The sequence below is a fragment of the Diaphorobacter aerolatus genome (genome assembly GCF_014489535.1).
Classification (GTDB): Bacteria; Pseudomonadota; Gammaproteobacteria; order Burkholderiales; family Burkholderiaceae_C; genus Diaphorobacter_A; species Diaphorobacter_A aerolatus.
On sequence record NZ_CP060783.1, the window covers coordinates 2,763,424 to 2,821,094 of the forward strand.

42 protein-coding genes and 5 pseudogenes (2 of these 47 only partly in view) are annotated in these 57,671 nt (G+C 64.0%); 22 read left to right on the forward strand and 25 right to left on the reverse strand.

Annotation, left to right across the window (positions count from 1 at the left end; genetic code table 11):
• The 6 genes from H9K75_RS12950 to H9K75_RS12975 all read right to left on the reverse strand — a co-directional run.
• On the reverse strand, positions 1-5,198 hold the 5' portion of the coding sequence (locus H9K75_RS12950; RefSeq protein WP_187722990.1) for a DNA repair ATPase. 274 nt of this gene lie to the left of the window's left edge; only the first 5,198 of its 5,472 coding nucleotides appear in the window; it begins with the start codon at positions 5,196-5,198; its stop codon lies beyond the left edge, outside the window.
• Between the two features lie 89 nt (positions 5,199-5,287).
• A complete protein-coding gene (locus H9K75_RS12955; RefSeq protein ID WP_187722991.1) occupies positions 5,288-7,375 on the reverse strand; it encodes a hypothetical protein in 2,088 nt (695 codons plus the stop codon).
• A 64-nt stretch (positions 7,376-7,439) separates the two neighbouring features.
• Positions 7,440-8,135, reverse strand: coding sequence for a ubiquinone biosynthesis protein UbiH (locus H9K75_RS12960; RefSeq protein WP_187722992.1), 696 nt, complete (start codon positions 8,133-8,135; stop codon positions 7,440-7,442).
• Positions 8,136-8,254: 119 nt separating this feature from the next.
• Complete coding sequence (locus H9K75_RS12965; RefSeq protein WP_187722993.1) at positions 8,255-8,953, reverse strand: PspA/IM30 family protein; 699 nt, start codon at positions 8,951-8,953, stop codon at positions 8,255-8,257.
• A 46-nt stretch (positions 8,954-8,999) separates the two neighbouring features.
• Positions 9,000-9,647, reverse strand: coding sequence for a YjfI family protein (locus H9K75_RS12970; protein ID WP_187722994.1), 648 nt, complete (start codon positions 9,645-9,647; stop codon positions 9,000-9,002).
• A gap of 138 nt (positions 9,648-9,785) precedes the next feature.
• The gene (locus H9K75_RS12975; RefSeq protein WP_187722995.1) at positions 9,786-12,020 is read right to left on the reverse strand and encodes a heavy metal translocating P-type ATPase; all 2,235 of its coding nucleotides are present in this window, start codon (positions 12,018-12,020) and stop codon (positions 9,786-9,788) included.
• 180 nt (positions 12,021-12,200) lie between these two features.
• Between H9K75_RS12975 and H9K75_RS12980 the strand changes: the two are divergent.
• The 3 genes and pseudogenes from H9K75_RS12980 (at position 12,201) to cueR (ending at position 15,070) form a co-directional block, all read left to right on the forward strand.
• Positions 12,201-14,338, forward strand: a pseudogene (locus tag H9K75_RS12980) (TonB-dependent receptor family protein).
• Positions 14,339-14,438: 100 nt separating this feature from the next.
• Positions 14,439-14,636, forward strand: a complete 198-nt coding sequence (locus H9K75_RS12985; RefSeq protein ID WP_187722996.1) for a heavy-metal-associated domain-containing protein — start codon at positions 14,439-14,441, stop codon at positions 14,634-14,636.
• Entirely contained in the window at positions 14,633-15,070 is a 438-nt protein-coding gene (cueR, locus tag H9K75_RS12990; protein WP_187722997.1) for a Cu(I)-responsive transcriptional regulator, read from the forward strand. Before H9K75_RS12985 ends, cueR begins: the two co-directional genes overlap by 4 nt.
• A 21-nt stretch (positions 15,071-15,091) precedes the next feature.
• Here cueR and H9K75_RS12995 read toward each other — a convergent pair whose 3' ends face one another.
• On the reverse strand, positions 15,092-16,033 hold the full coding sequence (locus H9K75_RS12995) for a LysR family transcriptional regulator (RefSeq protein ID WP_187722998.1): 942 nt from the start codon (positions 16,031-16,033) through the stop codon (positions 15,092-15,094).
• A gap of 126 nt (positions 16,034-16,159) precedes the next feature.
• Between H9K75_RS12995 and H9K75_RS13000 the strand changes: the two genes are divergently transcribed.
• Positions 16,160-17,158 (forward strand): Bug family tripartite tricarboxylate transporter substrate binding protein, encoded by a 999-nt coding sequence (locus tag H9K75_RS13000; RefSeq protein WP_187722999.1) that lies wholly within the window; start codon positions 16,160-16,162, stop codon positions 17,156-17,158.
• Positions 17,151-18,092, forward strand: coding sequence for a 2-hydroxyacid dehydrogenase (locus tag H9K75_RS13005; RefSeq protein ID WP_404826442.1), 942 nt, complete (start codon positions 17,151-17,153; stop codon positions 18,090-18,092). Before H9K75_RS13000 ends, H9K75_RS13005 begins: the two co-directional genes overlap by 8 nt.
• A 24-nt stretch (positions 18,093-18,116) precedes the next feature.
• On the opposite strand, the gene H9K75_RS13010 is transcribed toward H9K75_RS13005, so the two are convergent.
• Positions 18,117-18,377: a DUF3297 family protein gene (locus H9K75_RS13010; RefSeq protein WP_226858159.1), complete on the reverse strand. Its 261-nt coding sequence runs from the start codon at positions 18,375-18,377 to the stop codon at positions 18,117-18,119.
• A gap of 665 nt (positions 18,378-19,042) precedes the next feature.
• Positions 19,043-20,295 (reverse strand): annotated as a pseudogene (locus H9K75_RS13015) (nucleoside recognition domain-containing protein).
• A gap of 77 nt (positions 20,296-20,372) precedes the next feature.
• On the opposite strand from H9K75_RS13015, the gene H9K75_RS13020 reads away from it, so the two are divergent.
• Positions 20,373-21,011 carry a response regulator gene (locus H9K75_RS13020; RefSeq protein ID WP_187723001.1) on the forward strand — a complete coding sequence of 213 codons (639 nt, stop codon included), beginning with the start codon at positions 20,373-20,375 and terminating at the stop codon, positions 21,009-21,011.
• An 845-nt stretch (positions 21,012-21,856) separates the two neighbouring features.
• Here H9K75_RS13020 and H9K75_RS13030 read toward each other — a convergent pair.
• Positions 21,857-22,714: a LysR family transcriptional regulator gene (locus H9K75_RS13030; protein ID WP_187723003.1), complete on the reverse strand. Its 858-nt coding sequence runs from the start codon at positions 22,712-22,714 to the stop codon at positions 21,857-21,859.
• 172 nt (positions 22,715-22,886) lie between these two features.
• Between H9K75_RS13030 and H9K75_RS13035 the strand changes: the two genes are divergently transcribed.
• Entirely contained in the window at positions 22,887-23,285 is a 399-nt protein-coding gene (locus H9K75_RS13035; RefSeq protein WP_187723004.1) for a tautomerase family protein, read from the forward strand.
• A 7-nt stretch (positions 23,286-23,292) separates the two neighbouring features.
• On the opposite strand, the pseudogene H9K75_RS13040 reads toward H9K75_RS13035, so the two are convergent.
• Positions 23,293-25,954: pseudogene (locus tag H9K75_RS13040) on the reverse strand (hybrid sensor histidine kinase/response regulator).
• 249 nt (positions 25,955-26,203) lie between these two features.
• Here H9K75_RS13040 and H9K75_RS13045 point away from each other — a divergent pair.
• The gene (locus H9K75_RS13045) at positions 26,204-27,532 is read left to right on the forward strand and encodes a dicarboxylate/amino acid:cation symporter (RefSeq protein ID WP_187723005.1); all 1,329 of its coding nucleotides are present in this window, start codon (positions 26,204-26,206) and stop codon (positions 27,530-27,532) included.
• A 91-nt stretch (positions 27,533-27,623) separates the two neighbouring features.
• Here the strand turns inward: H9K75_RS13045 and H9K75_RS13050 are convergent, their stop codons facing one another.
• Positions 27,624-28,634 carry a recombination-associated protein RdgC gene (locus tag H9K75_RS13050; protein WP_187723006.1) on the reverse strand — a complete coding sequence of 337 codons (1,011 nt, stop codon included), beginning with the start codon at positions 28,632-28,634 and terminating at the stop codon, positions 27,624-27,626.
• Positions 28,635-28,957: 323 nt separating this feature from the next.
• Here H9K75_RS13050 and H9K75_RS13055 point away from each other — a divergent pair, with 323 nt between their 5' ends.
• The 3 genes from H9K75_RS13055 to H9K75_RS13065 all read left to right on the forward strand — a co-directional run bounded on the left by H9K75_RS13055 (position 28,958) and on the right by H9K75_RS13065 (position 31,467).
• Positions 28,958-29,596 (forward strand): Spy/CpxP family protein refolding chaperone, encoded by a 639-nt coding sequence (locus H9K75_RS13055; protein WP_187723007.1) that lies wholly within the window; start codon positions 28,958-28,960, stop codon positions 29,594-29,596.
• Between the two features lie 291 nt (positions 29,597-29,887).
• Complete coding sequence (locus H9K75_RS13060; RefSeq protein WP_226858165.1) at positions 29,888-30,433, forward strand: acyloxyacyl hydrolase; 546 nt, start codon at positions 29,888-29,890, stop codon at positions 30,431-30,433.
• A 287-nt stretch (positions 30,434-30,720) separates the two neighbouring features.
• Complete coding sequence (locus H9K75_RS13065) at positions 30,721-31,467, forward strand: SDR family NAD(P)-dependent oxidoreductase (RefSeq protein WP_187723009.1); 747 nt, start codon at positions 30,721-30,723, stop codon at positions 31,465-31,467.
• A 76-nt stretch (positions 31,468-31,543) separates the two neighbouring features.
• Here H9K75_RS13065 and H9K75_RS13070 read toward each other — a convergent pair whose 3' ends face one another.
• The 5 genes and pseudogenes from H9K75_RS13070 to H9K75_RS13090 all read right to left on the reverse strand — a co-directional run bounded on the left by H9K75_RS13070 (position 31,544) and on the right by H9K75_RS13090 (position 37,193).
• Entirely contained in the window at positions 31,544-33,268 is a 1,725-nt protein-coding gene (locus tag H9K75_RS13070; protein ID WP_187723010.1) for a hypothetical protein, read from the reverse strand.
• Between the two features lie 191 nt (positions 33,269-33,459).
• Positions 33,460-34,590: a 3-deoxy-7-phosphoheptulonate synthase gene (locus H9K75_RS13075; RefSeq protein WP_187723011.1), complete on the reverse strand. Its 1,131-nt coding sequence runs from the start codon at positions 34,588-34,590 to the stop codon at positions 33,460-33,462.
• 101 nt (positions 34,591-34,691) lie between these two features.
• Positions 34,692-35,172 (reverse strand): annotated as a pseudogene (locus tag H9K75_RS13080) (C40 family peptidase).
• A 93-nt stretch (positions 35,173-35,265) separates the two neighbouring features.
• Positions 35,266-36,636: an FAD-binding oxidoreductase gene (locus tag H9K75_RS13085; RefSeq protein ID WP_404826347.1), complete on the reverse strand. Its 1,371-nt coding sequence runs from the start codon at positions 36,634-36,636 to the stop codon at positions 35,266-35,268.
• Positions 36,637-36,926: 290 nt separating this feature from the next.
• Positions 36,927-37,193, reverse strand: coding sequence for a hypothetical protein (locus H9K75_RS13090; RefSeq protein WP_187726172.1), 267 nt, complete (start codon positions 37,191-37,193; stop codon positions 36,927-36,929).
• A gap of 157 nt (positions 37,194-37,350) precedes the next feature.
• Here H9K75_RS13090 and H9K75_RS13095 point away from each other — a divergent pair, with 157 nt between their 5' ends.
• Positions 37,351-37,923 carry a cob(I)yrinic acid a,c-diamide adenosyltransferase gene (locus H9K75_RS13095; protein WP_187723012.1) on the forward strand — a complete coding sequence of 191 codons (573 nt, stop codon included), beginning with the start codon at positions 37,351-37,353 and terminating at the stop codon, positions 37,921-37,923.
• Positions 37,924-37,949: 26 nt separating this feature from the next.
• Positions 37,950-38,891, forward strand: a complete 942-nt coding sequence (locus H9K75_RS13100) for a LysR substrate-binding domain-containing protein (RefSeq protein ID WP_187723013.1) — start codon at positions 37,950-37,952, stop codon at positions 38,889-38,891.
• Here the strand turns inward: H9K75_RS13100 and H9K75_RS13105 are convergent.
• Positions 38,882-40,138: a D-amino acid dehydrogenase gene (locus H9K75_RS13105; protein WP_187723014.1), complete on the reverse strand. Its 1,257-nt coding sequence runs from the start codon at positions 40,136-40,138 to the stop codon at positions 38,882-38,884. The genes H9K75_RS13100 and H9K75_RS13105 overlap by 10 nt on opposite strands.
• 275 nt (positions 40,139-40,413) lie before the next feature.
• Between H9K75_RS13105 and H9K75_RS13110 the strand changes: the two genes are divergently transcribed.
• The gene (locus H9K75_RS13110; RefSeq protein ID WP_187723015.1) at positions 40,414-41,295 is read left to right on the forward strand and encodes a transporter substrate-binding domain-containing protein; all 882 of its coding nucleotides are present in this window, start codon (positions 40,414-40,416) and stop codon (positions 41,293-41,295) included.
• Between the two features lie 279 nt (positions 41,296-41,574).
• On the forward strand, positions 41,575-42,732 hold the full coding sequence (locus H9K75_RS13115) for an ABC transporter substrate-binding protein (RefSeq protein WP_187723016.1): 1,158 nt from the start codon (positions 41,575-41,577) through the stop codon (positions 42,730-42,732).
• A 78-nt stretch (positions 42,733-42,810) separates the two neighbouring features.
• Here the strand turns inward: H9K75_RS13115 and H9K75_RS13120 are convergent, their stop codons facing one another.
• The 5 genes from H9K75_RS13120 to ubiM form a co-directional block, all read right to left on the reverse strand.
• Positions 42,811-44,328, reverse strand: coding sequence for an acetyl-CoA hydrolase/transferase family protein (locus tag H9K75_RS13120; protein WP_226858167.1), 1,518 nt, complete (start codon positions 44,326-44,328; stop codon positions 42,811-42,813).
• 145 nt (positions 44,329-44,473) lie between these two features.
• Complete coding sequence (locus H9K75_RS13125) at positions 44,474-45,766, reverse strand: solute carrier family 23 protein (RefSeq protein ID WP_187723017.1); 1,293 nt, start codon at positions 45,764-45,766, stop codon at positions 44,474-44,476.
• Between the two features lie 104 nt (positions 45,767-45,870).
• Positions 45,871-47,787: a B12-binding domain-containing radical SAM protein gene (locus H9K75_RS13130; protein ID WP_187723018.1), complete on the reverse strand. Its 1,917-nt coding sequence runs from the start codon at positions 47,785-47,787 to the stop codon at positions 45,871-45,873.
• A gap of 209 nt (positions 47,788-47,996) precedes the next feature.
• The gene (locus H9K75_RS13135; protein WP_187723019.1) at positions 47,997-48,320 is read right to left on the reverse strand and encodes a DUF4148 domain-containing protein; all 324 of its coding nucleotides are present in this window, start codon (positions 48,318-48,320) and stop codon (positions 47,997-47,999) included.
• 230 nt (positions 48,321-48,550) lie between these two features.
• On the reverse strand, positions 48,551-49,876 hold the full coding sequence (gene ubiM / locus H9K75_RS13140) for a 5-demethoxyubiquinol-8 5-hydroxylase UbiM (RefSeq protein WP_187723020.1): 1,326 nt from the start codon (positions 49,874-49,876) through the stop codon (positions 48,551-48,553).
• A gap of 185 nt (positions 49,877-50,061) precedes the next feature.
• On the opposite strand from ubiM, the gene H9K75_RS13145 reads away from it, so the two are divergent.
• Entirely contained in the window at positions 50,062-50,301 is a 240-nt protein-coding gene (locus H9K75_RS13145; RefSeq protein WP_187723021.1) for a DUF6139 family protein, read from the forward strand.
• A 33-nt stretch (positions 50,302-50,334) separates the two neighbouring features.
• Here the strand turns inward: H9K75_RS13145 and H9K75_RS13150 are convergent.
• A pseudogene (locus H9K75_RS13150) lies at positions 50,335-51,263 on the reverse strand (LysR family transcriptional regulator).
• A 138-nt stretch (positions 51,264-51,401) separates the two neighbouring features.
• On the opposite strand from H9K75_RS13150, the gene H9K75_RS13155 reads away from it, so the two are divergent.
• From H9K75_RS13155 to pssA, 6 genes are all read left to right on the forward strand, one after another.
• Positions 51,402-52,397 (forward strand): Bug family tripartite tricarboxylate transporter substrate binding protein, encoded by a 996-nt coding sequence (locus H9K75_RS13155; protein ID WP_187723022.1) that lies wholly within the window; start codon positions 51,402-51,404, stop codon positions 52,395-52,397.
• On the forward strand, positions 52,394-53,629 hold the full coding sequence (locus H9K75_RS13160; RefSeq protein WP_187723023.1) for a CaiB/BaiF CoA transferase family protein: 1,236 nt from the start codon (positions 52,394-52,396) through the stop codon (positions 53,627-53,629). The genes H9K75_RS13155 and H9K75_RS13160 overlap by 4 nt, the downstream gene beginning before the upstream one ends.
• Positions 53,626-54,783 carry an acyl-CoA dehydrogenase family protein gene (locus H9K75_RS13165; RefSeq protein ID WP_187723024.1) on the forward strand — a complete coding sequence of 386 codons (1,158 nt, stop codon included), beginning with the start codon at positions 53,626-53,628 and terminating at the stop codon, positions 54,781-54,783. Before H9K75_RS13160 ends, H9K75_RS13165 begins: the two co-directional genes overlap by 4 nt.
• Positions 54,784-54,798: 15 nt before the next feature.
• A complete protein-coding gene (locus H9K75_RS13170; RefSeq protein WP_187723025.1) occupies positions 54,799-55,818 on the forward strand; it encodes an acyl-CoA dehydrogenase family protein in 1,020 nt (339 codons plus the stop codon).
• A 101-nt stretch (positions 55,819-55,919) separates the two neighbouring features.
• Positions 55,920-56,708 carry a crotonase/enoyl-CoA hydratase family protein gene (locus tag H9K75_RS13175; protein WP_187723026.1) on the forward strand — a complete coding sequence of 263 codons (789 nt, stop codon included), beginning with the start codon at positions 55,920-55,922 and terminating at the stop codon, positions 56,706-56,708.
• A gap of 92 nt (positions 56,709-56,800) precedes the next feature.
• Positions 56,801-57,421 carry a CDP-diacylglycerol--serine O-phosphatidyltransferase gene (gene pssA, locus H9K75_RS13180; protein ID WP_226858169.1) on the forward strand — a complete coding sequence of 207 codons (621 nt, stop codon included), beginning with the start codon at positions 56,801-56,803 and terminating at the stop codon, positions 57,419-57,421.
• Positions 57,422-57,479: 58 nt separating this feature from the next.
• Here the strand turns inward: pssA and H9K75_RS25530 are convergent, their stop codons facing one another.
• Positions 57,480-57,671 carry the 3' portion of an IPTL-CTERM sorting domain-containing protein gene (locus tag H9K75_RS25530; RefSeq protein ID WP_226858727.1) on the reverse strand. Its footprint extends 237 nt past the window's final position, so only the last 192 of its 429 coding nucleotides appear in the window; its start codon lies off the right edge, out of view; it ends in the stop codon at positions 57,480-57,482.

The window sequence follows — 57,671 nt, forward strand, 5'->3', positions numbered from 1 at the left end:
CCGTTCTCTGACGCGCGCACCAGCGCCTCTCCAATGCGCCTGAGTGACTCGTCCGAGGCCTGTTGCGCGCCCTGCAATTGCGCGAGCAGCTCGGCCCATTCGCTGGCCGACCGCTGCGCCTGCTTTTCGTTCTGCGAAAGGCTTTGCGCGCTGCCGGACTGCTGGGCGCTTGCGAGATCGCGTGTCGCCGCCACCAGATCAACGAGTTGCGAGGCCACACGCGTGCCCGCATCGGCGCCCGCGCCGCCCATGGACTTCTGGCGCAGGAACCCGGCTTTGATCTCCTCCCAGCGCGCGGCCTCTCCGGGGCTCAGCGCGCCGCGCAGTTCGCGCAGCTTGAGCAGGTTTTCCTCCGCTCCCGTGGTCAGCATCTGCGCCTCGCCCTGATAGTGGTCGTCGAGCATCTGCTGCATCTCGGCATCGTTCATCACCGGCGTGATCTTCTCCGAGAGCTTGTTCATGTTGCGATAGCTGCCCTGCAGCTTGAACGGCGGCTCCTGCCGGTACAGGTCGTCCTGCGCGGCGCTGTGGATGTATTGCTGGTTCACGCGGAAGACCGTCTCGCGCACCTTGAGCATGCGCGCGAGCGTGGCCTCGATCTCGCGCAGTTCGGCCGACGAGTATTCGTGACTCAGCGCGTTGCCCGACACGTCCTTGCCCTGCGCCTTCTCGATCAGCAGATAGAGGTCGTCGAGACTGCGCGTGGCCATCGGCGCGAGCACCGCATTCGAGGTCATGCTGTTCTCGATGTAGCTGAGCTTGAAGACCTCTTCCATGCCGCCGAGCACGTCGCCGAGGTTGTAGATGTCCGCGCGATTGGCGAGCATGTCGGGAATCTTGAAGACCTCGCCCGATTCCGTATACGGATTGCCCGACATGACGATGCAAAAGCGCTTGCCGCGAAGGTCGTGGGTCTTGGTCTGCCCGTTCCAGACGCCCTCGATGCGGCGCGTGCCGTCGGACAGCGAAATGAACTTCTGCAGGAATTCGGGATGCGTGTGCTGAATATCGTCGATGTAGAGCATCACGTTGTTCGCCATCTCGAGCGCGAGATTCAGCTTTTCGAGTTCCTTGGCTGCCGTCGCATCGGGTGCCTGCGCGGGGTCGAGCGAGCGCACCGAATGGCCGAGCGCCGGGCCGTTGATCTTCATGAAGATCAGGCCGAGACGGCTGGCCACGTACTCCATCAGCGTGGTCTTGCCGTAGCCCGGCGGCGAGATCAGCATCAGCAGGCCCATCTGGTCCGTGCGGCGGCTCTCGCCGACCGCGCCGATCTGCTTGGCCAGGTTGTCGCCGATCACCGGCAGGTAGCTCTCGTTGATGAGCTTGTTGCGCACGAACGAGGTCAGTGGCCGGGCCTTGAATTCCTCGACCCGGATGCGCTCGCGGTAGCCCTTGAGCACCTGCTGGCGCAACTGCTGGTAGCGCTCGAACTGCGGCACGAATACGCGGAAATGGTGCGCCGCGCGCATGCCGAGGTCGTCGATCTGTAGCGTCATGCGACCGTTGTCGATGCGCGGATGCTGGCCCAGCAGGCCCTGCACTTCGGTGCGCAGATCGACGTTGCTGACGGCATGCGGCACATGGCTTGCGCAGGTCAGCCACGAAGCCGCCTCGCCGCAATAGGCGAGCAGTGCGGTGCCCTCGGGCGTGCCGAGCGCCTTGCAGGCCGTCTGCAACCAGTGCAGCGCGCTGCGCCAGCGCTCGGAAAGCGGCGCGCCGTGGTGGCGATGCTGTCGATCATCGCCGCGCCAGTAGGCCTGCATCTCGTCCCATTGCGCCGGGTTCTGCGTGTCGCTGCGCAGCACGGTCTGCAACGCAGCCACCGCCGATTGCCCATAGCTCGAAAAGTGAAACCGCAGCGCCTTCTGCGCCAGTTCGGCCTGCAGGTAGTTCGCCGCCGAACGGATCAGGCCGTCGATGTCGCCGTGCGCGGACAGTTCGCTGAAGACTTCGAGCAGGCCGCTGTCGCTCGCAAACGTGTGCAGTTGGGCTCCGATGTCGGCCTGGAGATTCCTGAGTTCGGCATCGCTTGCAAACAGCGTCTGCATCGCGTGCGCATGCTGGGCACGGCGCGGCCATTGGGCAATCGCGCTCGCGAGCTGCGGCTGCTGGATGCGTTCATGTTCGCTCCAGAACAGCACCGCCAGCGCACGCGCGTCGGGGCCGAAGCGCAGCACGCCCGCCGCGTCGCGCAGCGGCAGCAGCGCCTGCAGAATCAGCGCCGCATCATGGTCGTGAATGCCGCGTTCGTAGCCTTCGCGATAGCGTGGCGCGGCAAATTCGCGCACCGCCTGCGTGAGCGCCGCGCCGTCCAGCACCAGTTGCCCGAGGCGCGTTTCGTCCCAGCCATCCGTGCGATTCTGCGCGGCCTGCATGACGTTGAGCGCCAGATATTCCGCACGCGAGAGATCGGGCGACTCGGCCACGGTCGATACATCCCAATACGCCTGCAACGCGGTGAGTTCAGGGTTGTTGACGGCCTCGAAATATTCCGTGCCGACCAGGTGCAGGAACAATTCGCCGTTGCGCGGCAACAGCGTGAGTTCCAGATCCTGATTGCCGACGCTGAAACGGTGACGCCCGAGCTTGATGACGTTGCCGCCACCCTCGAACAAATCGGTGCGATCCTGTAGCGAGCGAAACGCCTGATCGCGCAGCGATTTCACGCGCGTGTCGATGTCGTCGGCCTTCACCGGATCGAACAGCTCGGTGCGCAGACGCTGCGCGAGTTCCTTGAGCTTGGAGATCAGCGGATCGCCCGCGAAGAAGGCATGCAGCGCGTCGCTAGAGGCGAGTTTTTCGGTGCGCTTGGGCAGGCTTTGCACGATGCGCAGCGCCGCGTCGAGCACGCCCTGCGCGCGGCGCTGGCGTGCGTCCTGTAGCGACTGGCGCTGCGACTCGAAGGTCTCGAGCAGTTCCTCGCGCTTGGCGACGATGTCGTTCAGAAACTGTTCGTGCTCGCCGAACTGGCCTTCGATTTCCTCAAGCTGCACGAGCAGCCGCGCGAGCTGCTCGTCGCACTTTTCGGGTGTCTGCGCAAGGCCCAGCGCGTTGACGATGCTCTGCGAGAACAGCGCGAGTTGCGCGGCGAACTGCGCCACGTTTTCCGAACTGCCGAGACTCGTCTGGCGCTGCTGCGCACGCGCACGCACCTGGTTGAGCCGCGAGTAGAGCGTCGAGATGCGGTCCACCACCTGCGTGCGCTGCGTCGCGTCGTCGATCCTGAGGCCGCTCATCAGCTCCGAGAGCATGTCCAGCGCGCTCGAGATGCGGGTCATCTCCGCGAGCGGCTCCTTGATCTGCACCACCGTCGCGGCAGCCTGTGCCTGCTGATCGAGCTGCTGCAATGCATCCACATAGGGCTGAAGCGCCGCATCGGTGGCGATGAACGCGGCCGTGCGCTGCGATACCTCGCCCTGCATCTCGTTGATCGCCGCGACCATCGCATCGATGGCGGCGGTATCGACATAGCGCAGTTCGCGCGTGGACATGAGCTGGCCGCGCAATCGCGCAAGCTCCTCGAGCGCGCCGACGTGCTCGTCCACGGTTTCCCAGTCGCTGGTGCGCACGCGCTTGAGCAGCGCCGCATGCTGCGTGGAAACCTCGCTCATCGCGCGCGAGGAAGCCTGGCGGATGCTCTCGACCTTTTCGTATTCGTCGATCACGGCGTCGCCGGTCGCGACGATACCGTGCAGCACCTCGTTCATGGCCGCAAGCTGCGGCGTGTTGATCCATTGATGGCGCTCGAACAGCACGCGCGTGGTGTCGATCAGGCGTTCGTAGCGCGCGAGCGAGACCTCGGGCGCGGCGATTTCCTTGCGCACGCTGTAGATGTCGGAGATGCCGCTGACCATCTCCGCATTGCCGATGCGGCCCAGAAAGCTGTCCTTCTGCGGCTGGCTCGCGGCGAAATCCTCGGACGCGAATGGCGTGCGCCAGATCTGCATCGGATGCACGCGCGTCGCCTCGTCCCCGTCCGCCGCGAATATCACGATGCGCCCGTCGTCGAGCCTGGCGTAACCGTGACAGACGATGGGCGGCTGTAGCGCGCGCTCGATCAGGTTGTACTTGAACAGCGCCATGCGCCCGCTTTGCGGTTCGTAGAAGATGTAGAGCACATCCTCACCGTTGGGCGAGCGGATGCTGCGGCGAAAGCGCATGCCCTGCATGTTCTGCTCGAACGAGCGGTGCTCGCCGTTCTGCAGCACGTAGCCGCCCGGAAAGATGATGCCGTGGTCGTCCGGCAACTGGATGCAGGCACCCGCAATCGCGTCCATGCGCAGCACCTGGCGCGTGAGCGTGTTGTAGATGAGATAACGCCACTGCTCTTCGCGGTACGGCAGGATCTTCAGCAGCATCATGCTGCCGACCTGCGCGTACTCGAACACCGCATCGTCCAGCGACTGGTTCACCTCGGCCACGGGCTCGCTGTAGATGCCGAGGCCATCGTCGGTGTTGTTCTCGACCTTGACGGTGAGCGTGCCGCCCAGCGTCTCGACGAACACCTTGTCGAGAATGTTGATGTGCGGGAAGCGGCCCTGCACGAGCTGGTCACGTCCCGCGCGGTGCCACTCGAAGTCGAACGGTGACGGCAGCTCGATGTCGCGCTCGCCGCGGTTGTCGATGTATTTGACGGTCTTGCCGTCGGGCGAGATCGACCAGCGGAACACGCGCACGTCGGTGATGCGCTCGCCGATCTGAAAACTCGCCAGCAGCTTGTTGTCGCGCACCGCAAGCTGCATCAGCCGCGTGTTCTTGTAGTAGGCGTAGAGCTCCTGAAAGTCCTGCACGAAGCTCTGGATGCCGAGAAAACTGTCCTTGAGTTCAACCGGCGTGACCTCATAGCCATGCTCGGTTTCTTCAAGCCGGTAGAGCGCGAACACGTCCTCCACGCGCGTGGCCTGCTTGAGGCCCATGAACACGTTGTAGCCAAACAGCAGCAGGTCACCGACCTGCGTGATGTCGCGCCCGACGCAGTTGTTTTCGGTGCGCACGCGCATGCGGCCGATGACTTCCATCTGGCTGCGTCCAAACTCCTCGAGGCGATCCTCGTTGAGCTGGCGCACCAGCGATTCCAGCGTCTCGCCCTGGCTTGCGAGACGCTTGGCCAGCACTTCATACGATCCACCGCTGGCGACGGCCTGATCGACGATGGAGGCGGCTTGCGGTTCGACTGATGGGGTGGTTTCGGACATGGAGATCACGCGCTTTCACATGCTTTGAACAACGGCAGGTTTTGCCCCTCTCCCACGCCTGGAAGAGGGAACAATGCGGACTTCTTGCCCTACTCGGCGCCGGTCTGCGCCGGTGGCAGGCTCTTGCCGCTGTCTGCGCTGCCGCCGTTGAGCAGCGATGCCACGCCGCCCTTGCTGTTCAGGAACTTGCCGAGCAGCTCCTGCACGATGGGACTCTTGCCCGAGACACCCTCGATGGCCTTGCCCACCGAAAGCGCCTTCGCGAAGTTGTCGAAGAACGCGCCCTCGCCGCCCACGATGTCGATGTTCGCCTTGCTGAGCGCCGACGACAGCACCTCGGCCTGTTCCCTGGCGACGCTCTTGTTGGCCTCGATGGCCGCAAGCGCCTGCTCGAAGTTTTTTTCGAGCTGCATGCGGAATTCCTCGTGCGAGCGCGCCTGATCCGACAGACCACCGAGCGCGGTGAATTTCTCGGTCAGACCCTTGGCCTCAGCGAACAGCTTGTCGCGCAGCACGTCGGCCTCGGACTGGCCCACGTCGCGCGTGACCGTCGCCTTGGTCGCTCCCACCTGCGCCTCGCCGCGCGCCTGCGCGAGCAGCCGTTCTTCGAGCACCTTGGCATCGGCCAGGCCCTGCTTCTCGTTGGCATCCGCGGTCGCCTCGATCACGCGTGCATGGGCCAGACCCTTTTCCTGATCGCCCTTGGCTTCGGCAATCAGGCGTTCCGCGATCACCTTGGCCTGCGCCATGCCTTCCTTCTCGATGGCGGCGGCCGTGACCTCGCGCACCCTGGCATCGGCGAGACCCGGCGCGGCGCGTTCCACCTCGATGGCCTCGGCCATCTTCTTCTTGGCCTCGGCGCTCTTGCCGGCGGCTTCGAGTTCGGCCTGCGCGAGCGTCGTGACTTCCACGGCCTTGTGGCGCGATGCGGTCTCGTCGGCCTCGGCCTTCTTGACCTGACGCACCAGGTCTTCCTGCGCCGCCGCTTCAGCGGTCAGCACGGTGACCTGCTTCTTGCGCTCGGCCTCGGAGACCATGCGCACTTCCTTGATGCGCTCCTCTTCCTGCGCCACGGTCTTTTCCACCGCCACGCGCTCGCGGATCACGTTGGCGATGCTGGCCTTCTCGACTTCCACGGCCTTTTCCTTTTCGATGCGCTGCAGCTCCACTTCGCGTTCGCGCGAAACGATTTCGAGCTCCTTCGCACGCGTGACCTTTTCCACTTCGATCACCACCGCGCGCTCGCGGTTCTGCTGCGCCACCGCGACTTCACGCGCGCGATTTTCCTCGCGGATGTCGAGCTGCTCCTGCGTCTGGATGCGGGCCTGCTCGGCCTTCAGGCGCTCTTCTTCCTGCACCTTCTGCGTCTCGGCCTGCTCACGGGCCTGGATCGTCGCGATCTCGCGCTTCTGGCGTGCCTCGGCGTCGGCCTGCTGGCGGGCAAGCGCGAGCATCGCCTCCTTGGTCTCCACGTTCTTCTTGGTGATCGCGAGGTCGGCGTTGCGCTCCAGCTCGTTGGTGACGATGTTCTGGTTGGCCGTCAGCTCGGTGATCTTGCGGATGCCCTCGGCGTCGAGAATATTGTTCGGATCGAGCGACGACTTGGGCGTCTGCTCCAGATAGTCGATCGCCACGTCTTCGAGCACGTAACCGTTGAGGTCGTTGCCGATCACATGGATGATCTGGTCGCGGAAATCCTGGCGGTTCTCGAACAGCTTCACGAACTCGATCTGCTTGCCCACGGTCTTGAGCGCCTCGGAGAATTTCGCGTTGAACAGCTCGTTGACGGCGACCTTGTCGGAGGCGCGGTCCACGCCAATCGACTTGGCGACCTTGAGCACGTCTTCCGAGGTCTCGTTGACGCGCAGGTAAAAGGCCACGGTGATGTCCGCGCGCATGTTGTCCTTGCAGATCAGCCCCTCCTTGCCGCGCCGGTCGATCTCCAGCGTGATCAGCGAGATCTGCATGAACTCCTTCTTGTGGATCACGGGCAGCACCAGGCCGCCGGTGAACTTCACCTTGGGCTGCGAGGTCGTGTCGTTGATGATCAACGCCGTGCCCTGCGGAACCTTGATGTAGAAGGCCTTGACCATGGCGAGCATGGCGAAGATCAGGATGACGATGACGACAACCGCCACGCCGAGAACGATGTACCACTCGGAGAAGTTCAAGCTCATGGGTTCAGTCCCTCAAAAAAGAAAACAGGAGTCGGAAATGGAAAACACGGGGCGGTGGGCCGCGTCAGCGCGGCGGCAGTTCCAGACCGTCGAATTCGGCTTTGCTCACCACGCGCCAGGCGTTGTGATCCTTCATGTGTTCGATGAGCACGATCTGCGTGCCGCGCGGGAATTCGCGATCCGCCGAGCGCATCTGCACGTTGAGGCCACCGCCGCCATCTTCCACGCTGCCATAGCCCTGGGTCGCATTGACCACGGCGCTGCGCACGAGGCCGGTTCGGCCCAGCAGCACCTTGGCCTCTTCGGGTGGCGCAACCATTGCAATCGCCTTGCGCAGCGGCCTGAGCACGATCACCGTGGCGATGAAACCCAGCACCAGTGCAGCGGCAAACAGCGCACTTCCAATCGCGATGTTCAGCAGCGTCCAGCCCTCGGGCATGGGCACGAAATGCGCGAGCGTGTAGCTGATCAGCCAGGAGAGCAGGAACAGCACGGTGAGGATCACCGTGAGCGGAATGCCGCCGAGGCCGACCTTGAGCAGCAGGCCGGCGAGCGCGCCGATGGAGTCTTCCGCGCCATGCGAATGCGCGTGGGCATGTGCATGCGCGTGATGGCTGCCGTCGAACAGCGCCCAGTGATCCATGGAATCGATTTCGACCAGGCCGAAGATCGCGATCACCCAATACAGCAGCATGGAGAGCAGCAGCACTCCGAAAATGAATGTCGGAAAACCCAACGCGTAGTGCAAGAACGCTGCCATCTAGTCCCTCCATCAATGGATGATGTTGTTGGATGCCGCCTTTTCGTGAAGGCGGCGTTTTATCGACCATCGGAGCCCACGGGCGCGGTCGAGCGCCCCGGTGTCTGCCCTTGTCGGGCTTATTTTGCCTGTTGTTGCTGCGCCTTCAGGCGTTCCAGCACCGTTTGCGCACTGCCCTGCTGCGCGGTGATGCCGGCGGCGCGCAATTTGGCGTCAAGCACGTCTTCGCTGCCTTCGCGCGCGAGTTCAGCCGCGCTTTGCAGACGCGCGCCACGCTCGGCCTGTTTTTGCTTGATGCGCTCGAGCGAATCGAGCGCGTTCTGCACCCGCGACTGCGAGCCGGTGTAGCGACCGGCGACCGTGGCCTGGGCGCGCTGCACGCTCTCGGTGGCCTTCACCGTGTCGGCCTGCTGCTTGAGGCGCTTGATGTGGGTCTGCGCGGCATGGATCGCCGCGCGCAGTTCCTCGACGCTCTGCGTGTAGGCGGCGTTCTGCGCCTCCTCCTCGTCGCGCTGCACTTCAAGCAGCGAGATCTTGCCCGCCACTTCGAGCGCCAGCGCCTCGTCGTTGGTCTCCAGCGCCTTGATCGCGTAGCCTTCGTATTCGGCCACCTTCGTGCGCGTGGCCTGCAGCTTGCCGGAGGCGAGCTTCTGCTTGGCCATGATCTCGGCCAGCGCTTCCTTGGACTTGTTCAGATCGTTGTCCGCATCGCGGATTTCCTGATCGAGAATGCGCAGCGCCTGGCTGTCGGTGACAGCCTCGCCCGCTTCGTGTGCAGCACCGCGCAGCGCGGTCACCAGCTTGTTCCATACGGCCATGATGAACTCCTATTGCTGTGGGTTGTAAGGGACGGCTCGCGGCGGCTCAGGCGGACTGCGCCACGCGCGGCAGGTACGAGGCCAGCGCCTCGGTCACCTGGATCACGTTGTCGGCCAGCGTGAGGATCTCGCAGAGGATGTCGTCGCTGCTGGCCGATGAGCGCAGCGCGGCAAACATCACATAGCCTTCGCCGCCCGCGCCCAGCGGCTCGAGTGCGATCGTGGCGAACGGGAACAGCTTCTGCAGGCGCAGGATCTGCTCGTTGAGCCCCGCACGGTCGGCGACGTCGCTTGCGGACCAGAGAAAGGACTCGACCACCAGTTGATCGCCCGAGAGTGCCAGATGCACCGGCAGATCGCCGAAATCCGGCAAGGTGACCAACAGGCTGGCATCGGCGCCTTCGAGCACCTCCACCTGCAGCTTGCTTTCCTTGCCCAGGGCCGAGGCCTTGAGGTCGGCAGCGAGGCTGCGAACATTCCAGTACGAGTGAGAGCCGGTTTCCATGTCATCGTCCTCCTTGTCATGTAACGTCAATGAACCCGCTTGCGCCTTGGGCAGCCGCATCCGCTTTTCCAGCCGTTGCAGCGTCACCCCATGCTCGGGAAGTATCCAGACCTCCTTCTTCACCAGCCCTTGCTCACGCAATCGCTGGCGATGCAGTCTCTGGTAGTGGGCGGATGTTTTTTCTTCCATGTAGACACTTTACATTCATTACATGTGATGTTGACATGTAATTTGTATCGACATGTGAGGTGACATGAATGAATGCCAAAAGGGCTCCCACCGCTGGCAGCGGCAGGAGCCCATGGGCGCGCATGCAGATCGCGGCGATTACTTCTGCTTCGGCTCCCAGCGCTTGAGCAGCAGTGCGTTGGTCATGACGCTCAGCGAACTCAGCGCCATTGCCGCACCGGCCACCACCGGGCTCAGGAAGCCCAGCGCCGCGAGCGGAATGCCGGCAATGTTGTATGCAAACGCCCAGAACAGGTTCTGGCGGATCTTGCGCACCGTGCGGTGCGAGATGTCGAGCGCCGCGGCCACGAGCTTCGGGTCGCCGCGCATCAGCGTGATGCCCGCGGCATGCATGGCCACGTCCGTGCCGTTGCCCATGGCCATGCCGACGTCGGCGGCGGCCAGCGCGGGTGCGTCGTTCACGCCGTCGCCGACCATCGCGACCACGTGACCACCCTGCTGGAGCTGCCGCACCGCCGCGGCCTTGTCGCCCGGCAGCACCTCGGCCATGACCTCACCCGCGTCGGGATCGAGCCCCAGGCGCCGCGCCATCGCATGGGCCGCGCCCTTGTTGTCGCCCGAAATCATCACGCAGCGCACGCCGCTGGCCTTGAGCGCGGCCAGTGCTTCCCTGGCACCGGGCTTGGGCTCGTCGCCGAACGCCAGCAGCGCGACCGCCACAAGCCCGCTGGTGCGCCGTTCGGCGACCGCCGATACCGTGGCACCCTGCTCCTGCAAAATCGCCGCCTGCCGCGCGAGATCGCCCAGCTCGACGCCCAGTTCCTGCATCCAGCGAAGGCTGCCGATCAAATAGCTTCTCCCGGCGACTTCGCCCTCGGTGCCCCGGCCGGGAACGGCGCGCACGCCTTCGGGCTCGGGAATCGCGACGTCACGCTCGCGCGCCGCCGCCAGTACCGCGCGGGCCAGCGGGTGTTCGCTGCCGCTTTGCACGCTCGCCACGGCGGCCAGCGTCCGGGCCTCATCGCTTGCCGGTTCCACGTGAAACGCTATCAATCTTGGTTGGCCCACGGTCAGCGTGCCGGTCTTGTCGAACGCCACGGTATCGACCTTGTGCGCGATCTCCAGGGCCTCGGCGTCCTTGATCAGAATGCCGTTCTTCGCGGCCACGCCCGTGCCCGCCATGATGGCCGCGGGCGTTGCCAGGCCGAGCGCGCAAGGGCAGGCAATCACCAGCACCGCCACGGAGTGGATCAACGATGCCTCGACGCCCGCGCCGGTCCACATCCAGCCTAGAAAGGTCAGCAGCGCAATCACCAGCACCACGGGCACGAAGATCGACGACACCTTGTCCACCATGCGCTGGATCGGTGCCTTGGCGGCCTGCGCGTCTTCGACCAGACGGATGATGCGCGCCAGCACGGTCTCCGAGCCCACGGCCGAAACCTGCATGATGATGCGGCCATCGCCGTTGATCGACCCGCCCGTGAGCGCCGCGCCCGCCTCGCGCACCACCGGCAGCGGCTCGCCGGTCAGCATCGATTCGTCGACCTGCGTGTGGCCTTCAAGCACCTCGCCATCCACGGGAATGCGTTCGCCGGGACGCACGACCAGTCTGTCACCCGCCATGACCTCGGCAATCGGCACGTCGACCTCGCCATCGCGCCCGAGCAAATGCGCCACGTCCGGGCGCAGCGCATGCAGCGCGCGGATCGCCGCCGTCGTCTGCCGCTTGGCGCGCGTTTCCAGCCACTTGCCAAGCAGCACCAGCGTGATCACCACGGCCGACGCCTCGAAGTACAGATGCGGCACATGTCCCGGCTGCGCGGTGAACCAGAGCCACAGGGACAGGCCGAAACCCGCGCTGGTGCCAATCGCCACCAGCAGATCCATATTCCCCGACAGCGCCTTGACCGCGTGCCAGCCCGCCTTGTAGAAACGCGCCCCGAGAATGAACTGAACCGGCGCGGCCAGCAGGAACTGCGCCCACGGCGGCAGCATCCAGTGCTGGCCGAACAGGTCGCCGATCATCGGCAGCACCAGAGGCGCAGACAGGATCAGACCGATGGCCACCGGCATGAAGCCCGCCCACGGCGAGGCCGATTCCTCATCGGCCTCCTGCTCGGCCGCGCTGCGCGGCTCGTAGCCCGCATTGCGCACGGCGCGGCGCACGACCGCATCGATGTCGGTGGCAGAGGCATCGGGCCCGAAGGTCACGTGCGCGCGCTCGGTCGCCAAATTCACGGTGGCATCCTGCACGCCGGGCACCTTGCGCAGGGCACGTTCCACGCGGCCCACGCAGCTCGCGCAGGTCATGCCGCCAATGCCAAGATCAAGCGATTGCAGGTCTGAAGGGGTGATTGCTGTATCGGTCATGGGCTCAAAGTTAAAGCCTCACATCATGTGAAGGTCAAGCGAATGATTGAACAACGCCAAAAAAAAGACTCCTCGCGCTCGACGACGCAACACCGCACACGGGCCAAGGGTACTCTGCAATGTGTTCCGATGACTCACTGGTCACGGCACGGTATCCCCATCAGCGACAAGAATTCTTCCATGCACGCCGCCTTCTTCCGCGCACCCGGACTTCTCCTTGCGAAGCTCGCGGCACAGGCCTGCGTGTTCGCCACTGCGCAAACCGCCACGGCGCAGAACGCTCCCGCGATGCTGCCGGGCATCACCGTGCAGAGCACGCTGGGTGCCAGCCCTCTCGATCAGGCGCCCGCCTCGGTCACCGTGATCGACGGCGAGCGCGCGCGTGATCGCCAGTGGCAGGTGAATCTCTCGGAGGCCCTGCCCGGCGTGCCGGGCCTGCTGCTGCAAAACCGCCAGAACCATGCGCAGGATCTGCAACTGTCGATTCGCGGTCACGGTGCGCGCTCGACCTTCGGCGTGCGCGGCGTGCAGATTTTCGTGGACGGCATTCCCTCGACCATGCCCGACGGCCAGGGCCAGATCGGCCACATCGACCTGTCGTCCGCCGAGCGCATCGAAGTGCTGCGCGGCCCATATTCCGCGCTCTATGGCAATTCCGCAGGCGGCGTGCTCAGCGTCTACACCGAACGTGGTGAAGGCACGCCGCAGCTCCAGAGCCGTTTTGCGCTCGGCAGCGACGGCCAGAAGCGCGTCGGCCTCAAGGCAAGGGCGAGAGCAACGGCGTCGGCTATGTCGTCAGCGCGAGCCGCTACCTTACCGACGGCTGGCGCGCCCAGAGTGCCGCCGACAAGAACCTGTTGAATGCGCGCATCGACACCCAGACCGGCGAGGACGGGCAGCTCACGCTCGTGGCCAGCCACGTGAAGGTCAATGCGCTCGACCCGGGCGGACTCACCCCCGCAGACTGGGCCCTCGACCAGCGCGCCGTGGCACGCAATCCGCTCGACTACAACGCACGCAAGAACACGCGCCAGACCCAGACCAGCCTGACCTACGAGCGCCGCATCGACGGTGCCAACAGCCTGCGCATGATGGTCTATGCGGGCGAGCGCGAGATCGTGCAGTACCAGTCCATCCCGGCCGCCTCGCAGCAGGCCGCCACCAGCGCCGGGGGCGTGATCGACCTGCGGCGCGGCTACGGCGGCATGGATCTGCGCTGGGCACACGGCGCGGGCAGCGCATCGCGCGCGCCGAACCTGGTCGTGGGCCTCGCCGCCAACCTCGTCGAGGAAGACCGCCTCGGCTACAACAATTTCAGCAACGGGCGGCTCGGCGTGCAGGGCGCGCTGCGCCGCAAGGAACGCAACACGCTCACCAACATCGACCCATATGCCCAGCTCTCATGGTCGTTTGCGCCCGACTGGACCGCGCTGGCCGGCCTGCGCTGGAGCAACGTGCAACTGCGCTCACGCGACCGATACATCACCACCGGCAACGGCGACGACAGCGGCCGCACCGGCTTTCACCGCCTGCTGCCCATCGTGTCGCTCCAGCACCGCGTGAGCGACAGCGCGAACCTCTACGCCTCCCTCGGCAGCGGTTTGGAAACGCCCACCTTCAATGAAATCTCCTACCGCCCGGCAGGCGAGCCGGGACTGAACTTCGGTCTGCAACCCGCCACTTCGACGAGCGCTGAAATCGGCTGGAAGCAGCGCTATGCAATGGGCGACGACCTGCGCGGCGAATGGACCGCCGCCGTGTTCCAGACGCGCACGCGCAACGAGATCGTGGTCGCCGACAACACCGGCGGGCGCAGCAGTTTCCAGAACGCGGGCCGCACCGAGCGACGCGGCCTCGAACTCGGCAGCAGCACCTGGCTGTTCAACCGCCTCCAGCTCAACGCCGCATTCACCTGGCTCGACGCCACGCTCAGCCAGGGCTTTTGTGACACGAGGGCAGCGAACTGCGTGCCGCCGGGCAGGCGCATTGTCGGCACGGCGCGCACCCAGGCGTTTCTGGCCCTCGACTGGAAACCCGATGCCCGCTGGCGCGCCGGCATCGACTGGCGACACACCGGCTCCATCGCCGCCAACGACAGCAACAGCGTGCTCGCCTCCGCATACGGCGTGCTCGGTGTGAGCGCTGGCCATACGGCCCGCATCGGCGGCTGGAAAATCGACAGCTTCGCGCGCATCGACAACCTCGCCGATCGGAAATACGTCGGCTCGGTCATCGTTAACGACGGCAATGGCCGCTACTACGAAAGCGCGCCCGGCAGGCAATGGATGGTCGGAATGAGTGCGGCCTACCCGTTCTGACAACCGAAGGCCGCATCGGTCGATGCGAAATGCTTGACTCTGACATCGTGTCAAGGTACATCATGAAGCCATCAACCGGTTTCAACCAAGGAGCATCACCATGAAATACACATTCCAGGTTCAGGGCATGACCTGCGGTCATTGCGAACGCGCCGTGGTTCACGCCGTGCGCGAAGTCGATGCCGACGCCATCGTCCAGGTCGATCTGCCCACCGGCCAGGTCGTGGTGGAAAGCGACAAGTCGCGCGATGCCGTCGCGAACGCGATCACCGAAGAAGGCTACACCGTCGCCGCATGACGAAGCCTGCAACACCCTGGCCGGTAGCCATCGGTGTGGCGGCGCAGCGCGCCGGTGTCTCGGCGCGCATGGTGCGGCACTATGAATCGCTCGGTCTCCTGCCCGAGGTGGCGCGCACCGACAGCGGCTACCGCCAGTACACCGAGGCCGACGTGCACACGCTGCGCTTCATCCGCCGCTCGCGCGATCTCGGTTTTTCGATGGAAGAGATCGCCACGCTGCTCGGGCTGTGGAAGGACCGGGAACGCGCGAGTTCCCAGGTCAAGAAGGTCGCCCAGGCCCACATCGCCAATCTCTCCGAGCGCATCGCCGCGATGCAGACGATCCAGCGCAGCCTGCAATCGCTCGTGAAATGCTGCCACGGCGACGACCGGCCCGATTGCCCGATCCTCGATGATCTCGCCAATACACCGGAACTTGCCGCGAGGCATTGAAGATTCGCGACCCAGGTTCCTTCAAGCGAGCGGCAGCAGCCCCGACTCCACGCCCGGGATCACCGCGCGCAACTGCTCGATGAAGTAGCGCGTGGCTGGCCCGAGCACACGGTCGCGGCGGTGCATCAGGCCGATAACGCGGCGCGCATTCGGCGCAAAGATCGGTCTCGCAACCAGCCCGTCGAGATTCAGCTCGGGCAGCGCGAGACGCGGCAACAGCGCCACGCCAAGGCCATGGCGCGCCATCGATGCGGCAGTGATGATGTGGGTGACGTCGCAACGCGGCGCGACAGGCTCGGCGGAATCGTCATCATGGCTGCCCGCCTGTAGCCCCCGGTCGAACTGTTCGCGCGCATTCGAGCCGCGCGCCAGCAGCACCAGATCGTGCGCCAGCAACTGCTCCCAGCGGATGTTCGCCAAACCCACGAGCGCGTGACCGTGCGGGAAGACGGCATAGTAGCCGTCGGTCAGCAAGGGCTCGAAATGCAGATCCGGCGCGGCCTCGGACAGCGGCCCGATGGCGCATTCCACCTGATTGGTGCGCAGCATCTCCAGCAACTGATCGGTATGCGCCTCGATGACCCGCGACTGCAACGCCGGATGCACGGTGCGCAGCCGCGCCAGCGCATGCGGCACCAGCCCGAACGCGGCGGACGGCAGCGCCGCGACGATCACCGTGCCGCGCCGCGCGGCGGACAGATCGAGCGCGCTGCGATAGGCCTCTTCCACATCGGCGAGCGGCCGCTGTATGCGTTGCAGAAATTCCTCGCCCGCCTGCGTGAGCGCCACGCTGCGCGTCGAGCGCTCGAGCAGCTTGAGGCCCAGCGTGTCCTCGAGGTCCTGGATCTGCGCCGACAGCGACGGCTGCGTCACCCCGAGCGCACCGGCCGCGTGCGTGAACGAGCGGCTTTCCGCGACCAGCAGGAACGCCTTGACGGCCCGATATTTGATATTCATAGCCATGATCGATAAATCATAGACAAATATCGATTTGTGTTGATGAGTTGCAGCGGCTCCAATCGGGGGAAAACAATGAATCGGCTGCGAACGGAAACGGATTTCCGCCCCGCACAGATGCAGGAGACCTTGATGAACCATCGCCACCCCCGCCGTTTTGCCCTGCGCGCGTTGCTCGCCACCATCAGTTGCGCCGCAGCGGTGGTTGCCACACCGACCGCCCTCGCCCAGCAGAACTATCCCACCAAGCCGGTGCGCATGGTCGTGCCCTACCCGCCGGGCGGCGCCACCGACGTGATCGGTCGATTGATTGCCGACAAGCTGGGCGCGCAATGGGGCCAGGCCGTGGTCGTGGACAACCGTGCGGGCGCAGGCACTACCGTGGGCGCTGAGAACGTCGCCAAATCCGCACCCGATGGTTACACGCTCTACGAAACCACGGCCACGCACACCATCAGCGCAAGCCTGTACCCAAAGCTCAGCTACGACCCGATCAAGGACTTCACGCCGATCACGCTCACCGCGACGATTCCGCTGGTGCTGGTGACCACGCCGAAGATTCCCGCGAGGACCGTCGATGAACTGGTGAAATGGATCAAGGCCCAGCCCGGCGGCGCGAGCATGGGCTCGCCGGGCAATGGCAGCGTGCAGCACCTGACCGGCGAATTGTTCAAGACCCGGGTCGGCGTCAACACCGTCCACGTGCCCTACAAGGGTGCCGCACCGATGATCACCGACCTGCTCGGCGGCCAAGTGGACATGGCATTCGCCACGCTCTCCGAGGTGACGAGCTACATCAAGTCCGGCAGGCTGCATGCGATTGCGCTCGCCCACGACAAGCGCATGTCCGCCGTGCCGGACCTGCCCACCTTCGGCGAGCAGGGCATGAAGGGCTTCACCGGCGCGACCTGGTTCGGCACCTTTGCGCCCGCCAGACTGCCGCCCGAACTGCGCGACCGCATCTACAAGGACATTGCGGCCATCGTCGCGACGCCCGAGGTGACGAAAAAGCTCGAAGACATGGGCGCGGAGGTGAACAACCTCGCTCCCGCCGAGTTCTCCAGACTGATCGACGCCGAAGCCAGGCGCTGGGCCGAGGCGGTGAAGCTCTCGGGTGCCAGGATTGAGTGAGCGCGATCCGCGCGTCGCCCAATGGGCCAGCGTGGGCGATTTCGCAGATCGGCAACTTCGGGCCAGCTACCAGGCCCCTGCGCTCTGGACCATGGAAGCAGCGCAGATCGACGCCATCGCGGCAGGCATAGAACTGCTGGTCACCACCGTGCGCGCCGGTTGCAGCGCAGCGACCATCGCGCGCTTTCCCAGGCTGCGCGGCATCTGTAGCTGGGGCGCGGGCTTCGACACCATCGACCTCGCGGCCGCAAGAGCACGCGGCATTCAGGTCAGCAATACCCCGGCCGTGCTCGATGCCTGCGTTGCCGACATGGCGTGGGCGCTGATGCTGGCCACCGCGCGGCGCGTTGCAGAAGGTGATCGCCACGTGCGCGCCGGAGAATGGAAACAGCTCGGCCAATTCCCGCTCGGCCTGCGCGTGTCGGGCAAACGTCTCGGCATCGTCGGCATGGGCCATATCGGTCAGGCGATTGCGCGGCGTGGCCTGGGTTTCGACATGCAGGTGCGCTACACCGCGCGTTCGCCCCGCCCGCAGTTGCCGCACGGGTTCATGCAAAACCTCGTGGAACTGGCCGATTGGGCCGATTTTCTGGTGCTCGCCTGCGTGGGCGGCCCGTCCACACGGCACATCGTGAATGCTCAGGTGCTCGCCGCACTGGGCACCACCGGCATTCTGGTGAACATTGCCCGTGGCTCGGTCGTCGATCAGGAAGCGCTGATCGCCGCCCTGGTCCACAGAAAGATCGCAGGCGCGGGTCTCGACGTGCTCGAGGGCGAACCCGGCGCGCCAAAGATCATGCGCGGCCTGCCCCACGTCGTCTTCACACCGCACATGGCCAGCGCCACCACGGACACGCGCCTCGACATGCAGAAAAGCCTGCTCGCAAACGTGGACGCCTTCCTGCGCACCGGCACGCTGCTCGATCCGGTCTGAGCAGGCCCGGACGGAGTCACCGCCTCAGGAAGCGGCGGCAGGCTTGACGAAGGCCTCGACCTTGCCCTTCAAGGTGATCAGCAGCGGGCGGCCCTTGCGGTCCAGCGTCTTGCCTGCGGGCACCTTGATCCAGCCCTCGCTCACACAGTACTCCTCGACGTCAAAACGCTCCTTGCCATTGAAATGGATGCCGATGTCCTGCTCGAAGAACTCCGGCTTGTGGTGCGGGCTGCGAGGATCTACGGACAGGCGGTCGGGCAATGGGGGCAATGTGGAGTCGGTCACGGCTTCTCTTCCAGAGGATGTTCGAAAAGCCGTCATTGTCCCGCAAACCCCGGAGACTGCGCGAACCCGCAGCAGGACGGTGAGTTGTACAGCGCAGCGGATCCGCTGTGGTCAGCGCCGCCATGCAGCTTGCATTAGCTACATATTTAATAGCATAAAACACAATATCCATCGGAAAAAAGCCCTTCCACTACGCGAATCAACGCAGCTGTGGATAACATGACCAGAGCCTGCCGAATAACTCACCAGTTATACACAGGACGACGCGATGCGATGAACTTGTCCCCATTTCGGGTGCAGCGGCAACCGGGTCGGCTCCACACGCTTCTGAAACCCGCAAGCTGCTGATTCCAAAGCGAAAACACGGCTTGTCCACAAGCCCGGTCATCCCTACTATTACTAACATTCTTAAATAACATCAATAAAGAACAACCACAGAACAACCTCCGGGAAAAACGAAGCACCGTGAAATTGAACGCATGGTTGGACACGAAGCCAGAACCCGAAAAAAGGCAGTTATCCCGCAGAAACTGGAGATTTCCTGTGGATAACCCTGAATAACTCTGGATAACTCGCGGGCGTCGAAAAAAACGCTTTGGCAAAGCCAAAGCGTCTCGTCGGATACGGCAGCGCTTGGGCTTCCAGCGGGCCAAGGCGGCACCAACTCAGCGCAGCATGGCGTAGCCCACGCCGATGGCGGCAATCAGCCCTATGGCGTCTGCAAACAGCGCACAGGCCAGCGCATGGCGCGCGTGCCGCACCCCGACACTGCCGAAGTACACGGCCAGCACATAGAAGGTGGTTTCGGTCGAGCCCTGCACGATGGCCGCAAGCCGTCCGGCAAACGAATCCACGCCATAGGTCTGCAACACGTCGATCATCAACCCACGTGCCCCCGCGCCGGACAGCACCTTCATGAGCCCCACCGGCAGAGCGGGAAGAAAATCCGTATTCCAGCCCACGGCCGACACCATGCTGCCAATGCCCGCCAGCAGCGCGTCCATGCAACCCGCCGCCCGGAACACGCCGATGGCCACGAGAATGGCGATCAGGTAAGGCACGATCTGGATCGCCACGCTAAAGCCTTCCTTCGCGCCGTCGATGAACGCGTCATAGACGTTCACACGCCGCCAGGCGCCCACCAGCACGAACAGCATCACGATGCCCAGAATCACGCCCGCGCCCGTCGCACCGGCAATTTTTGCCGCCTGCTCGGCAGGCAATTGCGCCAGCGCCGCCACCGCCGCCGCGAGCAGGCCGCCCACGACCAGCACCGGCACCAGCAGCTTCGCGCGCCAGATCGGTAATCGCTGACAGACGGCCACGGCCAGCACGCCGGCCAGCAGCGAAATAAAGGTCACGAGCAGCGTCGGCAAAAAGATGTCCGCCGCATTGAAGCTCGAACCCAGCCCCTGCTTGAGCGCCACGCTCTGGCGAATCGCGATCACCGAGGTCGGAATCAGCGTGAGCCCGGCGGTGTTCATCACGACGAACATGATCTGCGCATTGCTCGCGGTGTCTGGCGCCTGCGTGTTGAGCGTCTGCAACTCGCGCATCGCCTTGAGGCCGAGCGGCGTGGCCGCGTTATCGAGCCCGAGCAGGTTGGCCGAGATGTTCATCGTCATCGCGCCCTGCGCCGCGTGCCCGTCCGGCACCCCGGGAAAAGCCGTCTGAGCAGCGGACTCGCGAGGCGCGCCAGAAGCTCGATCATCCCGGCCTTCTCGCCGACACGCATCAGCCCCAGCCACAGGCTCATGATGCCGGCCAGCCCCAGCGAAATTTCAAAGCCCGAACGCGCACCATCGAACATCGCCGTGAGCAATGCCTGAAAAATGCCATCGTCGCCCATGAACCACCGCCAGACGGCGGTGACGAAGGCCGCGGTGAAGAAGCCGATCCAGACCCAGTTGAGTGCCATCCCCGGATGGTAGCGGTTCGAGCGAATGTCGCGGCCGCGCGCCGTGTCGATCGAAAGCCGTGGCAGACTCATGCACCATGACCGACTCCACGCTGCTCGTTGCCGACGATCACCCGCTGTTTCGCGCGGCGCTGATCCAGGTGCTGCACGAACGTTTTCCACAGTTTCGGACGCTCGAGGCCGCCAGCGCACAGACACTCGGAGCTGCGCTCAAGGAACACCCGGAAATCGAACTCGTGCTGCTGGATCTCGCCATGCCGGGCGCGCGCGGCTTTTCATCGCTGCTGCACGTGCGCGGCGAGTACCCGGAAATCCCGGTCGTCGTGATCTCGTCGAACGAACACCCCCGCGTGATCCGCCGCGCGCAGCAGTTCGGCGCAGCAGGCTTTATCCCCAAATCATCCTCCGCCGACGACATGGCCGCAGCGATCCAGAACGTGCTCGACGGCGACCTGTCCTTCCCGCACACCGACGCCGAAACCTCCCAGGCCGACGCCGACCTCGCCGCCCGCCTCGCCCAACTCACACCGCAGCAGTTCCGCGTACTCATGTGCCTGGCCGACGGCCTGCTCAACAAACAAATCGCCCACGAACTCGGCCTCGCAGAAAACACCGTCAAGGTCCACGTCACCGCGATCCTCAAAAAACTCGAATGCTATAGCCGCACGCAGGCGGCGGTGCTGGTGAAGAGTCTGGAGCCGGAGAGTGGGGTTTGAGGGGGATGGTAGAGCTAGTCAGCTATCGTGAAAGAGTGGTGGGTTCGGGTAGAAGCGAGCGTTGAGCGGCGACGCCTCCAATGGCTGTCGAGCTATGCCATTGAGCGTTGACATCATCTAGGTTCGAGTTGAGAATGCGACTGGTCTTAGCCCCCGCTAAGTTTGCCAAGTTAAGCTGGGGCGAGGCGATAAGCTGGTTAGCAAAGATGCGCGAGCTAAACTTTGCCAAAACGTGATGCAGACCACGGCCAGCACCAGCATCCATCACGACGTTTACTTCAGCAGGCTTTGTCGCTTGATAGTTCGTTATTCCCGTTGCCGTCATGGCAACTTCCGCAGCGGATCGCTCTGTTTGTGGACTGACTACCGGGGTGCCATTCAACCAGCTTCATGATAGGCGCAGTCGGTGCGAAAACGCTAACGCAGCCGTTGCCAGTCACCACGAGCCACTCACGTCGACGATTCTGGTACTGCTGCAGCACAGCTTCTTCGTGGCACCAACCGCCCTCCGCAACTTCCAACACTGGATACCCCGGTACGAATCCCTCCGAACTCCAGTACCTCGACAGCTCAAGCTCATCGAGATAGCGGAAAGCAGAAGCGTCTGGAAACCAAACATCCAGTCCAGAGACCACTCCATCAGCACGGGTCTCTCGAACTATACGCACAGTCAGTCCCGCTGATGAAAAGCTTAATCTTTCAATGTTGGACCCCCAATGAACTTCGCGGGCTGTGCCATAGGGTTGAGTTTTAAAGCGCATAGCGTCATGTAAAGTATATGAACCTGCATGCCATTTTTATTCGTTGAATTATCCAAGCTAGGCTACCCCCATACATTGGCCAAATCACCCCAACTGATCAACCAGCAGATCACGCACTTCGCTGATAAGGCGGGTTTCATTACGACGCGAAGGCAGCATCTGAAAGCTCACGGAACCCAGCGCAGGCAGTCGCGCGGCGCGCGCGGGTACGATTTCCACACCCTCGCACAGAGCAGACTCGGGCAGGCATGCATATCCGAGTCCGGCGGCTAGTGCCGACTGCATGCCGGCGACGCCGGAGGCCACGTGAACCACGTCGAACGGCAGCTTGCGCTGTATGAGGCTCTTCTCGGCGAGCAGCCGCAGCGAGCAGCCTTCGGTCAGCGTAACAAGCGCAATAGGCTCGCCACGGGGCGGCAGCATCGCGCGCGCTGCCATCCAGCGCAAGGGCTCGGTTCGCAATAGATGAGCGCGTGCGGTCTTCTTGCCGTCGGCGCGCATGGTGATTGCGATGTCGAGGTTTCCCGCGGCATGCTCCGATTCCACCGTGAGGCTCTTTCCCATGACCACACGCATGCGCACGCCCGGGTGCTGCGCGGCCAATCTTGCAAGCAATTGCGTGCGTTCGTTGGGCCTGAAATAGTCGGTGACGCCAAGCCGCAATTCGCCCGAAAGCGGCACGCCGTGCAGATCCCGCCAGACCTCGTCGCTCAATGCCAGCAACTTGCGCGCATGAGCGAGCAGTATCCGCCCCGCTGGTGTGGGAACGACGCCTGACTTGCTGCGCACCAGCAAAGATTGGCCCGCGCGATCCTCCAGTTTCAATAGCTGCTCGCTCGCCGCCGATTGCGAGAGGAATACTTTCGCCGCACCAGCGGTCACGCTGCCCGCGTCAACCGCATGCACGAAGGTTCGGAGCTGCTCGATATCAAAGGCTTGCATGCATGACCACCTGTGTGGATTGTCAAAAGTGAAGGACGGATTTTCAACGAAAAAGTCAACAAATTATCCACCGGATATTCCGATGGATACCAACCAATAATCCCGTTTTACCGGCACCCAAAGATCGTCCAGAATTCTCATACCGTTTGACAACAACACAGGTGTACACAACATGCCTCATATCCTTTTGCATCACTCCGGCCCCGTGGACGCTGCACTGGCCCGCAGCAGTGTGGACAAGGTCATGGACCTCACTTGCCGCGTGCTTGGAAAAAAACCGGAGGTGATCTCCATACAGGTGTTGTTCACACCCGAAGATCAATGGTTCATCGGCGCAAGCACGCTCGCGGAATCGGGTCGCAGTGCATTTCATCTCGATATCAGTGTGACCGACGAGACCAATACCAAGGCCGAGAAGGCGCAGTTCATTCGCGAGTTGTTCGACGCAATGAAAAGTCTGCGCCCCAATCTGCATGACGTGAGCTATGTCTACGTGATCGACGCACGCGCGGCGGCCTATGGCTACGGCGGCAAGACACAGGAGTACCGGCATCAGCAAGCCGGCGTGTGAACCGGCCCTAATCGCCCTCGGTCTCCCGCAGCCGCAGCATCGTCTGGCTTACGAGCGCACGCAGTGCCGAAGGTCTTACGGGCTTGTAGAGCATCGCCCAGCCGCGCTCTGCGGCGTGGCGGCGCAGGGCGATGTCGCGTTCGGCGGTGACCAGGATCGCCTGCGGCGAATGCTGCCAGAGGGCGGCGAGTTGGCTGTACAGGTCGGGCCGTGGAACGTGCCCATGCGCACGTCGAGCAGCACCAGTTGCGGGGCTTTGTTGCCGCGTTGCGCGAAATCGAGCGCGGCCTGCGGACCGGCTGCGAGCGGGACGTCGCAGCCCCAGCGTTGCAGCAGCGCGCCGGTGGCGGAACAGGTGGGTGCGTCGTCGTCGATGTACCAGACGCGCAGGCCCTTCAAAGGCAGTTCGCCCTGCGCATCCGCTGCTGCGGCCGAAGGTGCGATGCGGGTGGGCGCCATCGGCTGGCTTGCAAGCGGCACCTCGACCCAGAACACGCTGCCCTTGCCCAGTTCTGAACGCAGACCGATCGTGTGGCCCAGCAGCTTGCCCAAGCGTTCGACAATGGCGAGCCCGAGGCCCGCGCCGCGATCCTGGTCGTGGCCTTCGTTCAGGCGGCGGAACTCCTCGAAAATCTCGCGTTGCAGGTCGTCAGGTATGCCCGGGCCCTGGTCGTGAATCTCGATGCGCAGATGGTGTTCGCCCTGTCTGCGGCAGCCAATCAGCACGCGTCCCTTGGGTGTGTAGCGAATCGCGTTGGACAACAGGTTTTGCAGAATGCGCCGCAACAGCGCCTCGTCGCTGTGCACCGCGTAACGCGAGTTCACTGCACTGAGTTTCAGCCCACGGCTTTGCGCGATGATGCCGAAGTTGTGTTGCAGGACCTGGAGCAACGGCCCGAGTGCGAAGTCGCGCATGCGCACGTCGAGCTGGCCCGACTCCATGCGCGAGATGTCGAGCAGGCTGTTGAGAATGCCGTCCTGCGCGGCGAGCGCGCCCTCGATGCTGTCGGCCACCTGGCGGCCCGCATCGTCATGCAGATGGCTGCGCAGCAGCGAGCCGAACATGCGCGCGGCGTTCAGCGGTTGCAACAGGTCGTGCACGGCGGCGGCGACAAAGCGCGTCTTGTAGCGGTTGGCGGATTCCGCCTCGCGCCTGGCCTGATCGAGATCGCGGGTGCGCTCGGCGATGCGCTGCTCCAGCGTGTCGGCCAGCGAACGCAGTTCGCGCGCGGCGTTCTTGTAGCTCGTGATGTCGGCATAGCTCGTCACGAAGCCGCCATCGGGCATGGGGTTGCCGCGAATCTCGAGCACCGTGCCGTCGCTCTTGGCGCTTTCGTGCAGATGCGACGTGCCTTCGCGCAGATGATCGAGGCGGCGTTGGATCGCGTCTTCGCTGGGATTCGGCCCGAGCAGTCCGCGCCTGGCATTGTGGCGAATCAGCGCTTCCACGGGCGCGCCCACGCGCATCAGATCGGGTGGGAACTTGAACAACTGCACGTAGCGCGAATTCCACGCGACGAGTTGCAGGTCCGAGTCGATCACCACCACACCTTGCGGCAGATGCTGCAGGCTGCGCGAAAGCCCGGTATCGGCCTGCTTGGCCGCCTGCAGAATGCCGTCCTGCGCGGTACGCAGCTCCTGTGCATGCTGGTGCAGCACGGTCTCCAGTTCCTGCCGACTTTTCTGGCGAAGACTGGACAGTCGCTGGCGCTGGCGCACGAACAGCACCAGCATGGCGAGCGCGAGCCAGACTCCGGCCGCCGTGATTGCCGCCCAATAGCTGGCGATGGTGCTGGCGCGCGTGTTGTGCAGCAGATGCAGATGCCATGGGGAATCGGGCAGCGGGATCGAGCGCCAGAGTACCGGGCCGTTCAGCAGCGGATCGTTGATCCGGGCCAGAGAGCCGCCGTCCGTGAGCTTTCTTTCGACGTGAAATTCGAGGGCCTGATCGGCTGGTCGGAGTACTGCCGCGTGGCGTTCATGTCCGCGAGATCCTGCGCGGTGAGTGGGGAAAAATGGCGATAGCGCCACTCGTCATGGTTGGCGAGAAACACCACGTTGTGCGCATCGGAGGCCAGCACGATGTCGCGCGTCTGCTGCCATCCGCGTTCCAGCTCGCTCAGCAGAATCTTGATGGCGATGAGCCCGGTCACGCGGCCGCGTTCGTCCTCGATGGCGCGCGACAGAAAATAGCCCGCTTCGCCGGTCGTCATGCCGATGCCGTAGAAGCGGCCACGGCGCTCGGCGAGAGCCTGCGTCACATAGGGACGAAAGCTGTAGTCCTCGCCGACGTTGCTGTGCTCGTCTTTCCAGTTGCTGGCCGCCAACGCGCGGCCTTCCAGGTTGATCAGCGTGAGCGTGGACGAATGGCTCGCGCCGTTGGCCTCCTCGAGCTTGCGATTGAGCGCGTCCACCTCGCTTGCGCCGAGCGGATGCGTGAGTGCATCGCGCAGTTGCGGATCGAGCGCCAGCACCTCCGGCAGAGTGCGGTAGCGGTCGATGCGCTGTGACAGCTCCTGCCCATAGAGCGTGAGCTGGCGCTGCACCAGATCGCTCTCGTTTTGCAGTGAACGGTGCAGCGCGTACTGGCTCGCGAGCAGCATGCATGCGCACATGCCGGCAAGCACGGCCAGAACGGTCCACAGAATTCGACGACGCGAGGAAGGCATGGCTGGAGTGTGCAGGGCTCGGCGATGCCTGCGCGAGGTCCGGGGGCTAAGTAGTTACCCCAATCCCGTGGGCCCGCTCTCCAATGAAGCGCGCATCGCCTAATACCAATGTGTTATCGCCAGCCGATGGCGCTGGTCGTACAACCCGAACCATACGCCAATCTGGAGGCTCCACGCGCGCGCTGCCGCCAGCGCTGCCTGAACGATCCGATGGGCGCAAACCCGTTTCGAGACTTCGGAGAACCCCACATGCAACCCATTCCACAGACCTCCGCACCGCCGGTGCATTTGCCGTTTTATCGGCAGTTGTATTTTCAGGTGATCTTCGCCATCGTCCTTGGCGTGCTGCTGGGTTATTTCGAGCCGCAATACGCGCAGCAGTTCAAGCCGCTTGGTGATGCGTTCGTGAAGCTCGTGAAGATGATCATCGCGCCGGTGATCTTTCTGACCATCGTGACCGGCATTGCGGGCATGACGCAGTTGCGCACGGTGGGCCGCGTTTTCGCGAAGACCATGGTGTATTTCCTGTTCTTCTCCACGCTCGCGCTGATCGTGGGTCTGGTCGTGGCGCACGTGGTCCAGCCCGGCGCGGGCATGCACATCAACGTGGCGGACCTCGATCAGAAGGAAGTGCAGGGCTACGTGAGCAAGTCGCACGAGATGACGCTCACCGGCTTTCTCATGGACATCATCCCCAAGACGCTGGTGAGCCCCTTTGTGGGCGACAACATTCTGCAAGTGTTGTTCGTCGCCGTGCTGTTCGGCATTTCGCTCGCGATGTCTGGCGAGCGCGGCAAGCCTGTGCTGAGTTTCCTCGAGTCGCTGACAACGCCGGTGTTCAAACTGGTTCATATCCTCATGAAGGCCGCGCCCATCGGTGCATTTGGTGCCATCGCCTTCACGATCGGAAAATTTGGTCTGGGATCGCTGGTCAACCTGGCCTGGCTGGTCGGGACGTTCTATCTCACGTCGCTGCTGTTCGTGCTCGTGATCCTCGGCGCCGTGGCGCGCGCCTGTGGCTTCTCGGTGACCAAGCTCGCGCGTTACCTGAAGGCGGAACTGTTGCTCGTTCTGGGCACGTCCTCGTCCGAATCGGCACTGCCCTCGCTCATGGAAAAGATGGAAAAAGCCGGTTGCAGCAAGTCCGTCGTAGGCCTGGTCGTGCCGACCGGCTACTCGTTCAATCTGGACGGCACCAACATCTACATGACACTGGCCGCGCTGTTCATCGCACAGGCGACCGACACCCATCTCACGCTGGGCCATCAGATCATGCTGCTGCTGGTGGCGATGCTCAGTTCCAAGGGCGCGGCGGGCGTCACGGGCGCTGGCTTCATCACGCTGGCCGCAACGCTGGCCGTGGTGCCCGAGGTCCCCGTTGCCGGCATGGCGCTGATTCTCGGCGTGGATCGTTTCATGAGCGAATGCCGTTCGCTCACCAACTTCATGGGCAACGCGGTGGCGACCGTGGTGGTGTCGAAGTGGGAAAATGCGCTGGACTATACGAAGCTCAACGCGGCGCTGAATGGTCAGCAGGTCGATCTGGATGACCTTCCATTGAACGCCAAGCAAGCCTGATCAATGGCTTGAATAATCGCCGCGTTCACGCGGGACGACACCGGAACCCCATGGCACGTTAGACCGGCCATGGGGTTTTTCTTTGCGTCGTTCAGAACGGCGGATCGTCTTCCTCTTCACCGTGGGTGACGACAGCCGCGGACTGGTCCACAGCCGCCGGTTGCCTGTCCGCGTCGGAGCGCGCGGTGGCCGTGGTTGTCGCGCCGCCCAGCTCGGTACGCCCTTCTCCGCCAAGCGCTTCGACCAGATCGGGCAGCAGCTTGCTCAACTCGCCCGTAGCAATCGCCACGTCGGCGTCAAAGCCCGCGTCGTCCTGCTTCTGGCCCTCGAAGACCGTGTCGAGGAACGACACCTTCTTGATCTGCAGACTCTCGGTGAGCACGAACGACACGCGGTCGTCCCAGCTCATCGCGAGCTTGGTGGGCAGCTTGCCCTGGTCGATGTGTTCGCGGATTTCGTCGATGTCGAGCGGATGGCGCGAATAGCGCACCACGGCCTTGGCCTCGTCGGCGCTTTTGAGTTCGCATTCGCGGTCGACGCTGAAACCCACCGGCGGCTCCTGCTCCTTGAGCCAGTGCGCCATGCAGGCCTGGGGCGATTCCTGCGTGTCGAGCAGCGCCACCGCAAAGCCGGGCAGCGCTTCGACCAGCATGGTCACGACCTCGTCGGCCCTGCCCTGGCTGCCCGCATCGAGCACCAGCAGATAGGCCGCTGGATCGATCCAGACCCAGGTCGAGCCCTGCTTGGTGAACGCCATCGGCAGCAGGTCGAGCTTGGCCTCTTCCTTGAGTTCCTTGCTTTCCTTCTTGCCGGGCTTGCGGCCGGTTTCCTGCTCGATGCGCTCGGCCTTTTCCTTGACCTTGCGTGCCAGCACCGAACCGGGCAGCACCTTGGCCTCGCTCATGAGGCGCAGAATCCACTGTCCACCAACCGATTCGACGAGCGGGCCATGCTCCTCGCCACGTGGCGGCACCCAGCCCACGGATCGCTCCTGCGTCGCGCCGCATTCCTCGAACACGGACTTGGCGAGCGCCTCTTCCAACTGCGTCAACTCCGTCTGCCAAGACTCGGCGATGCGATACACGATCATGTTTTTGAACACGATGACTATCCGTCCTTCACTTTGCGAAATACCTGAGATGTGGATTCCCGGGAATCCACTGCATACCTTCATTGTCACGCAAAGCCGGTCCCGGGCCGCCGCTGTGGCGAGGGCCCCGGATTCACGCAGAAATTCGTAGAACTTTACACAGATTGAAATTCAGCACACGCGGGCGATACATGGCGATTCCACACTTCATACCAAGCGCCGGGGTTCTTGTTCTGCCATTTTCACCTGCCCTCCCATCGGGCGGACACCCCCGGCGCCCCGCTCCCGAGGAAAACACGAGAAGTTTTTTCACGATTCACGAAAGGAATCTCATCATGGCTCGCTTCACTACCCGTACCTTTGCCGCAACCGCCCTGGCTACTGCCATGTTTGCAGTTTCAGCCGGCTCCGCGTTCGCGCAGGCCGCAGCACCCGCAGAGGTCGCTCCCGCTGCATCCGCACCGGCTCCTGCTGGCGCCAAGTCTGGCGAGCGCGGACAGCGCATGACGCCCGAGCAGCGTCAGGACCGCATGGCCAAGCGCGCCGATGCCTTCAAGCAGAAACTCAAGATCACTGCTGATCAGGAACCCGCCTGGAACGCGTTCCAGCAATCCATGCAGCCCAACAAGGACCGCGCGGATCAGGCCCGTCTGGACCGCAAGGAAATGGACAAGCTGACGACGCCCGAGCGCATCGACCGCATGCGTGCGATGCACGCCCAGCGTTCCGCCGAGATGGACCGCCGTGGAGAAGCCGTGAAGACCTTCTACGCCACCCTCAAGCCCGAACAGCAAAAGGTGTTCGATGAGGAAAGCAAGCGCATGATGCATCGCTTCGGCCACGGTGGTGAACATGGTCACCACAAGGGCGGCGAACACCGCCGTGGCGGTCACGATGGCAAGCACCATCAGCAGCGCCAGCAGGGCAAGTCGGCCGCTCCGGCCACGCCCGCTGTGCCGACACCGGTTCAGTAAAGACCAGCGAACGGGCGAGCCACCCCGTTCCGGAAAGCCCGCGACCTTGTGTTGCGGGCTTTTTTTGTGGTTGTCCACAGCCGGTTGTGTTGACCGCGCTTTCGTCAGTGCGCGGCCAGCACCTACAGGGGACCGGGTGCTGCTGGCGCTATCGTTATGGGTATAACAAACATTTACCAAAATCGCATCCCCATGTCGCCCGTTGTCCCTCAATCCGCACTTCCACACAACATCGCAACGCAGTCATCCCCGCGCTGCCGAACGCGGAATCGGTTGGTTTTATCCAGTCTGGTGTTGCTCGCCACCTTCGGTGCGAGCGTTGCCGTGGCCCAGACACCCACCGCCGCCACGCAAGCGGATCTGGCCCTCGCCAAGTCGGTCTACGTGCAGGGAAGCTGGGCCGAGCATGGCACCGACGGCGCCACCCTGGGTATGACTCTGCCGTGGCAATGGCGCAGGGACCTCTGGAACGGAGAGGTGCGCGGCCATTGGGACGCCTATGTCACCCGCCTGAGTTTCGACGGAGCGCGCGACTACAACCACACGTGGCTGATCGGCCTCGTGCCGACGCTGCGCTGGCGCCCCGATGCGGGCCGCTCGCCGTGGTTTGTCGAGGCCGGAATTGGCGTGACCTACATGAGCGACCGCTATGTGACGGTGCACAAGGAATTCAGCACCTCGTTCAACTTCGCCTCGCATCTGGGCCTGGGCTACAACTTCGGCGCGCAGCGGGCGCATGAAATGCAGGTGCGCTACGAGCACCTGTCCAACGCCGGTATCGATCACCCCAACCCCGGCGAAAACACGCTGCAGTTGCGCTACGCGTATCACTTCTGAACAGGAAGCGAACGGTTTATCCCCAGCCATGGCGCTCACCTGATCGCCTTGTGGAAAAGCCTGTAGAGAGTTTCGAGGGCAAGTCTGAATTGTCCACAGCTCCGTGAAAAATCGGAAAGTTGTTCCCATTTCCACCGCAGGAAAACGGGACCGGCGGGCACATGGTTCAAAATTTTCCAAGTGCCTGTCGGCATTGGTGCAATGGCAGTTATCCACAATACGGCGGGTGCTTTACTACTAACAACAAAGAGATATAAGACTGTTCATCAATAACATTGGCGCTATCCATGAACACGACAGCTCCCGTCGCACTCGTCACCGGCTCAACGAGCGGAATCGGGGCCGCCATCGCCCGGCGTCTGGCGCGCGATGGCTACTCCGTCGTGCTGCACTCGCGCAGCAGTGTCGAACTCGGGACATCGATGGCCAGGGATCTGCCCGGTGCCAGCTATCTGCAGGCCGATCTCGCGCATGAAGAAGCGCGCGAGCGGCTGGTGCGGCAAGTGTTGCAGGAGCGCGGCCAGCTCGACGTGCTGGTGAATAACGCGGGGATAAGTCAGGTGATCCCGCATGGCGACCTGCTTGCGGCCACGCCCGAGGTCTGGCGGGAACTGCATGAAGTCAACGTCGTCGCTCCGTTCCGCTTGATTGCGCATGCCCAGAAGGCGCTCATCGCGTCCGCAGAACTGCGCGGCAAGCCGGCCTGCGTGGTCAACGTGAGCTCGCACGCGGGCGTGCGCCCCAAGGGCGCATCCATCCCCTACGCTGCCAGCAAGGCGGCCCTCAATCACATGACCCGGCTGCTGGCGCTGAATCTGGCCCCGGCGATTCGCGTCAATGCCGTCGCGCCGGGGCTGGTCGACACGCCCCTCACCCAAGGCTGGACCGCCGCCCAAGCACTGTGGAGCGAAAAATCCCCGATGAGGCGCGCAGCCCAACCCGAAGACATCGCGCAGGTGGTGGCGATGCTGGTGGCGTCGGACTATCTGACCGGCGAAGTGGTGCTATCGGATGGCGGGCTGAATCTGACCTGAGCTGGCGTGCGGCAAACGACAAGGGCTGCGAGTTGTCCACAAGCAGCCCTTCCGTCATCGTTCCGTATGCGCGTGCTTAGTTCGTGGGAATCGCCAGACCCGGCAGACTCACGGTGCCGAGGCCGAGCCAATTGCCGTGGCGGTCGCGGGTGCGCACGAAGAATGAGGGATAGGTCTCGGCAGTGTTTCTGTGAAACGGGTTGACCGTGATTCTGGCGGTGCCCCGCCACCTGTTGGCTTCCACCGGAGGTTCCAGCAAAACGCAAAGCATCGAGTTCGGATCGCGGCGTTGCGGCTCCTGCATGCAGCGGACGGTGCCCTCTGCATTCACGGCATCTCCGCGCACTATCTGTGTCAGCTTCACCCAGCTTGCCAGATGGGGTTCGGCAGCATTCCACTGAACGTAGTATTCGCCGAGAAGATGTTCCATGCCGACGCCTGGCGGTTCGAATTCGAGTCTGCGTATGGTCCTGGCTTCTTCGCCTGGCAAGCTCACACTGCCCGTGGCCATGTCGCTGTAGATATGGGAATAAATGGGAGAAAAAGCAAGTTTGAGCGTTCCCGCAGTCGTTGCTTCATGACCAGACCGGGCCGGACCTCCAAAGTAGCGACCTCCGGCGTATCGAACGATCGGCATCTCCGCGGTCGTCGCACCCGCCGATGAGGACGACGATTTCAGGCTGCCCGATCCCATGTGAAAGGTCGGCTCGCCGTTGGCAAGATAATCCGAGGTCTGGGCGATGATCGTGTTGTCCTGGACATCCAGGAAAACACCTCGGCCCGGTGCGCCGGTATTCTCATCGACGATCATCCAGGCTCCGCTGGCGGGGAGAAGCATGATGTGGGAGTAGCCGTCGCAGTAGCCGGTGATGCATAGGCCGTCCATTGCCATCTCGGGAGCAGCATAGGTGCGTATGCTTCGCTGGTCAGGGTCGTTGCATGGCTCACTGCAACTGGCGCTGCCCAAGCTCCAGCCATTCAGCGTCCAGCGCGCGCCCGGCGCCGACTTTGGCTGAATCACGCCCACAATGTCGCGGCCGAGGGGGCGAAGACGAACACGCTGGATGTCCAGCGCACTCGGCACGGGCGCAGCGCCGTCGTCGAAGTCAGGGGCCGTGCAGTCCAGCGCCTGCGTTGATCGATCCAGTGTGCAGTGCAGAGAATCGTGAGCCGGACCGGTTGAATTCAGTTCTCCAGGCATGGGGCTCGCCGTGAGTGTGAGTGCGCCGCTCTCGTCGAGCCGCAACAGGCCTTCCCAAAGCCTGTGTGAGCCATCGGCCGCCATCGTCACACCCTGAAATCCCCATCGTCGTCTGGTGCCTTTGAGGGGATCGTCCGAAAGCTGTGTCCACCAATACGGAAGCTTCTCGGGCACCAGGAACCGCGCAATCGGCTGCACAGGTTCGCCCGGAAACTGTACGGTGCCATTGAGCCCGTCGGTGAACCTCACCGCGACGTTTCCAGCCGTACCGTTCGACACGGCGTCTTGCGCGGGACCACCGAGATAGCGACCGCCCTTGAAGCGCAGCAGCGGCACGGTCATCGACGCCGCGTCGTCGAGTTGTCCCACGGCAGTATGAAACGTGCCCGCGCCGCTCTGCTCGTAGTTGAACACCTGCAGAAACGCCGTATGGCCCTGCACGTCGAGCGAGAAACCACGCCCCGGCTGGCCATTGTTTTCCGAGGGAATCATCCACAGCCCGGCCTGCGGCGTGAACTCACGAGCGGCCCAGCCGGGGAGCGCGCAAAACAGGGCCATGGCCGGTACAAGGTGGCGCAGAAAGGCTTTTCGCATCGTCATCTTCTCGGTCTCCCATATCGGCATGGCTGCCATCGCTCCGGGTCATTGTGCAGGAACCGGGGAGATGCAGGGTTCTGGAAATTCAGCACCGTGCCAACAGGCGATCACCGTTCTTTTACTTGCCACTCAGCAAGCCCGCGCAGCAGTTTCTCGCACTGCTGCACCGGTAGTGCATGGAGAGAACGCGAGGCTCAGCGCCCTGCCCGCTTCTCGCGCCTTGCCCGCACGGCCTGCGCCAACTGTTCGAGTACCGGCACGGTCTGGTCAAAGCTGATGCAGGCGTCGGTCACCGACACGCCGTGCCGGAGTTCCTGCCCTTCCACGATGTCCTGACGGCCTTCCTCCAGGTGGCTCTCGATCATCAGACCCATGATGCGCGAGTCGCCCTCGGCGACCTGCCTGGCGACGTCTTCGGCGACGACGATCTGGCGTGCGTGCTGCTTGCTGCTGTTGGCGTGCGAGAGGTCGATCATCACCTGCTCGCGCAGTCCCGATTTCTTCAGCAGTTCGCAGGCGGCATTGACGTCTTCGGCGCTGTAGTTGGGCTGCTTGCCACCGCGCAGGATGACGTGGCAGTCCTTGTTGCCGCGTGTCTCGAAGATGGCGCTTTGGCCCATCTTGGTCATACCCATGAAGGCATGGACCGACTCGGCGGCGAGGATGGCGTCCGATGCCACCTTGACGCCGCCGTCCGTGCCGTTCTTGAAACCCACGGGGCATGACAGGCCGCTCGCGAGCTGGCGATGGCTCTGGCTCTCGGTCGTGCGCGCGCCGATTGCGCCCCAGCTCACGAGGTCGCTGATGAATTGCGGCGACAGCAGATCGAGGAATTCGGTTGCCACGGGCAGGCCGAGTTCGAGGATGTCGAGCAGCAGCGCACGGGCCATCTGCACGCCCTCGTTGATGGCAAAGCTGCCGTCCATGTGCGGATCGTTGATGTAGCCCTTCCAGCCGACCGTGGTGCGTGGCTTCTCGAAATACACGCGCATCACGACGATCAACTCACTGGCCAGAGCCTCGGCCTGCGTCTTGAGTTTGCAGGCGTATTCCATGGCCTGGTCGTGGTCGTGGATCGAGCACGGGCCGACCACGACGACAAGGCGGTCGTCCTGGCCATGGAGCACGCGCGAGATCGCGGCGCGGCTGTGCTCGACCACGTCCAGCGCCGAGGGCGGCGTGGGCAGCCATTCCTGTAGCAACGCGGGCGTGACCAGGGGGCGGACCTGCTTGATGCGCACGTCGTCGATGCGCGTGGTGTCCAGCGTGGAAATCTTGGGCTTCGCAGATGCGGAGGACGACGTGGGGATGATGGTCTGAGTCATGGTGCCTCCATTGTCCCGCAATGCGATTACCCGGCTCCGGGCGAGCCTTGGCCGGTCAAAGCAGTGAGCGTCATCGTCACATCGGGTGGCGGCGTTCGTGCCTAGAACCGCCGATAGACCGTCGGCTGCCTGGCCCAGTATTTGGAGCTGAGCGAATCCAGCCGCACCGTGCCCCCGTGGAGGGCGCGTGCACGAAGCGCCCTTCTCCGACGTAGATGCCAGCGTGCGTCGGCGTGCCGCGCCCGAACACCACCAGATCGCCCACGCGCAAGTCGCTTTTGGAGATGGCCTGGCCGAATTCATCGAGTTGCGCCACCGTGCGCGGCGGTGATACGCCCGCGCGGCTGCGGTAGACATAGCCGATGAGGCCGCTGCAATCGAATCCGCTGTCCGGCGTATTGCCGCCATAGCGATACGGCGTGCCGACCAGGCCCATCGCGTGGATCGCGATGTCGTCGGCCTGCTCGGACGAGAGCCGTGAAACGCCCTGCCCGAAGAGCGCGAGGAATGAGGAGTCGGTGTGGAACTGCAACCCGCAATCAGCACGGCGGCAGCCAGCATCAGGCAATGAAGTGCTCGCATGGACTGCAAGGGTAGCAGCAGCGCGCGTTTCGCCCAAACGGTTTTCCCTGCAAGCGGCGCGCGATTGTCCGCCGCCCGCGGCTCATGCTCCCGTCACAGCGTGAAGATCTTGCCGGGATTGAGAATGTTTTTGGGATCGAGCGCCTGCTTGATGGTGCGCATCATGTCCACCGCGCCGGCACCGGTTTCCTCCAGCAGAAAGCCGATCTTGTGGATGCCTATGCCGTGCTCGCCAGTGCAGGTGCCGCCGAGCCGGATCGTGCGTTCGACGAGCCGGTGATTGAGCGCCTCGGCCTTCACGCGTTCTTCGGGAATGCCGGGGTCGATCAGGTAGCCGAAATGGAAATTGCCGTCGCCCACGTGGCCCACGAGAAAATACGGAATGCCGCTGTCGTCCGCTTCCTGCACCGAATCGAGCAGCGCGTCGGCCAGCCGGCTGATCGGCACGCAGGTGTCGGTGCTGATCGCGCGGCAGCCCGGGCGCGATTGCAGGGCGGCGAAATAGGCGTTGTGGCGCGCGGTCCAGAGACGCGTGCGTTCCTCCGGCGTGGTGGCCCATTCGAACGATTGACCGCCCCACTCCTTGGCGAGTTCCTGCACGCTCTCGGCCTGTTCCTGCACGCCAGCGGGCGAGCCGTGGAATTCCATGAGCAGCAAGGGTTCCTCGCGCAGCGTGAGCTTGCTGTGCGCATTCACCATGCGCACCGAATTCGCGTCGATCAGTTCCACGCGCGCAATCGGCACGCCGAGCTGTATGGTCTGGATCACGGTGCGCACGGCCGCTTCGATGCTCGGGAACGAGCAGATCGCGGCGCTCACCGCTTCGGGCAGCGGATACAGGCGCACGGTGATTTCGGTGAAGATGCCCAGCGTGCCTTCGCTGCCCACGAGCAGTCGCGTGAGGTCGTAGCCCGCTGCGCTTTTCCTGGCGCGCGTGCCGGTGCGGATCACCTCGCCGTTGGCGGTGACGACCTGGAGCGCCAGCACGTTCTCGCGCATCGTGCCGTAGCGCACGGCATTGGTGCCGCTGGCGCGCGTCGAGGACATGCCGCCGATGCTCGCGTCCGCGCCCGGATCGATTGGAAAAAACAGTCCCGTGTCCTTGATCGCCTCGTTGAGTTGCTTGCGCGTGATGCCGGGCTGCACGGTGACGGTGAGGTCATCGGCATCGACCGAGAGAATCTTGTTCATGCGGCTCACATCGATGCTGATGCCGCCCTGGATCGCCAGCAGATGCCCTTCGAGCGACGAGCCCGCGCCGTAGGGGATCACGGGGACCTCGTACTCTGATGCGAGCCTGACCGCGTCGGCCACGTCCTCGGTGCTTTCGGCAAACACCACGGCCGACGGAGGAGGCGCCTGGAGCGAGCCTTCGTCGCGACCATGCTGTTCGCGTACCGCCTGGGCCGCAGAGAACTGTGTGCCGAACCGCTGCGCGAGCGCATCCAGAAACGCCTGCGGCACGGGGCGCAGTTGCAGTTTGGGCAGCAGGTGGGAGGCGTCGGTGGGGCGTTCATGCGGTTCTCCGGGACAGGCTGATGGAACGGATGCCCATTCTAGATTTCGCAGGCCGCCACACCCCTGTGGATAACCATGCCGTTGCTTTGGAGGCTTGGAAAAAACAAAAACCCGTTCGCGCCCTGGAGTACAACGCGAACGGGTTTCTACCGTCAGTGCGGAACGAACATCTCTACCTGTGTTCTGCAATGCGGTGTCAGGAACTCTGTGCTGCTGCGCGATCCCGTGAGTCGGCGTCACCGCTGGCTGCTGTCCTTGACGGGTGCTGGTGTGGTGGCTGGCTGCGCCGGTGCGGGCTTTTGCTCGCGGGTGGCGGGGGCTGCGGACGGGCCGATGGTGGTGCCGGATTGTTTGGCTTGGCTGGTCTGGGCAGTGCGGGTATCCCGTGCGGGCGCGGTCTGGGCCTGAACCGCTGCGCCGCCCACCGTGAAGGCCGCGAACAGCATGACACTTCGGGCATCAAACCAGGTGCGTGGCATACGACGTTGCTTCGACTGATTCATGGTCTGGAACTCCAAAAGATGTTGAACACGGCTCTATTGCACCGCAGCACAGGCAAGCGATCCAGCACTTTTGCCCGTTGTTGCTCGCCTCCTCATTTGCCGCCTTGTTGTAAAGCACAATGGAGAACTTGCGTAGCAACTGAGGAGATCACATCCCATGGGTAACCGTTTGACACAGATTGCGACCCGTACCGGCGACGATGGCACTACCGGCCTTGGGGACAACACACGCGTGTCCAAGAACAGTGGTCGTCCGCATGCCATGGGGGACGTCGATGAACTCAATTCGCACATCGGTCTGCTGCTTTGCGAAACACTGCCTGACGAAGTGCGCGAACTGCTCTTCGACGTACAGCACCAGCTCTTCAATCTGGGCGGCGAGCTGTCGATCCCGGGCTTTGAACTGCTCAAGGACGATGGGCTCTTGCAGCTCGACAACGCGCTCGCGCACTACAACGCGCAACTGCCGCGTCTCCAGGAATTCATTCTGCCCGCAGGCACGCGCGCCGCAGCGCAGGCCCATGTGTGCCGCACCGTTGCGCGCCGCGCCGAGCGGGCCGTGGTCGCGCTTCAGGACAGCGAGAGCGTTCGCGCCGCGCCGCGCCAGTATCTGAATCGCCTGTCCGATCTGCTGTTCGTGCTGGCGCGCGTGCTCAATCGCGTCGATGGCGGCGACGATATCTACTGGAAAAGCGAGCGCCTCGCACGCGCGGCCAGCACGCACGAGTGACGCGGGCGTGAAGCGGTAAGACGGCCATGCGCTTGCGGCACATCGAGGTTTTCAACGCCGTCATGCAGACCGGCAGCGTGAGTGCCGCCGCGCGGCTCATCAACGTGACGCAACCGGCGGTGAGCCGCACCCTGCAGCACGCCGAGTTGCAACTGGGCTTTGCGCTGTTCCAGCGCGCGCGCGGGCGTCTCACACCGACCAATGAAGCGCTGGCGCTGTTTCCGCACATCGAAAAACTGTTCGAGCAACTCGACGAGGTGCAGCGGCTTGCCGCCAATCTGCGCCACGGCCAGGTCAATGACCGGCTCAACGTGCTCACGGTGTTTGCGCTGAGCCGCGAAGTGCTGCCACGCGCGGTGGCCGGATTCCGCCAGAAATATCCCGAGGTGCAGGTCAACGTGCAGGCGCTGCACACGCCGCAGGTGGTCACGGCGCTGCTGCTTCAGGAAGGCGACGTGGGCTTCGTGATCAGTTCGGTGCGCCAGCCCGCGCTGGAGCATGAATCGCTGGCCGAGGTCGACATGTTCTGCGCGCTGCCCAGGGGCCTGCTTCCCGCCTCGCGCATGCGGGGCGGCGAAGCACTGGCGCTCGAAGAACTCGCGGGCCTGCCCGTTGTTGCGCTCGATGGCAAGGACCCGCTCGGTATCCGCATCCAGCAGGCTTGCCGCGATCACGGCGTCGGACTCTCGCCGGTGGTGACGGTGCAGACCTATCACGCCGCCTTGTCCATGGCCGAGTACGGCCTGGGCGTGGCCATCGTCGACGGCTGCACCGCCATGTCCGCCGATCTCGACAAGGTGCACGTGGTGCCGCTCAGGCCGCAGATCACCGTGGCGGTGAATGCGCTGCGCCTCGCGCAGCGGCCCGGCTCCGTGCTGGCGCGCGCGATGACGCAGGAAATGCGAAGGGCACTGCGCGAGACACTCGCGGGCGAGACCTCTGCGCGCGCCTCGAAAATTCAGGCCTGATTCATCATCTGCCTGAGCAGTTCCGTCGCTGATCCAAACGCGAGCGTCAGCCCCAACGCGCCGTGGCCCGTCTGCATCCAGAGATTGCGTGGCCCGCCGGGCTGTCTGCCGGTGATCGGCAGCCCCGTGGGCGTGGCGGGGCGCATGCCGGTCCAGGGTCGCAGGTCGCCGTGCTGCGGCAATTGCGGGAACACCTCGCGTGTCGAATCCGCGAGACTGGTGATGCGCCCGGGCTCGATGCCCGTGTCGCGTCCCACGATCTCGACCATGCCCGCGACCCGCACGCGCGCCCCCAGCCGCGCAAAGACCACCTTGCGCGCGGTGTCGGTCACGCTGATGTCGGGCGCGGCATGCGGCGAGGCCCGCAGCGCCTGCGCCGCATCGACGGTGATGCTGTAGCCCTTGAGCGGATATACCGGAATGTGCACGCCCAACCTGCGCGCCTGCTCCGCGCTTTCCCAGCCGGTGGCGAGCACGAAATCGTCGGCGTGGATCTGGTCTCCCGCAGAGGTGCGCAGCGACTGGATGGCCCCGCCGCGCACGTCATAGGTCAACACCTGGGCGCCGTAATGCAGCGCGGCACCGCGCTTGCCGAGCAGAGCGGAAAGCTGCTCGCACAGCATGCGGCAATCGGCCGCGCTTTCGCTGGGCGTGTAGACCGCTCCGGCGATGCGTGTCGAATAGGCGGCCAGCGCCGGCTCCAGCCGCGCGACCTCGGCTGCATTGACGATGCGTTGCGTGGCACCGCCCAGGGTGGCCTGCAACCGCACCTGCCGCGCTGCATCGTCGAGTCCTTGCTGCGTGGCGTAGAGCACCAGCTTGCCGGGTGTGTGGTGATCGCAGTGCAGCGCCTCGCGTTGCAGCGCGGCCTCGAAGGCAACGCGGCTCTGTGCCGCCAGCGTGAGCAGCTTGCGCGTGCTGTTCTGCGAGGTCTGGCGATTGCATGCGCCCAGAAACCTCAACCCCCAGGACCACTGCTGCGGATCGATCTGCGGGCGAAATTGGAGCGGCGAATCTTTTTCGAGCAGCAGCTTGGGCAACATCTTCCAGATGCCTGGATCTGCCAGCGGCTGCACGTATGAATAGCTCAGTTGCGCGCCGTTGCCGCCGCTGGCGCCGGCTGCGGGTTGCGTGGCGCGTTCGATCACGGTGACGCGATGCCCCGCCTGCTGAAGCGCGTAGGCCGTGGCGAGGCCGGTGATGCCTGCGCCGACGATGCAGACGTGCCTTGATTGCTCATTTTTCATTGCGACGGACACTGTAGTGCGGTGCCGTAGCTGCGTCGCATGGTGTTTTGCGTATAGGGTATGCCCTGATGTTATAGGTCCTATCGTTTACCCTTGTGTTGGTCGCGCTACCAGTCCGTGCAATGCCCGTTCAAGCCTCGCAGCCCGCCTTGCCTCGGTGATAACCCTTGGAGTCATAACCCTGCGGCATGGATGGTTCTGCATTTTGCATCGCACAGGTGGCACGGCAGTCCATAAACTGGCCGGTCGTTTCAACATCCACCTCGGGAGTCCGCATGAAATTTAGAACCACACTGCTCTGCGCGTCGCTGGGCCTTGCATGCCTGGCCACGGCGCATGCCGACACCTTATCCAAGGTGCGCGAAAATGGCTACATCACGCTGGCCTATCGCGAGTCGTCCGTGCCGTTCAGCTATCTCGACGCAGGCAAGCGCGTCGGCATGACCGTGGAGATGTCCGAGGCGATTGCCGAAGCCGTGAAAAAGGCCGTAGGCAAGCCGAATCTCGAAGTGAAGTGGCAGGCAGTCACCTCGCAGAACCGCATTCCGCTGCTCTCCAACGGCACCATCGATCTGGAGTGCGGCTCCACCACCAACAACTCGACGCGCGGCAAGGAAGTGGACTTCGCGATCAACCACTTCTACACCGGCACGCGCCTGCTCGTGAAGAAAAGCTCGGGCGTGAAGAACTACGCCGACCTCAAGGGCAAGACCGTCGCCATCACCTCGGGCACCACGAATCTGCAGGTGATGCGCAAGTACAGCGCCGACAAGGGCCTCGATCTCAACATCATCATGCCCAAGGACCACGCCGATGGCTTCCTGCAGGTGCAGCAGGATCGCGCCGTGGCGTTCGGCATGGACGACGTGCTGCTGTTCGGCCTGATGGCGAACGCCAAGAACCCGGGCGACTACGAGGTCGTTGCCGACGCGCTGCAAGTCGAGCCCTATGCCTGCATGGTGCGCAAGAACGATCCCGAGTTCAAGAAGCTCGTGGATGGCGTGATCGGCGGAATGATGAAGTCGGGCGCGTTCACCAAGCTCTACGACAAGTGGTTCCTGCAACCGATTCCACCGACGAACACACCGCTGAACATGACGATGAGCGACGAGCTCAAGAAGAATCTGGCGGAGTTGAGCGACAAGCCGGCGAACTGAGTGACTCTTTCTTTTCCTCCCGGTTGACGCCGGGAGGAGGGCAGCCAAGCCCGCCTTGCCGCGCCCCACGGGTGCGCCAAGGCGGGTTTTGGTTTTACCCTGTACGGGTCTTCCCGAGGTTGGCCGCTGACCCTTTGGCATATGGCGTGATTTGCGAACTTGTTGGCACATCCGGTAGCTAGTCGCGCCACAAAATCACGAATTGTATATTTATTAACATATATTCACATTCGATGATATTTGCCAGCACGCGCTGTCATCGAAGGGACGGATTTCACCATGCAACGCCGCCAATTTGTTTCTCTCGCATCGGGCGTGGCCGCACTGTCGGCCGCTCCGGCTTTCATTAAAACCGCCGCTGCGCAGGACGTTCCGGGGCTGAGCGCCAAGTCGGTGACGATCGGTTGCTCGGCGGCTGTCACCGGTCCGCTGGCGGGATTCGGCAGCGACATTCAGCAGGGCGCCGGAGCCGCGTTTGCGCAACTGAATGCGCAGGGCGGTGTGCATGGCCGGGGTGTCCAATTGCAGCTCCTGGACGACGCCTATGTGCCGGATCGCACCGTGGACAACGTCAAGAAGATGCTCGGTAACGGTTCGGTGCTCGGCCTGTTGTCGTGCGTGGGCACGCCCAACAATACCGCCATCCTGCCGTTGATCGAAGATGCGGGACTGCCGTATGTCGCACCGATCACCGGCGCGTCGTCGCTGCGCAAGGGTTCGCGCAACGTGTTCCACGTGCGCGCGAGCTACACGGACGAGACGCAGCGTCTGGTCAAGCGACTGACGGGCATGGGCCTCAAGAGCATCGGCGTGATCTACCAGGACAACGGCTATGGCCGCGAAGTCAATGCCGATGCGCAGAAGGCGCTGGCCAGTGACAAGATGGAACCGGCCATGGAGGCGGCCATCGCCACCGACGGCTCCAACCTCGACGCCGTGCTCAAGCAGGTGGCCAACGCCCGACCTGCCGCGCTGCTGCTGGCGACGGCCGGCGCGGTGTCGATTGAGCTGGTCAGGGGCCTGAGGAAGCGCGCGCCGGGCGTGTTGATGGCGGGCCTGTCGGTGACCATGCCGGGCAACAGTCTGGCCAAGCTGGGCGACGATGGCAGCGGCCTCGCGTTGACGATGATCGTGCCCGACCCGTACCGCCCACGCCTGCAACTGGTGCGCGACTACCAGAGCGCCATGCGCGCCAAGGGACACAACGAATTCTCGCAAGGCAGTCTCGAAGCCTACGTGAATGCGCGGGTGCTGATCGAAGGCCTTGAGCGCGCGGGCAAGGAGCCCAGCCCGGCCAAGCTGCGCTCGGCGCTCGCGAGCATCCGGCAATGGGATCTGGGCGGATTCATGGTGGACTTCGGCAGCCAGGCGCCGTATGTCGGCTCGCGCTTCATCGACCTCGGCGTGCTCGGCAACGGCGGGCGCTTTCTCGCCTGATACACGGGGCGCGCCGCACTTGAAGAAACGAGAAGGGGCCGAAAGGCCCCTTTTCGCTGCCGGGTGACGGAGGCCCGGTCAGACCTTCATCGTTCCCGTTTTCAGACACCGGTCATGCCACGACAGTGCCTCGCTCAGGATGTGGGGCGTGTGCTGTCCGCCGCTTTGCTGCGCGCGATCGAAATAGTCCTGGAGCATCGGGCGGAAGTCCGGGTGTGCGCATTGGTCGATCACGATCTGCGCGCGCTGGCGTGGTGAGAGGCCGCGCAGGTCGGCCAGTCCCTGCTCGGTGACGATGACCTGCGTGTCGTGCTCCGTGTGATCGACGTGCGAGCACATCGGCACGATGCAACTGATCCCGCCCCCCTTGGCCACCGAGGGCGTGACGAAGAACGACAGAAAACCGTTGCGCGCAAAGTCGCCCGAGCCGCCGATGCCGTTCATCATGCTCGAACCCATCACGTGCGTGGAGTTGATATTGCCGTAGATATCCGCCTCGATCATCGAGTTCATCGCCACGACGCCGAGGCGGCGCACCACTTCCGGGTGGTTGCTGATTTCCTGTGGCCGCAGCACGATGCGGTCGCGGTAGAAATCGATGTTGTCGAGAAAATCGGCGAGCGCCGAGCTACTGAGGGAAATGGCGCTTGCCGATGCCGAACGCATCTTGCCCGAGCGCAGCAAGTCGAGCATGCCGTCCTGCAACACCTCGGTGTAGCCCGTGAGGTTTTCGAACGGCGACTGCTGCAGTCCTGCAAGCACGGCATTGGCGACGTTGCCCACGCCCGACTGCAATGGCAGCAGGTCGTTGGGCAGGCGGCCCTTGCGCACCTCATGGCCGAGAAAGTCGATGATGTGTTCGGCGATGCGCGCGGACACGGCATCCGGCGCGGCAAACGTGGTGTTGCGGTCGGGGCTGTCGGTTTCCACGATGGCGATCACCTTGTCGGGATCGCAGCGCAGCGTGGTCTCGCCGATGCGGTCATTCGGCGCGCTCAGCATGATGGGCTTGCGGTGGGGCGGCAGCGCGGTTCCGTAGTAGATGTCGTGCATGCCGTCCACGGCCATGGGCAGGCGATAGTTCACTTCGAGGATGACCTTGTCGGCCAGGTCAAGCCAGGTCTTGTTGTTGCCCACCGCCATGGTGGGCACGAGCGTGCCGTCGGCATTGATCGCGGTGACCTCGATCACCGCAACGCTGAGCTTGCCCAGAAAACCGAACCACGCGTGCTGCGCAACATGCGACAGGTGCATGTCGGCAAAGTGCATTGCGCCGGAGTTGATCTTGGCGCGGCAGACCGGATCGGACTGAAACGGCAGGCGCATCTCGATGCCGTCGACCTGAGCGAGTGCGCCATCGAGTTCGGGTGCAGTGGACGCGCCCGTCCAGATGCTGATGCGAAACGGATTGCCGGCGGCGTGTTCGGCGGAAATGCGCTGTGCGAGCGCGGCCGGTATCGCCTTGGGATAGCCGGCCCCGGTGAACCCGCTCATGCCGACGTTGGCCCCTGGGTCGATCAACGCGGCGGCCTGCTCGGCCGACATGATTTTCTGGCGCAGACCGGCGTGCAGGATGCGGGAAGAGGGGGTGGTCATGGAAGCGGACTCCGGGCTGAAAAAAACAGCAGGGGCGTGGAATGCGCCCCTGTGACATCTGAAGATCAGCCCCGGATGTTAGCAGCCGGGGAGTGAGCTACCTGGTAAAAACCCGCATCTTACGAACAACTGACAGCTCCCGGTTTCATCGGGCTTCCTTGCGATCGAGCAGGGCGTACAGAATGATCGCCCCAAAGGTCGCGGTACCGATGCCTCCGAGCGCGAACTGGCCGAATTTGAGGGTGAAGTCACCGGTGCCGAGGATCAGCGTGATGGCCGCCACGATCAGGTTCTTGTTCTGTGAGAAGTCGACCCTGTTCTCCACCCAGATCTTGGCTCCGGCAATCGCGATCAGACCAAACACGACGATGGACACGCCTCCCATCACCGGCAGCGGAATGGCCTGGATGAGCGCGCCGAATTTGGGCGAGAAACCGAGCAGCACCGCGATCAGCGCGGCGACCAGGAACACGGCGGTCGAATAGATCTTGGTCGCTGCCATCACGCCGATGTTCTCGGCATAGGTCGTCACGCCCGTGCCGCCCACGCCGCCGCTGACCATGGTCGCAATGCCGTCGCCGATGAAGGCGCGGCCCATGTAGGGGTCGAGGTTTTTGCCGGTCATGGCTGTCACGGCCTTGATGTGGCCCAGGTTCTCGGCCACCAGAATCACCACCACCGGCACGATCAGCAGCATCGCCTGCGCCTCGAACACCGGCGCATGGAAGCTCGGCATGCCGAACCAGGGCGCATTGATCACGCCCGACAGATCGAGCGGCTTGCCCATGCCGAGCCCGTTCGTGAGCACCGCGTACAGCACCGAGGCGATCAGCAGGCCGATCAGGATCAGGAGGCGCTGCATCATGCCGCGCGTGAGCACCGCCACCAGCCCCACGCAAACGAAGGTGAGCGCCTGCATCCAGCTCTCGAAGTTGTTCGACGCCATGTTCTTGACCGGAATTCCCGCGAGATTCAGCCCGATCACCGCCACGATGGCGCCGGTCACCACCGGCGGCATGAAGCGCTCGATCCAGCGGGTGCCGACGCACTGAACGATCACTCCGACGAGCGTATACACCGCCCCGCAGGCAATGATGCCGCCCAGGGCCACACCGATGTTGGCATTCGGCCCCTTGCCGGAATAGGCCGTCGCGGCGATCACCACGCCGATGAATGCGAAGCTCGAACCCAGATAGCTCGGCACCCGCCCGCCCGTGATCAGGAAGAAGATCAGCGTGCCGATGCCGCTCATGAACACCGCCATGTTCGGATCGAACCCCATGAGAATCGGCGCGAGTACCGTCGAGCCGAACATCGCGATCACATGCTGAATGCCCATCAGTCCGGTCTGCGGCCACGGCAGCCGCTCATCCGGCCCGATCACGCCACCCGATTGCAGAACCTGTGGAGACCTTTCGGTCCAGTTGAAGAAACCCATCGCACGCTCCCGCTACCGTTTTTGACAAAGTGAGGCGATGGTAGGGCATAACGCCGCGAGGCAAACGCGCGCGATAGGGAAAATTTCAGGCGCCGCGCAGGCCCTCAGCGCTGCTGCTGCTCAAGCGCCCTCGCGATCCGGTCGCGCTTCACCGTGGTCTTCGGCACCTTGAACGGAAACCACATGCGCACGTCGTCTTCCACGCCGATGCCGTGCATGAAGTTGTAGATCGCTTTCTTCAGGCAGGCTCCGAGCGCGTCGTGATCGACGCCGGTCGGATCGACGAAACCCACGTCGTTGCGCGCGAAGCGGGTGGCTGGCAGTGGCAGCAGTTCGACGCCGTATTCCGCCGGATTCATGCCGACGGGCGAGTGCACGGTGCAGACGAAGCGGTGGAAAAAGCCGCTCTGGATGCAGCCGTTTTCAAAGAGCTGGCGCACGTACTCGAGCGCATCGACCGTGTCCTGCACGGTCTGCGTCGGAAAGCCGTACATCAGGTAGGCGTGCACCAGAATGCCCGCGTCGCTGAAGGCCTTGGTGACGCGCGCGACCTGATCGACCGAGACGCCTTTTTTCATCAGCTCGAGCAACCGGTCGGATGCGACCTCCAGCCCACCCGAGATCGCGATGCAGCCGCTGTCGGCGAGCAGGTTCGCAAGGTCGGGCGTGAAGGTTTTCTCGAAGCGCACATTGCCCCACCACGAGATGTCGGTGTTGCGCTCGATGAGTTCGTGCGCCAGCGCCTTGAGCGCCTTGGGCGGCGCGGCCTCGTCGACGAAGTGAAAGCCGGTCTGGCCGGTTTCGCCGACGATGGCGTCGATGCGGTCGGCCAGCACGCTGGCGCTTGCGCCTTCGTAGCGGCCGATGTAGTCGAGCCCCACGTCGCAGAAACTGCATTTCTTCCAGTAGCAACCGTGCGCAACCGTGAGCTTGTTCCAGCGGCCATCGCTCCACAGGCGGTGCATGGGGTTGAGCATGTCGAGCAGCGACAGGTATTTGTCGAGCGGCAAGCCGTCCCAGGTCGGCGTGCCGATTTCGGCGAACGCGATGTCGGCCTCCATCATGTTGACGTAGCGGACTTCCGCGCTCGCCGCGTCGCGCATGAAGGTGCGCACCAGCCGCGATGCGCCGCGCTCGCCGCGCAGATGTTCGAGCAGCGCGAGCAGCGGGCGCTCGCCCGCATCGAGCGTGACGAAATCGAAGTAGTCGAACACGCGCGGCTCGGCGAGTTCGCGCAGTTCGGTGTTCACGAAACCGCCGCCGAGCACGGTCGTGATGTGCGGATGCCGGGCCTTGATGGTTTGCGCGATGCGAAAGGCCGCATAGACCGAACCGGGAAACGGCACGGACAGCAGCACCACGTCGGGCCGGTGCGTTTGCACGGCGTCGAGCGTGAGCTGCGTGAGCGATTCATCGACCAGCGAAGGCGCAGCGGCCAGCGCCCCGGCCAGCGGGTCAAAGCTCGGCTGGCTTGCCGCGAGCGATTCGGCATAGCGCACGAATTCGAAGCGCTCGTCCACGGCGTCGCGCAACACGTCGGCGAGATCGTTGAGATACAGCGTCGCGAGATGCTTGGCACGATCCGTGAGGCCCAGCGCGCCGAACGCCCAACCGAGCGGATCGCCGCCCTCATCGTCGACATACACGTCGAGCGACGCAAAGCGCGGCCCCTCGGGAAGATAGGTGCGGCCGACGATGCGGTGCGCAAGCGTGGTGTCGCGCCCCTGGAGAAATGCAATCACCGGCGCGATGGTCGCGAGGTAGCGGTCACCATGCTGCGCGAAGAACTGCACGGCGGGGCTTTGCAGCGCGGGCGGCATCTGCGCGATGCGCTCGGCCACCTGTTGCAGTCCCGCTCTGGACAACAGCCGCAGCACCAGCGCCAGCGCCAGATCCTCCTGCACCGCGTCGATTCCGCGCGAGCGCAGGAATCCGGTGAGATAGGCGGTGGACGGGTAGGGCGTGTTCAACTGCGTCATCGGCGGGATGATCGACAGCACACGCTGGGTGGTGGCGGGCATGTGGGCGTTGTCTTCGGATCGTGGAAATCGCAGGGCGGGAGACCGGAATTATCCCCGTTCGGCCCCCGGCGCGCCCTGCAAGGGACTTGCCACGCGGCTCAGTCAGACGCCCCAGCAACGCGAAACGGGCGAGCCCCGGAGGACTCGCCCGCTGATTCATGCAGCTCCTTGAGGCGGAGTGAACCCGCCCTGGAGCTTCGGGGTCGGGTTTACTGCACCGAGACGCCTTGCGAGAGCAGATGTCCGTGCTGGTTGGCGGCGACGGCCTGAGCCTTCACGTCGGCGCGGTCCAGCAGCGATGCGGACTTGATGCTGTTGACGGGTGCGTAGGCATCACCGTGGGCCAGTTGCAGCTTGCCACCCTGGCGAGCCTGCACGAATTCGCTGCCGACCTGCTGGCGCGACAGGCTGCTTTGAGCGCTGGCGATTTCGGCGGCAAAGCCGGCTTCTGCGCTTTGCACTTGGGCTTGGGCGGCGACTGCGCCGAGGCTCATCAGGGCAACTACGGCGGCGGAGCGGATAAGGTTCTTCATGATGTTCATTCCTTTTCTTTGCGATTCAACCTGATGGGTTTTGCTTGGAACTTCGGGGTCCAGGTTGGTGACTCCCTTGTTCGTTCAATGTCTCGCTCGTTGGTGTGTCGAGTCGATGTATGAACTTTATTGGAATCAAGAATCGAAAAAAACTACCTATTTGACAACTGATCGTTTCGGATACCAAAACAATCCGCGGGAACTTTCGCGCACGGCCGATCCGGCGGCCCCTATCGCTGCGTGAAATGCCGGTGGGCGCGCGAGCCGCTTGCCAGGGAAGCGCCGCCGCCCATCGCGAACAGACCGCGCCCGGTGAGCTGTTGCACGATGGCGGCCTTCACGGGCGGCAGAATGTCGGCGCCCTTGAGAACGCATTGGCGCAGCAGGCGTGGCAACGGCCCTGCATGGGTGAACAGGCGCACGACGCTGTTCGTGCCCTGATAGATGGGCCAGGCGTGGCGGTGGTGGCGGTCAGCAAACTGGCGCAGATGCGCGCCGTCGCCCAGATCGGTGCCGAGCTTGCGCGCCTGCTGCAATGCCTCGGTCAGCCCGCGCACGCTTGCCAGACCGAGGTTGTAGCCATGCGCGGTGACGGGATGCATGCCGACGGCGGCGTCGCCCACGAGCGCAAAGCGGCGCCCTGCAAAGCGCTCTGCGTAGACGGCGACCAGCGGATAGGCATGGCGCTCGCCCATGAGCTGCATTTTTCCGAGTCGCCCGTCGAATTGCGATTGCACCTGGGCCGTGAACGCCTCGGGCGACAGGCTCATCAGTTTGTGCGCTTCGGCGCTGTCTGCCGTCACCACGGCGGAGCACAGGTGGGCGCCGGTCTGCGGATCGTTCGGTAGCGGCAAAATGGCCAGCGTGCGCTCGTAGCCAAAACATTCGTGCGCGATGTCATGGTGTGGGGCTTCGTGCTGCATGCGGCAGACGATCACGGTGCGGCCAAAGTCGGTCATCCGCGCGCCCACACCGAGCTGGCGGCGCGTGGCCGAAAACCGGCTGTCGGCGGCCACGACGAGCGCAGCGCGCAATGAGGCGACCGCTTGATCGGAGCACTGGTAGTCGATGGTGGCGCAGTCCTTGGAGGACCTCACGCCCAGCACCCTCGCGCCGTCGAGAATCTGCACGTTCCGGCAGCGTGCGGCCACCGCGTAGGCGGAGCGGCGCAGCGCGTCGTTGGGCACGATCCAGCCGAGATGCTCCTCGCCACTGCCCACGGCATCGAGGCGCATGCCGGCGATGCCGTTCACCGGGCCGTCGTGCACGTGGGCCTCGCGAATGCGGCCGATTTCGTGCGCAGCCAGTTCCGACCAGGAGCCCAGCCTCCTGAGCCATTCGACGCTCGGATGGGTGAGTGCGATTTCGCGGCCGTCCACGGGCGGATTTGCGAGCGTGGCCGCAGCCTGCTGCTCCACGACGATGCTCGTGAAACCCGCCTCGGACAGCGCAATCGACAACGAGAGCCCGGCCGGACCGCCGCCGACGATCAGTACGTCACAATCTGGGGAGCCGGGCAGCGAAGGCGAGGTGGAACCGGTATCGGAGGAGGTCATGGCGGAATGTCTGAAAAGAGGACGCAAAAGCCATTTCATTGTGTGACACATGACAAATCATCCACTTGCCTTGAGTCAAGTGCGATGGACCGCGTACCGATGTTTTCCTACAGGATCCCTACCCGGCGGCGTTTAGAGTAAACGCTCTATTGCTCAAATTTTCAGCACACCTTAAGGATCAATCCATGCTCGTAGATGTATTTCGCCGCCCGGAAGCCGAAGGCAAGTTTTCCCATCTTGCCGTGCCCCACAACGAGCCCATTCCTCAGGAAGTGACGGATTGGGAATGGCACGACGAGGCGCGCGGCATCGACCTCAACGAAGATCTGGAGAGCTGGCCTGAATATGGCATCGAGAAGCCGGGCGAGCAGCTCAGCAAGAAGCGTTACGCGATCACCAGCGTGAAGAAGATGACGACGGAGTGATTGCCGGTGGGCGCGCGTTGATGGGGGCCTGCCCTAGACCGGGCTGTCCGGATTGCTCCGGTCGTCGCGCGGCACGGTGGAAAAACGCAGCGTGTGCCCGGTGAAATGCTCCACGGCGCGCGTGTTGCCGTCTGGCCGCAAGGCCAGCGCGATGCCGACGTGAAACCCCGGGGGTTGTCGCTGAGCGAGAGGCAGCGGATGCCGCGCGGCATCATCAGCCGCGACACGCTCGCCACCAGCCCCACGCCAAGGCCCGAAGCCACGAGGCTCATGATGGTCTGCACCTGCATGGCTTTCTGCGCCACGCGCGGCGCAAAGCCCGAGAACTGGCAGCGCATCATCGCCAGCGCCGCAAGGCCCGGCACCTTGTCGGCGGGATACATGATGAATGGCTCGTTCGCCGCTTCCGATAGCGCAATCGCCTCGCGCTGGGCGAGCGGGCTCTGCTCGGAGACCGCGAGCACGAAATCGTCGCGATCGAGCGGCAGGATTTCGCAGCCGTTGGGATGCAGCACCGGATAGCGCAGCAGGCCTGCGTCGAAGCGCCGCGTGATCAATCCGTCAAGGATTTCCGACGACGTGGCTTCGCTCAATTCCAGCTCGATCTTGGGATAGCGCGCGCGAAACGACGGGATCAGCTCGGGCAGCAGCGCAAACGTGGCGGAACCGATGATGCCCAGCCGCACAAGGCCACCCTCGCCGGTGCGCGCATCGTGCACGGCCTGACGGCACTGTTCCGCGTGTTGCAGCGCCTGGCGCGCATCGGCCAGCATCGCCTGTCCTGCGGGCGTGAGCACCACGCCCATGGTCGTGCGCTCGAACAGCGCGCTGCCCAGTTCTTCCTCGAGCTTGCGGATCGACACCGACAGCGGCGGCTGCGCCATGTGAAGCTGCTCGGCGGCGCGGTGAAAGTTGCCGGTCTCCGCGAGCGTGACGAATTGGCGAAGTTGGCGCAGGTTCATGCATCAATACTAAAACAGTATTGATTTTGAAAAAAGTAATATTAGACAACGCGTGGCGTGGCTCCTAGAGTAGGGCTCCCGTTGAAAAAGTCAGGGCGACGACCCCAGGGGCGCGAGAGCCCATCAAGGAGACAAGACATGCCATTCCGAAACCGCAGGTTTGCCCTGCGCACGCTCACCGCTGCCGGCCTGCTGGCCATTGGCGCCGTCGGTACGCCGCTTCTTGCCCAGACGGACAACGGTTTTCCCTCGAAGACCATCAAGTTCATCGTGCCGTTCGGCCCGGGCAGTGGCACGGACACCTCGGCGCGTTACTTTGCGCGCAAGCTCCAGGATCTCACCGGTCAATCGGTGGTCGTCGAAAACAAGCCCGGCGCGAACGGCTTCATCGCCGTCAAGCAGGTACTTTCCGCGCCTGCTGACGGCTATACGGTCTTCATCGGCTCGAACTCCACGCTCGCGGTGAATGTGGCGTTGTTCAAGCAATTGCCTTACGACCCGGTGGCCGATTTCTCGCCGCTCACCATGATGATGCGCTCGCCCGCCATGCTGGCGGTCACGCCGGACGCCCCGTATCAGGACCTGAAGGGCCTGCTGGCCTATGCCAAGGCCCATCCGGGCAAGGTGAACTTTGGTGCCGGTTCGGCGGGCTACCAGCTCATGGGCGAACTGCTCAACGACGCGGCCAGGGTGCAGACGGTGCACGTGCCGTTCAAGGGCGCGGGCGAAACCATGACGGCCGTGGCCGGCGGCACGGTGGATTTCGCGTTCGCCGAGGTGACCGCTGTTCAGGAACTCGCCAAGGGTGGCCGCGTGAAGGTGTTCGGCGTGGCGAGCGACAAGCGTGTGGGCACGTCGCCCGACGTGCCCACGATTGCCGAGGCGGGCCTGCCGGGCTTTGAAGCCTACACCTGGGTCGGCGCCATGGTGAACCACAAGACGCCCGCCGCCCAGACGCAGAAGCTCGCCGACCTGTTCACGCAGATCTCCAAGATGGACGAGACGCGCGCGTTCTACGAAAAGATCGGCGCCACCCCGATGACCGGCGGCCCGCAGCAGATGCGCGAATTCCAGAAAAAGGAAATCGAACTCTGGAAGCGCATCGTGGTGCAGTCCAAGGTCCCGCTGCAATGACCACGAACCACGGCGCTCTCCGGCACATCAAGGTGCTCGACCTCTCGCGCGTGCTGGCCGGCCCGTGGGCCGCCCAGACGCTCGGCGATCTCGGGGCCGAGATCATCAAGATCGAACGCCCGGAAACCGGCGACGACACGCGCGCCTGGGGCCCGCCATTCGTCGAGGACAAGGCGGGTCATCGCACGCGCGAATCGGCCTACTACATGTGCGCCAACCGCAACAAGCAATCGGTGGCGGTGGACTTCACGCAAGCCGAAGGCCAGGAACTCGTGCGGCGGCTCGCCGCGCAATGCGACGTGCTGGTCGAGAACTTCAAGACCGGCGGGCTGGTGCAATACGGGCTCGACTACGCGAGCCTCGCGAAGATCAATCCGCGCCTTGTGTACTGCTCGGTCACGGGCTTCGGGCAGAGCGGTCCCTATGCGCACCGCGCGGGCTACGATTTCCTGATCCAGGGCATGGGCGGCCTGATGAGCGTCAGCGGCAAGCCCGATGGCGAGCCCGGCGGTGGCCCGGTCAAGGTGGGCGTGGCACTCACCGACATTCTCACGGGGCTGTATGCGAGCACGGCGATCCTCGCCGCGCTGCAGGCCCGCGAGCACACCGGACGCGGCCAGCACATCGACCTCGCGCTGCTCGACGTGCAGGTTGCCTGCCTTGCGAATCAGGCGATGAACTACCTGTACAGCGACAAGGTGCCCGAGCGCATGGGCAACGCGCACCCGAACACCGTGCCGTATCAGGACTTCCCGACCGCGGACGGCTACATGATTCTGGCCATCGGCAATGACGGCCAGTTCGCGCGGTTTGCCCACGCGGCCGGCAAGTCGCAGTGGGCGGGCGACGAGCGCTTCAGCACGAATTCCGCACGCCTTGCCAATCGCGTGGAACTGGTCGCGATGATTCGCGAACTCACGGCCACCCGGACCACGAGGGACTGGGTCGCGCTGCTCGAACAGCATGCCGTGCCCTGCGGCCCGATCAACACGGTACGCGACGTATTCGACGACCCGCAGGTGCGCGCACGCGGCATGCGGCTTGAAATGCAGCACCGCGAAGCCGGGGCGGTGCCGATCGTGGCAAGCCCGATCCGCCTGTCCGACACGCCGGTGGACTACCGCCTCTCGCCGCCCGAACTCGGCCAGCACACCGAGGAAGTGCTCGCGCGGCATCTCGACTTGTCTTCGCAGCAGATTGCGGATCTGAAAGAAAAAGGAGTTCTGGCATGAGCACGCTCGCTTCCCTGAGCCTCACGCGCATTCCCGCCGCCGACGAGGCGCTGCGCGATGAGGTGCGCGCCTTCCTCGCCGAGGCCACCCGCAGGCTGCCCGCGCACATCCGGGCGCGCTCCTGGGGCGGCTACAGCACCGAATTCAGCCGCGAACTTGCCGGGAAAGGCTGGCTCGGCGTGACGCTGCCCAAGGAGTACGGCGGCGGCGGACGCAGCGCGTTCACACGCTATGTGCTCGTGGAGGAGTTCCTGAATTTCGGCGCGCCGGTGGGCTCGCACTGGATCGCCGACCGGCAGAGCGCGCCGCTGATCCTCAAGTACGGCACCGAAGCGCAGAAGCAGTTCTACATTCCCAGGGTCTGCAAGGGCGAGGCGTTCTTCTGCATCGGCATGAGCGAGCCCAATTCCGGTTCGGACCTCGCGAGCGTGCGCACCAAGGCAGTTCCCAACGACGAGGGTTTTGTGCTCAACGGCCAGAAGATCTGGACCACCAACGCGCACCACTGCCAGTACATGATCGCGCTGGTGCGCACCTCGGGCACGAGCGAGGACCGCCACAAGGGGCTGTCGCAGGTGATCGTCGATCTGTCGCTGCCCGGCGTGACCGTGCGGCCGATTCAGGATTTGTCGGGCGACAGCCATTTCTGCGAAGTGTTCTTCGAGAACGTGCAGCTCGGGGCCGATGCGCTCATCGGCGCGGAAGGCCAGGGCTGGGAGCAGGTCACCGCCGAGCTTGCGTTCGAGCGCAGCGGGCCGGAGCGTCTGTTCTCGTCCATCGTGCTGTTCGACCAGTGGCTCGACTACGTGCGCACGCCCAGCGGTCGCACGGCCTCGGCGCAGCAGCTTGCGGGTCGCGTGCTCACCGAGCTTGCGCCGCTGCGCGCGATGTCGGTGTCGGTGCAGGAAAAACTGGTGCGCGGCGAAAGCCCCATCGTCGACGCCGCACTGGTCAAGGAGCTGGGCACGACGCTGGAGCAGTTCATTCCCGCTGCGATTGCGGAGGATCTGTTCTCGCGCGACACGGAAGATGTGCCGGTGGAATTGCTCATGACGCTCAAGTACGTGACCGAGGCATCGCCCTCGTTCTCGCTGCGTGGCGGCACGCGCGATATCTTGCGCGGCATGATCGCGCGCGGTCTGGGTCTGCGTTGATTGGGAGGTTAGGAAATGAGCCACGATAACGATCTGTTTGCCGATGCCGCGCGCGAGGTGCTGGCCGACCAGTGCAGCCCCGAGGTGGTGCGCGCCATCGAGGCGCATGGCAACGCCGCGCCCGAAACGGCGGCGCTCTGGGAACAACTCGAAGCCACGGGTCTCGCCGATGCGATGCTCGCCGAAGAGCAGGGCGGCGCGGGCCTGGGCCTTGGCGCGGTGTTCGGCGTGCTGGAGCAATGCGGCGCGCATGCGCTGCCATTGCCTCTCGCGGACACCATGCTGGTGCGCGCCATGCTCGCGGCGTCGAGCGTGGACAAGCCCGCAGGTCGCATCGTGCTGGCCAGCGGGATGCGTGTGGACTCCGGCATCAGCGCGCCCCTGGTGCGCAATGCCCGCGTTGCGCAATCCGTGCTGCTGCAGGTGGACGGCGAATCGCGTCTGCTGGGCCTCGAAGGCGCGACATTGGGCGATCAGGCACTGGCGCTCGACGCAGCCGTGCAGTGGAGCCACGCGCAATGGCAGTCCGCTCGCGTGGTGCAGGCCGGGGCCGACGTGCGCACGGCGCAGGCCGCGGTGGTCGCCGCACAAATGGCGGGCGCGTTGAAAACCGTGTTCGATCGCACGCTGCAATATGCCAACGAACGTCAGCAGTTTGGCCGCCCCATCGGCAAGTTCCAGGCCATCCAGCACCAATTGGCCGTGATGAGCGAACATGTCTTCGCCTCGCGCATGGCCGCCCAACTGGGCTGCAGCGGCGCGGGCATCGTGCCCGACCGGCTGCGTGTGGCGACAGGCAAGGCGCGCTGCAGCCAGGCGGCGCTTGCGGTGTCGGAGACGGCGCACGCAATCCATGGTGCCATCGGTTTCACGGAAGAATACGACCTGCAACTGTTCACGCGTCGGCTCCATGCGTGGCGGCAGACCGCTGGCAGCGAAGCCTATTGGCACAACGTCGCGGGCGCGGCGCTGCTCGATGCGCAAGGGCTCACGCTCGATGTCATCCGGCGGATCACGGATGTGGAAACGGCTTGAGTGCCATGTCTTTCACCCTCGCCCCCAACGGGAGAGTGCGCAATACCGGATGGCGCGTGTGTAGACGATACCCACAATGAATTTTTCAAGGAGACACTTCCATGGCATTCCTGAATCTTGAACGCGACGGTGCGATTCTTACCGTCACCATGAACCAGCCCGAGACGCGCAATGCGCTCACCGGCAACACCGCGGTTGACGAGTTCGTGCAGCTCTGCGACGACGTGCGCAAGGATGCGAGCGTGAAGGTGATCATCCTGACCGGCGCGGGTCCGATCTTCAGCTCGGGCGGCAACGTCAAGGACATGAAGCGCTTTTTCGACGACGCGCTCACGCCCGACCTGATCCGTGAGGAATATCGCCAGGGCATCCAGCGCATTCCGAATGCGCTGTACCAGCTCGACGTGCCGGTGATCTGCGCGGTCAACGGTCCGGCCATCGGCGCGGGGCTTGACCTGACCTGCATGTGCGACATCCGCATCGCCGCCGACAACGCCACGTTTGCCGAGAGCTTTGTGCGCGTGGGCATCGTGCCGGGCGACGGCGGCGCGTGGCTGCTGCCGCGCGCCGTGGGTTATGCCAAGGCGTCCGAAATGGCGTTCACCGGCGAGGCCATCAGCGCGGCGCAAGCGCTGGCCTGCGGGCTGGTCTCGCGCGTGGTGCCAGCGGACCAGTTGCTCGCCGAAGCCCGCGCGCTCGCCGCGAAAATTGCCGCCAACCCCGGTGCGGTGATGCGCATGACCAAGCGCCTGCTGCGCGAAGGTCAGCTGGCATCGCTGGCGTCGCTGCTCGAGATGTCGGCGGGCTTTCAGGCCGTGGCGCACAAGACCGCCGATCACCGCGAAGCCGTCACGGCCTTTATCGAGAAGCGCGCGCCGAAATTTCAGTAGGGATCAGGCGACGGCGCTTAAAAGATGAGCAGTCGCGCATTGTCCAGTGGGGCAATTCGCGAAGACGTGTCCGAACGCTTCATAATGCAGGCATGACCGATCGTCCAAAACGTTTCTCGATGATCCGCGAGTTTCACCTCGCGGACTGGTTCACGCTGGGCAATGCCGTCTGTGGCGTTGGGGCCCTGTTTTCGGCAATGTCATTTCTCGAAACAGGTGCTGTTCAGCACATCTACTTCGCCTGCGCGCTGGTGTTCGCGGCACTGGTGTTCGACGTGCTCGATGGCCGGATCGCGCGCTGGCGACAGAAGTCCTCCGCGATGGGGCGCGAGCTGGATTCGCTTGCCGACGTGATCTCGTTCGGCGTGGCACCGGCGATCATTGCGTACGCCTGCGGCATGCAGGGGCTGTACGACCGCATCGTGCTGGCGTTTTTCGTGGCCTGTGGCGTGTCGCGTCTGGCGCGCTACAACGTCACAGCTGAAGTCCTGTCCGAGGGTTCGGGCAAGGTCAAATTCTTTGAAGGCACGCCGATCCCGACCTCGTTCGTGCTCGTGCTGGTGCTGGCGGTCGCTGCGTGGATGGGTGCGGTGCGCGATCAATTGTGGTTCGGCAAGGTCATGATCGCGGGCTTCACCGTGCATCCACTGGTGTTGATGTTTGCGCTGTCGGGCTCGTTGATGATCAGCCGCATCAAGATTCCCAAGCTCTGAGCGAACACGCCGCCCATCAAAAATGCCCGCAGACAGTCATCTGCGGGCATTTTGTTTTTCAGGGAACGCGTCGGCGCAAGCTCAGCGCGGCGAAACCGGCCAGCGCAAGCGCGAGCAATGTCCGTGCGATCTCCGAGAGCGTGGGCACACTGGCAGGGTTCGACGGTTCGGTGATCGCCGTGGGTTCGACGAGGAACACCGGATCGACGATGACGCCGTTGACGAGGCGATCCGCATCGCCGTCTGCGCC

Coding starts and splice junctions, on each gene's coding strand:
- H9K75_RS12955 (WP_187722991.1), bottom strand. CDS start 7,375: ATGAGCTTGAACTTCTCCGAGTGGTACATCGTTCTCGGCGTGGCGGTT.
- H9K75_RS12960 (WP_187722992.1), bottom strand. CDS start 8,135: ATGGCAGCGTTCTTGCACTACGCGTTGGGTTTTCCGACATTCATTTTC.
- H9K75_RS12965 (WP_187722993.1), bottom strand. CDS start 8,953: ATGGCCGTATGGAACAAGCTGGTGACCGCGCTGCGCGGTGCTGCACAC.
- H9K75_RS12970 (WP_187722994.1), bottom strand. CDS start 9,647: ATGGAAGAAAAAACATCCGCCCACTACCAGAGACTGCATCGCCAGCGA.
- H9K75_RS12975 (WP_187722995.1), bottom strand. CDS start 12,020: ATGACCGATACAGCAATCACCCCTTCAGACCTGCAATCGCTTGATCTT.
- H9K75_RS12985 (WP_187722996.1), top strand. CDS start 14,439: ATGAAATACACATTCCAGGTTCAGGGCATGACCTGCGGTCATTGCGAA.
- cueR (WP_187722997.1), top strand. CDS start 14,633: ATGACGAAGCCTGCAACACCCTGGCCGGTAGCCATCGGTGTGGCGGCG.
- H9K75_RS12995 (WP_187722998.1), bottom strand. CDS start 16,033: ATGGCTATGAATATCAAATATCGGGCCGTCAAGGCGTTCCTGCTGGTC.
- H9K75_RS13000 (WP_187722999.1), top strand. CDS start 16,160: ATGAACCATCGCCACCCCCGCCGTTTTGCCCTGCGCGCGTTGCTCGCC.
- H9K75_RS13020 (WP_187723001.1), top strand. CDS start 20,373: ATGACCGACTCCACGCTGCTCGTTGCCGACGATCACCCGCTGTTTCGC.
- H9K75_RS13030 (WP_187723003.1), bottom strand. CDS start 22,714: ATGCAAGCCTTTGATATCGAGCAGCTCCGAACCTTCGTGCATGCGGTT.
- H9K75_RS13035 (WP_187723004.1), top strand. CDS start 22,887: ATGCCTCATATCCTTTTGCATCACTCCGGCCCCGTGGACGCTGCACTG.
- H9K75_RS13045 (WP_187723005.1), top strand. CDS start 26,204: ATGCAACCCATTCCACAGACCTCCGCACCGCCGGTGCATTTGCCGTTT.
- H9K75_RS13055 (WP_187723007.1), top strand. CDS start 28,958: ATGGCTCGCTTCACTACCCGTACCTTTGCCGCAACCGCCCTGGCTACT.
- H9K75_RS13065 (WP_187723009.1), top strand. CDS start 30,721: ATGAACACGACAGCTCCCGTCGCACTCGTCACCGGCTCAACGAGCGGA.
- H9K75_RS13070 (WP_187723010.1), bottom strand. CDS start 33,268: ATGACGATGCGAAAAGCCTTTCTGCGCCACCTTGTACCGGCCATGGCC.
- H9K75_RS13075 (WP_187723011.1), bottom strand. CDS start 34,590: ATGACTCAGACCATCATCCCCACGTCGTCCTCCGCATCTGCGAAGCCC.
- H9K75_RS13090 (WP_187726172.1), bottom strand. CDS start 37,193: ATGAATCAGTCGAAGCAACGTCGTATGCCACGCACCTGGTTTGATGCC.
- H9K75_RS13095 (WP_187723012.1), top strand. CDS start 37,351: ATGGGTAACCGTTTGACACAGATTGCGACCCGTACCGGCGACGATGGC.
- H9K75_RS13100 (WP_187723013.1), top strand. CDS start 37,950: ATGCGCTTGCGGCACATCGAGGTTTTCAACGCCGTCATGCAGACCGGC.
- H9K75_RS13105 (WP_187723014.1), bottom strand. CDS start 40,138: ATGAAAAATGAGCAATCAAGGCACGTCTGCATCGTCGGCGCAGGCATC.
- H9K75_RS13110 (WP_187723015.1), top strand. CDS start 40,414: ATGAAATTTAGAACCACACTGCTCTGCGCGTCGCTGGGCCTTGCATGC.
- H9K75_RS13115 (WP_187723016.1), top strand. CDS start 41,575: ATGCAACGCCGCCAATTTGTTTCTCTCGCATCGGGCGTGGCCGCACTG.
- H9K75_RS13120 (WP_226858167.1), bottom strand. CDS start 44,328: ATGACCACCCCCTCTTCCCGCATCCTGCACGCCGGTCTGCGCCAGAAA.
- H9K75_RS13125 (WP_187723017.1), bottom strand. CDS start 45,766: ATGGGTTTCTTCAACTGGACCGAAAGGTCTCCACAGGTTCTGCAATCG.
- H9K75_RS13130 (WP_187723018.1), bottom strand. CDS start 47,787: ATGCCCGCCACCACCCAGCGTGTGCTGTCGATCATCCCGCCGATGACG.
- H9K75_RS13135 (WP_187723019.1), bottom strand. CDS start 48,320: ATGAAGAACCTTATCCGCTCCGCCGCCGTAGTTGCCCTGATGAGCCTC.
- ubiM (WP_187723020.1), bottom strand. CDS start 49,876: ATGACCTCCTCCGATACCGGTTCCACCTCGCCTTCGCTGCCCGGCTCC.
- H9K75_RS13145 (WP_187723021.1), top strand. CDS start 50,062: ATGCTCGTAGATGTATTTCGCCGCCCGGAAGCCGAAGGCAAGTTTTCC.
- H9K75_RS13155 (WP_187723022.1), top strand. CDS start 51,402: ATGCCATTCCGAAACCGCAGGTTTGCCCTGCGCACGCTCACCGCTGCC.
- H9K75_RS13160 (WP_187723023.1), top strand. CDS start 52,394: ATGACCACGAACCACGGCGCTCTCCGGCACATCAAGGTGCTCGACCTC.
- H9K75_RS13165 (WP_187723024.1), top strand. CDS start 53,626: ATGAGCACGCTCGCTTCCCTGAGCCTCACGCGCATTCCCGCCGCCGAC.
- H9K75_RS13170 (WP_187723025.1), top strand. CDS start 54,799: ATGAGCCACGATAACGATCTGTTTGCCGATGCCGCGCGCGAGGTGCTG.
- H9K75_RS13175 (WP_187723026.1), top strand. CDS start 55,920: ATGGCATTCCTGAATCTTGAACGCGACGGTGCGATTCTTACCGTCACC.
- pssA (WP_226858169.1), top strand. CDS start 56,801: ATGACCGATCGTCCAAAACGTTTCTCGATGATCCGCGAGTTTCACCTC.